The sequence below is a fragment of the Arthrobacter sulfonylureivorans genome, from assembly GCF_047607445.1.
Classification (GTDB): Bacteria; Actinomycetota; Actinomycetes; order Actinomycetales; family Micrococcaceae; genus Crystallibacter; species Crystallibacter sulfonylureivorans_A.
The window spans coordinates 1-57671 of the sequence record NZ_JBLKRT010000005.1; the positions used below are offsets into that span (position 1 = coordinate 1).

Sequence of the window (57671 nt, forward strand, 5' to 3'; positions counted from 1 at the left end):
CGCCATGAACCAGCCATTACTGAGCGTCATCATTCCGGCGAAAGACCAGGCACCTTTCATCCGCGACGCGATGACCAGCCTGACCCGTCAGTTCGATGATCCCTCGGTGATGGAAATCATCGTGATCGATGACGGTTCCACCGACGGGACCGGGGAGCTGGCCGCCGCCTTTACCGGCCGGCTCCCCGGCCTGCAGATCCACCGCAACAACACCGCCACCGGGCTGGCCGCGGCACGCAACCAAGGCCTGGACGCCGCCACCGGACGCTACATCACCTTTTTCGATCCGGACGACTGGTACGCCCCCGGGCATTTGGCCCGGATCACCGAAGAGATCAGCGAGCTGGGCGTGGACTTCCTCCGCGTGGACCACATCCGGCACACCAACGGAGTCCGGACCGTTCACCGCGCGCCGCAAGCCGTGCGCGGCGTCGCCCTCGATCCCCGCCGCGACATCGGGCCTTCGGACGAGTCGACGATGGTGGACTACCCGTTCGCACCCTTCGGCATCTTCGACGGCGCGCTCAAAGAAGCCGGCCTGCTGCACTTTCTCGACGGCCTGCATACCGCCGAGGACCGTCCCTGGATCTGGCGCCTGCATCTGCAGGCAGCCTCCTACGCCGTCTCGGATCAGCTGGGGGCCTTCTACCGGCGCGGCGTGGCGACCTCGCTGAGCCAGGTCTTCGACCGCAGGCAGTTGGACTTCCTGCGCAGCTACGCAGAAGTCTTCCGTCTGGTGGCGGAAGACCCCGAGGCGGACCGTTTTCGGCCCAAGGCCGTCCGGCAGTTCCTGGCTATCGCGTGCCACCACCTGGATCGTTCGGATTCCATGACCCGGGTTGTCCGCCAGGAGCTGACGTCGGGCCTGCGTACTGCCGTGGCCGGCCTTCCGGCCGCCGCCGTCGCCGCCGGGGTGCAAGCGCTGGGTGAGCGCCGGCGCAAGACGCTGGAAACAGCAATCGGAGCATTGAAGTGAAAGAGCTTTTTGTCGTCTCAACCCTGTATCAGTGCGTCTCGCTGGCAGCGGCCATCGACGACGCCGTGTTGCCGGAGACCGGGCAGGAACGCATTTTGGTACTGACCAACAACGCGATGATTCCGGAGGTCACCGTTCCGTTCCACGAGTCGCCGGGATTCGCCGAGGCGGCCAGCCGATTCGACCGGGTGGTGGACCTGAGCAGCCTGCTCTGGCCCCGCCGGCCCGGCCAGTTCAGTCCCCGCGAACAGGACCTTGACCTGTGGCAGAAGCTGCTGCGGTCGGAATGGGAGCTGGGAAGCGACCCGGTCCACGTGTTTGTCGAATCCATCCAGGTGGATCCCGCGATCGCTTTGGCCCGCATCTTCGCCAGTGCCCGGATTTCGGTGCATTCCGACGGTCTGATGAGCTACGGACCCACCCGGAACCCCGTCCCGTTGGCCGTGGCGCAGCGGCTCGATTCCCTGCTGTACGTTGATCTGGTTCCGGGCCTGCGGCCGCAGTTGCTGCGCGAACACCAGCCGCACCTGCTTCCGGTGGATCCGGCGTCCCTGCGCCGTGCCATGGAAGAACTGGACCGGTCTTTGCCGCCCCTTGCGCTTCCGTCTGCCGACCACCAGAAGGCGCGGGCCGGGACAGCCCTGCTGCTAGGCCAGTACCTGGCTGAGCTCGGGATCCTCTCTGCCGAGGAGGAAGTGGCACTGCACCGCCAGATGATCGAGAAGGCCAAAGACCTAGGGATCCTGCACTGCGTGTTCAAGCCCCATCCCAGCGCCGGGCCGGGGGCCGTCCGGTCGGTCGAGGCCGCGGCGCAGCAGCTCGGCGTGCAGCTGGACATCCTGGAGTCCTCCGCCCCGGCCGAAGTTGTCATGCAGCGGCTTCAGCCGAAACTAGTGGTGAGCTGCTTTTCCACCGCGCTGATGACTGCCAAATACCTGTTCAACATCGACGCCGCAGCGGTCGGGACAGCGTTGCTGCTGGAGCGGCTGAGTCCGTACGAAAACAGCAACCGCGTGCCGGTCACCATCGTCGATGCCGTGCTGGAACGAAACATCTTGGCGCCGGACCATGACCGCGCGGACACGCCGGACTCGCGGCGGCTTCAGCCGCTGGTCGAAGCCGTCTCCTATTGCATGCAGGCAGACACGCTGGCGGCAGTCCGCCCCAGCGCCGAAACCTATCTGCACAGCATCAAGGACGCACCCGAGATGCGCTACTTCAAGCGGCGCCGGCTGACCAAGCATGAGCTTCCGGGCGGATTGGCCCGGGTTGACGGACCGCGCCCGCTGGCCCAGGTCGGGCGGATGGGCCGGCGTGCCGTCCGCAAACTCAAATCGGCTGTGGCCTCATGAGGCGGCAATGATGACGGAGGCAGCAGTCACGGCAGCATTCCTCCCCCAGTTGGGTCCGGTGGTGGACCGCAGGCTGGCCTACCCGAAAGCCGGGGCCACCGTCAGGCGGGGGCACCGGAGCGAACTGGTTCGCCCGCGCTTCGGCCGTGCCGCCGTCTGGGCCGAGTCGCCGCTGCAGCTGCTCAGCGCGGTCGAGGCGCACGGCGCCGGCCTGCTGGGCCAAGAAACGCTGATCCATCCGCGTGGCGACGCCGTGGGCATGGACAGCACGCTGCGGTCGCTGATGGAACAGGTGCCAAGCGGCGTGCGGTTCACCCCGCCGTCGTCCGCGCTGCCCGCGGTCCGCAGCCGGAAGCTGGACCGCTGGGTGACCGGCGATGCCTACTCCGGCAAGGTGCAGGCCGAGCTCCTGCGCGGCGTCGCCGCCGACGAACTGGTCATTGTGGACGACGGTCTGGCGACGCTGAGCCTGCTGCGCATGCTGGTCAGCGATGGGCCCACCCCGCTAATCCGTCCGCGGGCCATGCCGACAGTGCGGCGCAAGGCGTTGGGTCTGGCCACCTGGTGGACGCTGCGCAGGATGGCCAGCCAGGGCCGGCTGCTGGTGTTCACGGCATTGTCCGTGCCCGACGCCGTGGAGAAGAAGTTCAGGGCCCTGGGGGGCCATCTGGAACGGCACCGGTTCGAGTGGCTGGGCACCCAGCCGGTCACCGAGAACATCCTTGAACCAACCATCGTGGTGGGGTCGGCCATGCCCGCCGACCAGCTGATTCGGCCCGAACCGTACCTGGATTGGGTGCGCTCCTTGACCGAGGACGGCCCGGTGGCCTATTTCCCGCACCGCCGGGAACAGCCGGAGCTCCTCAAGGCTTTGGACGAGCACCCGCTGATCCGCGTCAAGCAGCACACGATTCCGGTCGAGATGCGGCTGCGCGGTTTGCGGCCCGGGCAGGTGGTCCGTGCCCTGCCCTCCACGGTACTGGCTTCGCTGCGCCTGATCCTGGCCCCGTCCGGAGTGCCGCTGAAGGGGCAGCCGGTACCGGATGACTGGTGGCTGCCGCAGACTACGGAAGAACTGCGCCGACACCTGAGCAGTTCGCTGCGCGAAGGGGGCAAGTGATGGCTCCGGGACCCCACAGCACAGCCGAGTCCGCGTCCGGCGGGAACGGGATCCGCCCGTTCCGCGTGCTGGCGGTGGCAGACAGCGATTCGTACCTGAAGTTTGCCTGCGCCACGCTGGAATCGCTCGGGGAGGGCTGGGAGCGCGAAGTGCTGCTGGTCCGCTCCCCCATCTTGCCCACGCTGGAACAGATTCAGGCGGCGACCGCCGGGACGTTCCTGGCCGGCAAAGCGCCCCGGGTGATCGCCGCGTCGGGTCTGAAGAGCGCGTTGGCGGGCGCCGACGTCGTGCTGGCAGCGGCCACCGGACCGGTGGTGGAAGAGATCTTCACGCAGGCCTCGCGGATGCCGCACCGGCCGGCGCTGTTGTCCGCGCTGCCGGGTGTTGCCTTCCCGGCCACCCGCAAGGCGCTGAACTATCGCGCCCTCGGTGACGCTTTCATCACGCACAGCCATGCCGAGTGCCGCGCGTTCAGCGATCTGGCCGATGCCATGGGCCTGCCGCAGCGGATCCTGGTCTCGCGTCTGCCGTTCCTGGCCTCCCCGGGCCGGCCGGAACCGCAGCAGGTCCCGCTGCGTTCGGTGGTGTTTGCGCCGCAGGCCAAGGTTCCGGTGGAGCGCGACCAGCGCGTGGCGATCCTGCAGGCCCTGGCGGCGCTGGCAAGGCGCCGACCGGAACTGTCGGTGCGGGTGAAGTTGCGGGCGTGGGCCGGCGAACCGCAGACGCACCTGGAGCAGTACCCCTTCGACCAGCTCTGGTCTGACCTGGTGGCGGCGCGCGCGGTCGGCGGGCACGAGCTGCAGTTCTGCACCGGTCCCATGTCCGCGCAGCTCATGCCTGCAGCGGCGATGGTCACGGTGAGCTCCACGGCTGCCTTGGAAGCGCTCGACGCCGGTCTGCCGGTGCTGATCCTCGATGACTTCGGACTCTCCGAGGAGATGCTGAACAAGGTCTTCGACGGCTCCGGACTCGTGGGGAATCTGGAGGATCTGGTGGCCGGCCGGTTCAGGCACCCTGACCATCGGTGGCTGCGGGACAACTATTTCCACGTCCAATTCGCACCGTTGGACGGCCTGCTGCTGAACTTCGCCGAGCGCGCCCGCGCCGGAAAACTGGCGACGGACCCGGACCGCCTGGCAGCCGTGCAGCGCCGCAAGATGCGCTCGAAGCTGCGCACCGTGCTGCCCTCGCCGGCCTTGAACCTGGTGCGCCGGCTGCGCAATGCCCGGCGCCTGCCGGCCTGATCGAGACGCGCTCCGCGGGGCACCGTTTGGAACCTCTGCTGTCCGGGTACTGACCGGGCAGGAGGAAAAATGCGTACACGTCGTTTCAGCCCACGGCTCCGGCGCCTTCCGCCGCTGGCAGCGCTCCTGGCGCTGGCCGTCGGAGCCGCAGGATGCGCATCGTTGAACCCGGGCAGTGAGGACGCCGCTGCCGCAGCAAGCGGATTCCTGGCCGCGGTCCAGGCCGGCGACGGCACCGCCGCGTGCGCCTTCCTGGCCCCGGTGGCGGTTGAAGAGATAGAGGGCGACGAACCCGGCAGCTGCTCGCGGAAGATCCTGCAGCTGGACCTGCCCGCTGCCGGAAAGGTGACCGGGAGCCAGGCGTACGGACGGAACGCCCAGGTGGTCCTGGACACGGACACCATGTTCCTGACCCGATCGGGCGACCGCTGGAAGGTCCTCGGCGCGGGCTGCACCTTCCGGGGTGAACGCCCCTACGACTGCGCCGTGGACGGGAGCTGAGATGCGCTGGTCTTTTTGGATCCTGCTGGGAGTCATCACCGCCGGGCTGATCTACCTGGCAGCGATCGGAGTGATGGCACGATGAAGCACAACCCGCTGATCACCAATGGCTTGAGCACGTGTTTCGGCCTGCTGTTCGGCGCCTCGCTGGCCGGCCAAGCGTTCTCCGGGCTTGCCGCCTTCAATGAGGAGCAGCTCGCCTCGGGCCTGGAGACCATTTCCTTCTGGCAGTACGTGGCTTCGTCCAGCTTTGCGGTCGACGTGTCCGAGAACTGGCAGTCCGAATACCTGCAGTTCCTGCTGCTGATCCTGATCAGCATTTGGCTGGTGCAGAAAGGCTCGCCCGAATCGAAGGAACTGGACAAGCGCGGCAAGGAGTCGGACAAGGAACAGCTCTTCGCCCGGTTCGCGCGGCCCGATTCACCCAAGTGGGCCAAGGCAGGCGGCTGGCGCTCCAAAGTCTTCTCCAACTCGCTGGGCCTGGTCATGGGCGCCATCTTCGTGGCGTCCTGGGTAGTGCAGTCGATCAGCGGCTTCAGCGCTTTCGCCGAAAGCCAGATCGGCAACCTGCAGGACCCGGGCAGCTGGGGCGAGTACGTCGGCTCCCCGGAGTTCTGGAACCGGACGCTGCAGAACTGGCAATCCGAATTCCTGGCCGTGTGGTCCATGGTGATCTTGTCCGTGTACCTGCGCCAGCGTGGTTCGCCCGAATCCAAGCCGGTCGGACAGCCGCACGATTCCACCGGGGTGAGCGGATAGCCCCGGCCGTCGCGGAAACGGCGCCGCCGTCATGGGAATGGTCCGGCCCGGCGGGGCGTTGAAACACGGCGTAGACTGGATAGGCTGCCCGCCATCGGCGCGGCGGCCAGACAGAAGTGTTTCGAAGGAGAACCGTGGCAGAGAACCCCATCCGGGTAGCGATCGTCGGTGTTGGAAACTGTGCGGCCTCGCTGGTCCAGGGTGTCCACTACTACCGTGGCGCGGACCCGAGCGCAACGATCCCCGGACTGATGCACGTCGCGTTCGGCGCCTACCACGTCGACGACGTGCAGTTCGTCGCGGCGTTCGACGTGGACGGCAAAAAGGTCGGTCTTGACCTGGCCGACGCGATCGGCGCCAGCGAGAACAACACCATCAAGATCGCCGACGTTCCGCCCACCGGCGTCAAGGTCCAGCGCGGCCACACCCTGGACGGCCTGGGCAAGTACTACCGCGAGACCATCGTGGAATCCGACGACGAGCCCGTGGACATGGTCGCCGCACTGCGTGATGCCAAGGTCGACGTCATGGTCTGCTACCTGCCGGTCGGTTCCGAGCAGGCAGCCAAGTTCTACGCCCAGTGCGCGATCGACGCCGGCGTGGCCTTCGTCAACGCGCTTCCGGTCTTCATTGCCGGCACCAAGGAATGGGCGGACAAGTTCACCGAAGCCGGCGTTCCCATTGTGGGCGACGACATCAAGAGCCAGATCGGTGCCACCATCACGCACCGTGTGATGGCCAAGCTGTTCGAAGACCGCGGTGTGGTCCTGGACCGGACGTACCAGCTCAACGTCGGCGGCAACATGGACTTCAAGAACATGCTCGAGCGCGAGCGACTGGAGTCCAAGAAGATCTCCAAGACCCAGGCCGTCACCTCGAACACCTCCGCCGTGCTGGGCGACGACGACGTGCACATCGGCCCCTCCGACTACGTGTCCTGGCTGGATGACCGCAAGTGGGCTTTCGTCCGGCTGGAAGGCCGCAACTTCGGCGACGCCCCGGTCTCGCTGGAATACAAGCTTGAGGTCTGGGACTCGCCGAACTCCGCGGGCGTCATCATCGACGCGATCCGTGCGGCCAAGATCGCGCTGGACCGCGGCATCGGCGGACCGATCCTTTCGGCGTCGAGCTACTTCATGAAGTCCCCGCCGGAACAGTACGACGACGAGACCGCCCGCGAGAAGGTCGAAGCCTTCATCAGCGGCGAGTCTGACAGCTAAGACGCACTCCAGGTGAAGGGGGCCGGTCCACCAGGACCGGTCCCCTTCAGCTTTTGCCGGGGTGGCAACTGCGTCCGGGTAGTGTGGATTTATGGCCGTACCCTCCCCGACCCCTTCCGGGCAGCTTCACGGGGCGGCCCCTCGCCCCCGCCGCAACTATGCGCTGGACATCCTCCGGATCGTCAGCATCGTCGGTGTGGTGGCCATCCACTCCTTCGGCGAGCTGGCCGGCGACGACGACGCCCGCACGCAGCCGGATTGGCTTCCGGCGGCAATCATCGACATTGCCTTCATCTGGGTGGTGCCTGTTTTCGTCACGATCTCCGGCGCCCTGGTGCTCGCTCCGCGGGCACATGCCGAAGGCGCCAAGGCCTTTTACCGGAAGCGCGCGCTCCGGCTGCTGCCCGCCCTGGTGGTCTGGCATCTGGTGTACATCTTTGTGGGCAACTACCTGATCCTGGGCCGCGAACTGCATCCAGGCGAGGTGCTGGTGTCCGTCTTCGATACCCAGGTTTATCCGCACCTCTACTTCCTCTGGCTGATCCTGGGCCTGTATCTGGTCGCGCCGCCGTTAGCCGGATACCTAAACCGGGTTCCGTTGCAGCGCGCCGCTGCCGCAACCTGCACCGTGTTGGTGCTGACCTTGGCGCTGTTCAGCGTGCAGGCCGCCAGCATCCAGTTCGAGTGGGGCTGGCAGTATCCGTGGAACATCCTGACCCAGTGGATCCCCTATCTGGGTTACTTTATGGCCGGCTGGGTCATCACCCAGTTGCGCGTCCCCCGCGGTGCCGCCCTGGCGGCAGGAGGCACCGCCGTCGTGCTTTCCGTTTTCAACATCTGGCACTGGATCCATCAGGATTCCACTCCGCCGCTGAACATCATTACGCCGTCCAGCTATGTGGGGCTGGGCGTCACTGCGGCAGCCCTGTGCATCTTTACCGCCACCTACCACTTGCTGGCCGGATGGCAGCCGGCCAGCTGGCTGGGCCGCACCCTGGTCCAGCTATCCAACGCCTCTTTTGGCGTGTTCCTCTGCCACTACCTGTTCCTGACCTGGCTGACGTTCCACGTCTTCCCCGACCAAGAGCCCACGCTGGCGCTGATGACAGTGAAGTTCTCCATAGCGACCATCGGCTCGTTCGCCCTGACCCTGCTGGCGCTGCGGACTCCGGTGCTGAACCGCGTGTTTTGACCCCGTGGGCTGAACCCTGCGTTCAGTGCACCGTGTTCAGTGCACCATGTTCAGTGCACGGTGTCCCGAACGCAGGGCTCGTTCGGCCGAGCCGCCCGAGGTTTTCCCTCGAGGCAGCCGCCGAGGCGCCGCCCTCGGAACCGCCCCGGCGGGGTTAAAACAGTCCAGTGATGACGCCGTCGTCGTCCACGTCCATCCGGCCCGCCGCCGGTTCCTTCGGCAGCCCCGGCATGGTCATCACGTCGCCCGTCAGCGCCACGATGAAGCCCGCGCCGGTCTTCGGGATCAGGTCGCGCACGGTGATACTGAAGCCACTGGGGGCTCCGAGCACCGAGGGATCGTCGGTGAACGAATACTGCGTCTTGGCCATGCACACCGGCAGTTTGCCCCAGCCGTTCGCCTCGATCTCGGCCAACCGCTTGCGGGCCGGACTGGTGAACTCCACATGGTCCGCACCGTAGATTTGCTGCGCGATGGTCTCGATCTTTTTCTCCACGGTCAGGTCCAGGTCGTACAGCGGGGAGAACGACTGTTGCTGCTGCAGCACCTGTGCCACCTTCGCGGCCAGCGCGTCGCCGCCGGTGCCGCCGCCGCCTTGGCCCCAGACATCGGCCACCGCGGCTTCCACCCCCTTCTGCCGGCACCAGTCCAGCACCCAGTCCAGTTCTTCGGGGCTGTCAGAGGTGAACTTGTTGATCGCCACCACCGGGGTGAGGCCGAACTTGGCGGCGTTGTCCACGTGCCGTTCGAGGTTGGCGATGCCGGCCTGGACAGCTTCCAGGTTGGGTTCCTTCAGCTGGTCCTTGGGGACGCCTCCGTGCATCTTCAGGGAGCGGATGGTGGCCAGCACCACGATGGCCGACGGCGCGAATCCGCCGGCCCGGGCCTTGATGTCCATGAACTTCTCCGCGCCCAGATCCGAGCCGAAACCTGCCTCAGTAACCACGACGTCGACGAGCCGCCGGGCGGTCTGGGTGGCCAGCAGCGAATTGCAGCCGTGCGCGATGTTGGCGAATGGGCCGCCGTGCACAAAGGCGGGTGTGCCGGCGATGGTCTGCACCAGGTTCGGTTTGATGGCGTCCTTGAGCAGCATGGCCAGGGCACCCTGCACGCCCAGGTCCGCTACGGTTACCGGTTTGCGATCGTAGGTGTAGCCGACGGTGATGCGCGACAGCCGGGCCTTCAGGTCGGCCGGGCCGGACGAGAGACAGAAAACAGCCATCACCTCGGAGGCCACAGTGATGTCGAACCCTGCCTCACGCGGCACTCCCTGGGTGGGACCGCCGAGCCCGATGACCACCTGGCGCAACGCCCGGTCGTTCATGTCCAGGACCCGCCGGAACGTCAGCCGCCTGGGATCGATGCCCAAATCGTTGCCCTGGTAGATGTGGTTATCCACCAGCGCCATCAACGCGTTGTTGGCCGAGGTAATGGCGTGAAAGTCCCCGGTGAAGTGCAGGTTGATGTCATCCATCGGGAGCACCTGCGAATAGCCGCCGCCGGTTGCGCCGCCCTTCATGCCCAAGATCGGGCCCAGAGAGGGTTCCCTGATGGCCACCATGGTCTTGTGGCCGGCCTTTGCCAGCGCGTCCGCCAGTCCCACCGTTAGCGTCGACTTGCCTTCGCCTGCCGGCGTGGGCGACATCGCCGTCACCAAGACCACCTGGCCGCGGGGTTCCTCGAAGCCCGCACCGAGCTTGGCCGGATCGATTTTGGCCTTGTAGCTGCCGTAAAGTTCCAGGGCCTCCGCCGGTATTCCCACCGCCTCGGCAATCTCGGTAATCGGCCGCAAAGTGGCGCGGCGGGCAATCTCCAGATCAGTCAGCGGAGCCGGCTCAGACATCTTCGTCCTTCTTCCCTCGCATGGGCCAATATGGGCAGCGTTGCTGCCACAGCCAACGTATCAGCCGCGCACGCCGCCGTCACCGGTCCGTGCCGGAGCAAGATTCGAGCGGCTGCTGCAGCGTTCCCGCCCCTGCATCGCTGGTCACGGGCGCGTGTCCTGTCCATGTCGCCGGGACGTGGCTGCGGCCTACTTGGGGCAGCACCCGAAAGCCGGAATTCTTGCCGCCACACACAGCGATGGCCTGCCACGCAAGCGCGCGGCAGGCCATCTGCGTGTTCGGTGCTGCGGCCGTTAGCGGCGGACCGCCCGACGACCGGACAGGCTCTCCGCCACACCGATCAGGAGCACAGCAGCAACAACCGCGACGATGAAGCCAAGGACGTTGAGCTCGAAGATGTCACCGGTACCCAGCAGGTTCGCGATGACACCGCCAATGATCGCCCCGACGATGCCAAGCAGCAGCGTTGCCAAAATCCCCAGGTTCTGCTTTCCGGGCTTGATAAGGCGAGCAAGTGCTCCGATGACAAGCCCAGCGATAATGAAACCGATCATGTTGCCTCCTCAGGTTGCGATGCATCTACGATAAGCATACTTAGCGATCCATCGCAAAACGTTCTATCGCACGGATCGCGCAGTTCGGTTCGCGCAGCCCCCCAGCCGCGCGCATACAGGAGCTCTCGCAGTTCCTGCGGGCTTCGTTGACGTGGGTGCTGGCAATAGCCAGCGGCATTGCTGGTTCGGAAGCCGGGCGGCCCTCCGGCTAAAATCGACGCCATCCCCCGCGATGAGCCTTATCTCGGCGTGCACGCGCATGGCTAATCTAGGCGTGCACGCGCATGCTTAGCTGAACGGATTTGTCCGCTCGGAAACTTGTTGGTGGCACTGGTCCGAATGCTCCACGCGGCGCTTCGTCGAAGGGGCCGCCTGCACTGTTATAAGAGGACCTGCGTCGTTAAAAGCGGAAGCCCGCGCCGGGTTCCTGCCCGGCGCGGGCCTGTAGCTACATCGGGTCCAATGTGATTCATCGGATCCTCCTCGCGAATGTGTCCCCTACAGGACGGCGTATTTATTTGCACTTGCTAAGCCGGGAACTTCAGCGGATGAGCTGCTGGTGCGAGAGCAAATCGTCGCGCACTTGTTCCAGGAGCTGATCATCAACACGCACGTTCTGTATTCGTTTCCACAGCGAGACGCTCTGGCGGAGCTTGCGGATCATGGCATTCACCTCCTGCCTATCCAGGAAATTCGGCATCGCCGCAGTTGCGGCTTGTTCGGGTGCCGGGCGGGTGGAGTCAACGGTCCGATTGCGCCAAGCCCGGACGGAGTCGGCAGCTTCACCGGCTGACGGCCGGAGGACGGAGTCGGCAAACTCGCCGACCTCCGACCAGGCGGAATCGGAAAACTCGTCGTCCGACGCGTCGACCGCCGACCGAATGGAGCCGGCGGCTTCGTCGACCCCCGACCGGATGGAACCGGTAGCTTCGGATCCGGCGACTGCGGACACGCTGTCTCCTCGACCGGTGGCTGCGTCGAGGTCGCGCAGGCTTCCGGCGCTGATCAGCTGGCCGTGGCCGAACTGCCCCGCATCGGACAGTGGCGCTTCGGTGGGACCGATGGATCGTTCGGGTGCAGGCGCTAGAGCTGCGTCCAGCGGTTTCATGAGGATTTCCTCTCGGGAATAGTTCGGATTTTGGGCAGGAAGCATGGCGGGATCCAAGGGAGTTTCAACCGCCGGCACGGAGCCCATGGCGGTTGTTGCAGCACCGGCTGGGGAGGCCACGTGGGCAGAAGGAAATGCGGTAAGAGTGCTCATAGCGAAGTCCTCAAACAGAAGGTGAGGCCTCCGCGCGGGAGAGCTAGAGAAATGCGGTGATTGAGGAAAGGCAGCGGTTCACGGAATGAACCGGTTCAATCAGCGAAGTTCTAGTGCGCAGAAGTGGCGGAGGCGGGTCGTCGGAGCGCGGCGAAGGAGTTAAACACTCCGCCCGGCGTCTTGGTCATATTCACAGATCCCACCTCCCTTTCTTGATAGCGCCAATAGAAACAGTCCGGATCCAACTCTCCTGATTGAGAAAGTTCAATCGGACGTTCCTAACGTACCCGATGACTGCTGTTTCTGCCTAGCCAATTCGCGGAACTTGTTGGGCTTTTCTTCTTTCCACCGGCGTGTCCTCGTAAACTCGCCGCAGCACGGCAGTACGACGGCGCACGGTCGGCCACAACCACCAAAAGGGGCAACGGCGCGGAAGGCCAGTGCACGATCCGGTGCCCGCAGCTCATCGAGTGGAGAATAGTTGCGGCTATTCCCGGCGTGTCGCAGCTTTGAAGCAGCATCTATTCGCCAGTCGATTGTCGCCACGTTCCCTGGGCGGCTGCGCCGGCTGACCGCATACAGACAGGAGGCGGAATCGGTCGCCGGGTGCGTCGAGCCTGACAGCAAAACCGCGGACATGGCTACGCCAACCCGCGTTAGCGTCGGTGGCTAGAGGTTCCAGCCAGCTATGGCGGGCGTCTTCTTGTCCCAGCCCAGCCGGCAGACGGCAGCAGTCTCCAGGACAAAATGCCGGCCCTCGATCGGGTCCATGCCGAGCCACCGGGCCGCCAGCACACGGAGGAAGTGTCCGTGCGCCACCAGCAGAACCTGCCGCGGCCCGGACACTTCGGCGGCCGTGTCGGCGGACGCTTCGGCGGCTATATCGGCGGAGGTCCCAGGCCTCATTTCGGCAGTGCGGAACTCGGACGCCCCACCGACCGGAATACGGCCCGCGGAAGTGACGCGGGAAGTCCCACCGCCGGAAGCTGCATCGTCTCCGCCGTCGAGTACCTTCGCGATGACATGGTCGGCCCGGTCCGCCACCTGCTGCAGCGACTCGCCGCCGCGGACTCCGTGGGTCCAGATCAGGTACGAGGGGTCGACCGCCCGGATAGCGGCGCTCTGCAGTCCCTCATAGTCCCCGTAGTCCCACTCGTGCGCTTCCGGCACCACTTCCGCTTCCGGATAGCCGGCCAATGCGGCAGTCCGGCGCGCACGGACCAGCGGGGACGTCAGGACGGTACGGAAACGGACTCCCGCCAGCTTCGCGGCGGCGTCGCGGGCCTGCTGCACTCCGGCAGGCGTGAGCTCCAGATCCGTCAGTCCGGTGTACCGGTGATCCCGCGACCACTCGGTTTCGCCGTGGCGCATCAGCCATAGCACCGGGAAATCATGCGTGCCGGCTGCGGCCACAGCTAATCCCGGTCTCCGCGCGGCGCCGGCGCGCCTTGGTCGACCACCGGAGCATCCCGGTCTCCGCGCGGCGCCGGCGCGCCTTGGTCGACCACCGGTCCGCGCGGCGCCGGCGCGCCTTGGTCGACCACCGGAACAAATTCCGGCTGCTTCCGCCACCAGGCCAGGAGTTTCGCCTCTGCCTCCTCCGGCGCCGCCGGTCCGTTTTCCAGCCGTTCTTCCAACAGGAACTTGTAGGCACGGCCGACCAACGGTCCGGGCTTGATACCCAGCAGTTCCATGATCCGGGCGCCGTCCAGGTCCGGCCGCACGGCGTCCAGTTGCTCCTGCTCCTGCAGCGTGGCGATCCGCTGCTCCAGGTCGTCATAGGCAAAGGCGAGCTGCTCCGCCTTGCGCTTGTTGCGGGTGGTGACATCCGAACGGGTCAACCGGTGCAGCCGTTCCAGCAGCGGCCCGGCGTCGTTGACGTACCGGCGCACGGCCGAATCCGTCCAGCCTGCTTCGCCATAGCCGTAGAAACGCATGTGCAATTCCACCAGCCGGGACACGGCCTTGATGGTGTCGTTGTCGAAGCGCAGCTTCTTCATCCGCTTGGCGGTGAGTTTGGAGCCCACCATGTCGTGGTGGCGGAAGCTGACCGCACCGGATGGTTCGAAGCGGCGGGTAGCCGGCTTGCCGACGTCGTGCATCAGGGCGGCGAAGCGCAGGACGAAGTCCGGACCCGGCAGCGCGCCGTCGTCGTCCGTCTCCAGGCTGCACGCCTGCTCCAGCACGGTGAGCGAGTGCTGGTAAACGTCCTTGTGCCGGTGGTGCTCGTCGATTTCCAGCCGCAGCGCGGAAACTTCCGGCAGCACGTGGTCGGCCAACCCGGTGTCCACCAACAGGTCCACGCCCGTCCGCGGGTCCTTGCCGTTGACCAGCTTGACCAGTTCGTCGCGGACTCGTTCGGCGGAGATGATCTCGATCCGGCCGGCCATGTCCTTCATCGCGGCCGCCACCTCGGGAGCCACGGTGACCCCCAGTTGCGAGGCGAAGCGCGCGGCGCGCATCATCCGGAGCGGATCATCGGAGAAGGACGACGACGGCGCGCCCGGAGTGCGCAGCAGGCCAGCATGCAGATCCTTCACGCCGCCGTAGGGGTCTACCAGTTCCAGCGAGGGCAGCCGCAACGCCATGGCGTTCATGGTGAAATCGCGGCGGAACAGGTCGTCCTCCAGGGAGGTGCCGAACGCCACCACGGGCTTACGGGAATCCGGGTCGTAGGCCTCCGCCCGGTAAGTGGTCACCTCGATCATGTGATCGCCCTTGCGCATGCCGATGGTGCCGAACTCGCGGCCGATCTCCCAGAACGTGTCCGCCCATTTCTTGACGACGGCGATGGTCGCGTCCGGGTCGGCGTCGGTGGTGAAATCGAGGTCCGGGGAGATCCGGCCCAGGAACAGGTCGCGCACTGGTCCACCGACCAGCGAGAGCTCGTGTCCGGCGTCCGCAAAGAGCTTTCCCAGTTCGATCACAACGTCCGGCAACGGCAGGGACGGGGCGTTGGAGCCGGTTGCGGAAGGGAACTGCGAACCAAAAAGGTGAACCATAGTGACTTAAGCGTGCCAGATGCCGGACACGATGTTTAACAATGTCCGGGCGGCTCGGCGTCGGCATCCTCAGGTCGTGACAAAAATCGTTAGAGTGGACGCATGGCACACCCGGTCCCGAGCGCCCCGAAGCGCACCCCGCTGACAGCGTCAGTGGGCAGCGCCGCGCCCGGACACCATTCGCTGCCTACGGTGGAGGAAATTTCCGCCGGCGGCGTGGTGGTGGATACGTCCACCCCGGACCTGAATGTGGCGATCATCGCGCGATTCAATCGCGGCGGCCGGCTCGAGTGGTGCCTGCCCAAGGGCCATCCCGAAGGCCGGGAAACCAATGAAGAGGCCGCCGTCCGCGAAGTTGAAGAAGAAACGGGAATTAAAGGACGGGTGCTGGCCACGCTCGGCAGCATCGACTACTGGTTCACCGTCAGCGGCCACCGCGTCCATAAGACCGTGCACCATTTCCTGCTCGAGGCCACCGGCGGCCTGCTCACCATCGAGAATGACCCGGACCACGAGGCAGTCGACGTCGCGTGGGTGCCGTTGGCCGATCTGGGCCGGAAGCTCTCCTTCCCGAACGAGCGGCGGATCGTAGACCTGGCCCGGGAAGTCCTGCCCGGCCACGTCTGAGCCTGCCTGCCGGGTGCGGCCTTCGAGCCGTTTTTCAGGTGAGAACATAGAGGACAATGTCCGAGACCAAGATCCCCGCCCAAAACCCCGTGCAGCACAGCACGGCCAAGTCCAGCGCCATCATGGCGGCCGGAACCATGGTGTCCCGGGTCCTGGGCTTCATCCGGACCGCCTTGCTCGCGGTCGCCATCGGTGCCAACACGACGATGGGCGACATCTTCGAGAAGGCCAACACCATCCCGAACATCATCTACCTGCTGCTGGCAGGCGGGGTGTTCAATGTGGTGCTGGTGCCGCAGATCATCAAAGCAAGCCAGAAGAGCGACGGCGGCGCCGACTTTGTCAGCCGGCTGCTCAGCCTGACGCTGCTGGTGCTGGCCGGCATCGCGGCGGTGGCAACCCTTCTAGCTGGACCGATCATCTCCGCCCTGACCAGGGACTGGACCCCGGTCATGCTGGAACTGGGCACCGTTTTCGCCATCTGGTGCTTGCCGCAGATTTTCTTCTACGGCCTGTATGCGGTGGTGGGCCAGGTCCTCAACGCCCACGGCCGCTTTGGCTGGTACATGTGGGCTCCCGCCCTGAACAACGTGGTGGCCATCGGCACGTTGGGACTCTACATTGCGCTGTACGGTCGCTACCTGCCCGGCCGGGGGGACCCGGAACTCTGGACCGGCGCGCAGACCGCGGTATTGGCCGGCGGCACCACCCTGGGCATTGTGCTGCAGGCGCTCATCCTGCTCTGGCCCCTGGGCCGGTTGGGGCTGGGCCTGAAGCTCAAGTTGGGCTGGCGCGGGATGGGCTTCGCGGCCACCGGGAAGGTGGCGCTCTGGAGCCTTGCCACCATGGTCATCGCCAACACCGCCTACCTCTTCTACGGGACGATCGCGTCCAGCGCCACCGCTGCCCGTGCCGAGCTCGCCGGTTCCGGTGCCTCGGTCCCCGGCGAGTATGCGCTGAACACGGCCCAACTGATCGCCATGCTGCCGCATTCGGTTTTTGTTCTCTCGGTGGCCACCGTGCTGTTCAACCAGCTGTCCCGCCAGCAGTCAACCGGTGCCGTGGATGACGTCCGGCGCACCGTGAGTTCGGGCCTGCGCACCATCGGTGTGGCCACCGTTTTCGGTTCGGCGGCTGTGGTGGTGCTGGCCGGTCCGCTGGCCCGGCTGTTTGCCGGTTCCGGCCCCACCGCAGCGGCCTCCGCTGCGTCGATGGGACAGGTCCTTGCCATTGTGGCGGCCGGCATGCCGTTCATGAGCATCTACTTCTTCCTGGGACGCGTGTTTTACGCGGAGGAAGATGCCAGGACGCCGCTGATCATGCAGGCCATCTGTTCCGGCGCCTCGGTACTGCTGGCCATGCTGATCGCCTGGCTGGTGGATCCCACCATGGTGGTCTACGCGTTGGCCCTGCTGTTCGCGGTGTTCCATGTGGTCTCGGCCGTGCTGGCGCACCACTTTGCCCGACGCCGGCTGGGAGACTACGGCGCGGGGCACGTCGTGGACACCTACATTCGGCTCGGCTACGCGGCTCTGGGCTCCGGTTTGGTGGGCGCGGGGGTGCTGTGGCTGTTCGGTGGTTACGCTCCTGGCGGATTCGCCTGGCAGTCCATCATTTCCGCGATGGTAACCATCGCCGTCGTCGGACTGGTAATGGCGCCGGTTTACCTGCTGCTGCTGCGTGCCATGCGCGTCCAAGAGTTGAATGATTTCCTGGCGCCGATCCTGAAACGGCTGCCCGGACGCGCCTGACAGAAACGGGAATCGGCTCCGGCACCGGCTAGCATGGAAAACAAATTATCTAGTCCGGGGCGCCAGTCCAGGACAGCCGGGAGGAACTAGTGCCGCAGCCAGTTGATGTGGGCATGCTGCTTGGTGGCCGTTACAAGGTCACTGCCCAAGTGCTTGCCTCAGCCGAACACGATCTGGTCCTCGACGGTGTGGACCAGGTGCTCAACCGGCCCGTCAGCATCCTGGTGTCGGCACCGGAAAATGCCAGCCAGGTAGCCATGAGCGCCCGCGAAATCGCCACCGGCGAGCGGGCCAGCAACGTTCAGATACTGGACCTTGGCAATGCCGACGGGTTCACCTATCTGGTCACCAACGAGGCGCAGGCCGCCGACCTGCTGGACCTGGTGATTCAGCGGGATGGCCCCTATGTTGAGCCCTTCTTTACCGACACGCTCGGCTCCGAAATCTTCGGCCAGGTGCGCTCTACCGAACCTGAGCCGTACGAGGACGAGTACGAGGAATACGAAGAAGAGCCTCGGCAGAGCCTGCGCGATCGCCTGAACAAGCTTGATCTGCCCAAGCTGGGCAAAAACGCTCCGGACGGGACCGCCAAAGCCCGGTTCGGTCGGCAGCCCGAGGGCGTGCCCTCGGGCACCGGATCCGCCGCGGGAGCGGCCGCCGCTGCTGCCTCTGCCGGCGCGCATGTGCCGCCGCCGCCGTCAGCCCCTCCTGCCCCTCCTGCCCCTGCGGATGCAAGCCCTGCGACGGCGCCTGTCTCGCGGCAGGTCCCGGCTGCCCGACCAGCCGCGGCCCAGCCGCCGGTCGAGAAGCCGAAGGTCAGCCTGTGGCCGGAGGACGACGACGATCAGACTGAGGTACGCTCCGCCGCCACGTTCCCGGTGGCGGCCCGCACCGGCAACCAACCCGATACTGACGACTACGAGTACGACGAGTACGACGACGAGGAACGCAACAGCCCGCGGTCGTCCAAGTTGCTGGTGGGCGGATTGCTGGCCGTCTTGTTGGTGGTCGCCATTGTGGTGGCGGTCAGCCAGTTGAATCTCTTCCGCGGCGGCCCGGTCGCCGATGGGTCCAATGCCGGAAATGAAACCGGTGCAGCCTCCAGCCCGGCGGAAACCGGTGCGGAAGAAGAATCGGCCCCGGCTGCTGAAGTTGTCGAGCCCGTCATCGCTGACCTCACCCGCCAGGTTCCGGACATGCAGGAACTCGACGCGGAAAACGACGGCAAGCTATCCGAAGCCGTGGACGGTAATCCCGCCACCTACTGGGCCAGTTTCCAGTACGTATCGGACAAGTTCGGTGGCTATGCCGGAAACATGGCGCTGGTCGTCGAACTGGAGGAAGCGTCGAGCATCAGTTCGGTGGTGCTGACGCAGCTGAGCGGTACCGGTGGAAACTTCTCCGTGCTCTTGAATGACGAACCCACCCTGGACGGCGCCGACCAGGTTGCCCAGGGCAGCTTTACCGCGCAGAAGACAACCATTCCGGTACCTGAAGAGGACGGCGCTGCTCCGAAGGCCCAGTATGTCCTGATCAACTTCACGCAGTTGCCAAAGCTCTCCAACCCCATGGGCGGTCCGCCTTACGGCATCCGCATGGCGGAGATCGAGGTCTCCTAGCGGCGGAGGGCGGTCTGTGCCGTCACGGCACGGAATAAGCCGGTGCCGGGTGCCGTTGAGAGAAGTGTTGTCCCTGCTGCCCGCTCAAGGCGGCCGGATTAGTTTTACATCATGATCAGAGGAAGAGGTTCGCAGGCAGTGAGCACAGAAACCACACCGTCCGTCCGCGACGTCATCATCGTTGGGTCCGGTCCGGCCGGCTACACGGCAGCTGTCTACACTGCGCGAGCCAATCTCAATCCGTTGCTCATCGCCAGCTCGGTTGAGGCCGGCGGCGAGCTGATGAACACCACTGATGTGGAAAACTACCCTGGCTTCCCCGGCGGCATCATGGGTCCGGAGCTGATGGAGAACTTCCAGAAGCAGGCCGAACGGTTTGGCACCGAGATCCTCTTCGAAGACGTCACAAGCCTCGAGTTGGAAGGTGACATCAAGAAGGTCACCATCGGATCCGGCGAGACCTTCCTGGCACGCGCGGTGATCATCTCCACCGGCTCTGCATACCGTGAGCTTGGACTGCCGGATGAAAAGCGCCTCGCCGGACACGGCGTCAGCTGGTGTGCAACCTGTGACGGTTTCTTCTTCAAGGGCCAGGACATCGCAGTCATCGGCGGAGGCGACTCTGCGATGGAAGAGGCCTTGTTCCTCACGAAGTTCGCCGACTCGGTCACCGTTGTGCACCGCCGCGATACGCTGCGTGCCTCGAAGATTATGCAGGAGCGCGCCTTGGCGCACGAGAAGATCAAGTTCGTCTGGAACTCCGAGGTCGTGGGCCTGGAAGGCGATAACAAGGTCACGGCCCTGAAGCTCAAGGACACGGTCGACGGGTCGGAGACAGTACTGCCTGTAACCGGCGTCTTCGTCGCTATTGGCAATGATCCCCGGGTCTCTCTCGTCCAGGATCAGTTGGAACTGACCCCCGAGGGCACCATTGCGGTGCAAGGCCGTTCCTCCAAGACCTCCTTGCCTGGAGTCTTCGCCGCTGGGGACGTCATCGACCCAACCTACCGCCAAGCAATCACCGCCTCGGGAAGCGGCTGCGCCGCCGCCATCGACGTGGAACACTACCTGGCCGACGTTACGAGCAACAAGGCCTCCATCGCTGAGCCTGCAACCGTCTAAATTCGGTTCGAGAAAGAGAGAACAGCATGAGCAACGCAAAAGATGTCACCGACGCTAGCTTTGAAGCGGATGTCCTGAAGTCCACCAAGCCCGTCATTGTCGACTTCTGGGCAGAGTGGTGCGGCCCTTGCCGCATGCTCTCTCCGATCCTTGATGACATCGCTGCCGAACACTCCGGCAAGGTAGAAGTCGTCAAGCTCAACGTCGATGACAACCCTGCCACGGCAGCTCAGTACGGCATCACTTCCATCCCTGCCGTCTACGTCTTCAAGGACGGTGCCGTAGCAGCCACTTCCATTGGCGCGAAGCCGAAGCAGGTCATCGAGCAGGAATTCGCTGAGTTCCTCAACTAACAAGATGGACAACGACGCGACAGACCAGAGTCTGCGCCGTTCAGACATCAGTCGGCGCGTAGTAGCCCTCCGCGAAGGGCTACTACGCGCTGGCGTTTCTATGGCGTATTTGGCTCCAGACCAGGTAAACAACCCCATGGTGTTTGATGACCATGTGGACGCGGCCGTCCGGACCTTTCAACAGGGCCGAGGATTGATGGTTGACGGGATTGCGGGCCCCGAGACGGAACGGGCGCTGGCCGAGGCGCAGTTCAAGCTGGGTGCCCGCCCACTTGCCTACTCTGTGGAGGGTCCGGCGCTGCGCGGGGACGATGTCACCGAACTGCAGCGGCAGCTGTCTTTTCTCGGGTTCTACTACGGCCACATCGACGGCGAGTATGGGGAACGCACCTACCTGGCGGTCCGTGAACTGCAATTGAACCTGGGCCTCGAAGCCTCCGGCGTCGTGAATGAGCAACTGCTCGCCTCAATGGAGCGAATCAACCGGACGATCAGTCCGAGCCAAGCATTCTCACTGCGCGACTACGAACGCCTCAGCCAAGCATCTGCAACACTCCGCGGACGCACCATCACCATCGCGCCAGGATCCGGCATCGATGCACCAACAGATATCGTTGACTCTTCCACGAGCAAACCTCTGACTGAGCAGCTCGTCGCCGGCGATGTATCCCAACGTGTCGGAAAGATCCTGTCAGAACTTGGCGCGAGCGTAGAAATCATCGAGAAGCCGCCCGTGGACGGCAGCGACGTCCGCGCAGACTTGATTAAGGCCTCTTCCCCGAGCCTCAGCATTGCCATTCACTGTGATTGGTTGCCGCAACCAGCCGCCAACGGTGTCAGCGCCTTCTTTTGGGGCCGGCCTGAGTCCGGTGAGGTCCGTTCCCCTATCGGCCACCGTGCCGCAGAACTGATCCTGAAGGAGATTGTGGCTCGGACCGGTTCCACATCCCTGGGCCTCCATGGGCGCAGCTGGGACATTCTCCGTCTCCCCAGCACACCGTCTGTCCAACTAGATATCGGCTACCTGAGCAGCCCGGTCGATGCCGCCCGGCTTGCTGACCCGATCTACCGCCAGATCTTGGCTGATTCCATCGTCATCGCGATCCAACGCCTTTACCTTCTCGAAGAGGACGACGAGCCGACTGGCACACTTGCGCTAGACGACGTGCTTCGCTTCAATCCCCCGACTTAGAACGCCCGTTTTCTGGACCGTTCTGGTCTGTTTCACGTGAAACCGGTGAAGCTGTCCGCCCTCGGTGTCCGATCGGCGGGACAGCAATACATGGTGTGCCTCCGGACATTCGGTTGCTCCACCCGAACTGATGCCCATCAGATCCGGGCTTTGAGGTCATTCCCAACGGTGCCAAACGGTGCCAACCCGTTGAGCTCCTGCCTGCAGCCAAGCCGTCATCAGCTACCCATCATCGCTCTGATCGCCATGGGAGGAGCTGCCCTGACCACGCGTGAAAGCATCTCTCAAGCTGCTGGAAATCAGGCATCCGTGGAACAGCTGCCTCTGTTTCACGTGAAACGCATCGCTGCTCCAGTGCGGCGAGAACTGTATCGGTTCTCTTCCCGCATCAGGCCGTAGAGCGACGTAAGTTTGCGAAGCACGCGTATGCCAGCACCACACCACTAGCCACAACCGTTATAGAGAAATGCAGCCAGTGCGGGGACCGCCATCCTCGCTCCGGTCCGGACGGTGCTACCCGGCGCTGAACACACAAGGGTTGAGGCCTGCGTGGGCAACTACCCCATCTGTCTCTAGGTGAGTAGATGTCCACATCTTCGTCTCAACCGCTTCAAGCCACAGGGAACGTGGTGCTGAGGCTTGAGATCTATCTCGATCGGAGCTCCGGTTCGGTCGCCGTCAGAGGCTTGGTATCGCCGTTGGAATGACCGCAGGGTTCAGGCTCGATGTTTCACGTGGAACCACTCATCCGGACCTGGCCGGTAAGGGCGGAAGCCAATACGAGACTCAGGGCTCTGGGGAGACCATCACTGCCCATCATGTACGTAGATATGGGCAGGCGGCACGCGAGATCAGCCATATACTCGCCGGCGCTTCGGCGCAGCTCAGGGGACCAGTTTCCAGCTGGCTAGTTCAACGGATCCTAATGTCACGATAGGTCGAGATCCCAGTCCCATGAGATCCGGACCGAGCCTAACTGGCCGTCCACTAGTGCTCGAGGGAAGCCCAGCACCTCGTCCCCACTGGAGGACCAGCACCTAGCTACTGACAACGGTCTGAGATAAATGACACCAGGTATGACCTTCTTTAGACCATTCGTCTTCGACAAACACACGCGCAGGCCCACAAGGCAGTCGGTCCGCAACCATCGGCCTTACAGAGAAGTAGTGTCTCACGTGAAGCTCACCTGCCAGAGCGACCATAGAGCCTCGTCTCCCAAGCACCGCTGCTGATCGGTCATTTTACTACCGTGCTTCATCGAGATCGTGCTCTTCGCTTGACCCTCAGGCTTGTCCGTCGAAGGCCAGTCCGGGCCCACCTAGTATGTCGAGGCCACGCTTTAGCGTCGACCTGAGATTGGATACGGGTCGCAGGCCAGAGTCCAGCAAATGAGGAAGGACCACCGGAGCTGTTTCACGTGAAACTAGACCCGTGCACCCTTGCCGTAGCGTGCACCCTTGCCGTAGGAAGCCCTCTAAGAGAAGGCTCGAACCTTTCAGACTCCGAACCCAAGGAGGGCGCGCCCGGTCGGTGGGGGGTTACCGTCGACATCGGCTAAGGCGTGCCCGGCTTCTTGGCGCCAAATCTAAAGTCCGGTGGACGATTGGTGCTTTGGCTACGATTAGCCTCCTTGAAGGTCATACCTCCCTAGCCGAGGGACTGAGGCGCACATCACGTTTGTCGACCCAGGTGCAAGGGCCTAGTTTCACGTGAAACGTCGTCAAGGACTATGTTCTAGAACATGTTCGACCCCGGGCTCCCTTCGTTCGCGAGACCGTGTTCCGCGTGGGATTCAGGTGCCCTTCTTCCCTCTCGCCCAGCTCGGCACCGATCGGTTCGGACGACTCACTCGGGCTATCGGCCCGCGCTTCGCTGCTCAAGGAGGACCCGTATGCCGAGTGCCCTGCCTGAAAACAAGAGCCAGGGTTATTGTTCAAGCCGCGTCTGCTTACTAGCAGAAATCGTGTAGAGGCAGCGTTTCACGTGAAACACGCTCGCCTGACAACGCAAGACCGCAAAAGAGGAGCTTTGCGTCTGTGTTGGGCTGTATTCTGGCCTTCCGGACCCCGTGCTCGGAGTGTTCTATCTCCGCCGGCCATGTCCCTATTGCCGCCGCGCGGGAACAAGCCCAGTTACAGCCGCTCTGCTCTGGTTGATCCCGAACTGCTGTGCTCCTGGCACACCTGGGTGGCTTGCGTTGCTGTCCGGATCACAGTACGCAACGGCTAACGACAGGGAAGCGTTCTTGGCACAGTCCAATACGCGATCGACTAGCGCCGCTGACACCACTGTCGAGACCCCATGGATGGGCCGGTCGCGATGCCATGTAACAACCATGCGAGCTTGACGTCGTCGGCTGACTGACCAACATATGTACCGACCAACTTCGGCTCGCCGAAGAATAGACATATCCACTGCAGACACGAAACTTTCATGTGTTCCTACATTCCTGCGTTTCACGTGAAACTCGGCCTAGGTCCGGCATTTGACCACTGCCGGATTCCCATTAGCCAAGCTACGACGCAGCAGGACCTTCGTCAGGCGTACCTTCGAATAGACGGCTCAGCCCAAGTCGGGGCTGATCGTTTACTGCATACCGGCAATAGGAGTATGTACCTCCCACCTTTGACGTCCCCTACCCTGTCACCAAAGAACCAGGGCGGAGGCCGGTTCCATGAGACCACTCCCCGGGCTCGAGCCATGAACCACTTACATGCACTCCAGTTGGCAATTAAAACGGAGGGACCCGTCCGCAATGGACGGGTCCCTTAGTTTCACGTGAAACGACACTTAAGGCGCTGCAGGATTCAGTACATCCATAATGCGATTCAGGTCATCCACGCTTGCGAACTCAATGCTGACGCGACCCTTCTTGGCTCCCAGGGTGATCTTCACGTTTGTGTCCAAACGATCTGAAAGCGAGTTGGCTAGGTAGTCTAGCCGTTCGTGCCTGGCTCCCTCGCGGGGCTTCCCTTCCCGCTTCGGCCGGCGCAGACCATCGCTCAGCGAGACAATCTCTTCTGTCGCACGGACGGAGAGGCCTTCGGCAACGATTCGCTGAGCCAACTTCTCCATTTCGGCCGGATCAGTCAGCGCAAGAAGGGCACGGGCATGACCGGCGCTAAGAACACCTGCTGCAACGCGCCGCTGTACCAGCGGAGGGAGCTTCATCAACCGCAAAGTGTTGGAGACCTGCGGACGCGAGCGTCCGATGCGATCCGCCAGCTCGTCATGCGTGCAGCCGAAGTCGTCCAACAGCTGCTGGTACGCTGCCGCTTCTTCGAGCGGGTTCAGTTGGCTCCGATGCAGGTTCTCAAGCAGCGCGTCGCGTAGCAGATCGTCATCGGAGGTCGACCGAATGATCGCCGGAATGGTTTCCAAGCCCGCTGCTTTGGTTGCCCGCCAGCGCCGTTCACCCATGACCAACTCGTACTGGGCTTCAACGTCGTCACCGGGGCGGATGACGATTGGCTGTAGGACACCGATCTCCTTGATGGAGTGCACCAATTCAGCCATATCTTCTTCATCAAAAACACTGCGCGGCTGTTTCCGGTTCGGCTGAATTGCAGAAACCAAGACCTCTGCGAAGGTCGCGCCTGGGACTTCGACTAAGTCTTGGCCAGCAGTTTCACGTGAAACACCGGTGCCGAGGGAAGACTGCTCGGTGTCGGTGACCTCGACGGCTGGCTGCTCGATGGCAGGAAGGGTCGAGTCTGCAGAGTCCTCCTCCGGGCCCGCATTCTCTGGGCGCGAAGAAGCAGCGGGCACACGCTTAACCGGCTTCTTGGCCACCGGCTTCTTAACGGCCGGCTTCTTAGCTCCAGTCTGCGTGGTTCTCCTGGGAGCCCGCAGAACCTCTGCCATCTGGGCAGCGCTCGATCCAGAAACAGTCTCGGAGTCGGTGGTGGTGAGAATTGCCGCGTTCGCATCTTCTCGGCGGGAGGACGGAGGGAAGAAGACGTCGACTGGTCGCTCAGTCCGCTTCCTGGCTTGGGCACCTTCGCCTTGGGCCGGCTCGGGTGCTTCGCTTGCAGGAGAGCTGGGAATCAGTGCGCCCAAGCCTCGTCCTAAGCCACGGCGTTTTTCACTCATCTGGACCCTCTTCCGTCGTGCGCCGAGCTGTCGCGCACTGCCTCGTTTAAGGCGTAATTCTACCGTTACAGACCGAATTCTCAGTTACTTGCCGCGCTCGGCGATTTCAGCCGCTGCCTCTTGATAAGAGAGTGCCCCACTGGAGGACGGGTCATAAGTGATAACCGTCTGCTGATAGCTCGGAGCCTCGGAAATACGCACAGACCGCGGGACGACCGCGCTCAGAACCTCGTTCGGGAAGTGCTCCCGGACCTCGGCTGCCACCTGGGCCGCAAGGTTCGTGCGGCCGTCGTACATGGTGAGCAGGATGGTGGAGACAACCAAGCCGGCGTTGAGGTGCTTTTGGATCATTTCGATGTTCTTCAACAGCTGGCTTAACCCTTCCAGTGCGTAATACTCACACTGGATCGGGATCAGGACCTCCTGGGCTGCAACGAAAGCGTTGACGGTGAGGAGACCAAGGCTGGGTGGGCAGTCGATAAAGACGTAGTCCAGGCGAGGCAAGCCGGCCGATTCACGCTCCTGTGCGTAAACTTCGATGGCGCGGCGCAGGCGCTGTTCCCGCGCCACCAACGAGACCAGCTCAATCTCTGCACCGGCCAGGTGAATGGTTGCAGGTGCGACAATCAAGTGCTCGATATCCGGGCACTGGGCGATCACCTCGCCCAACGGCATGTCGTTGATGAGGACGTCGTAGATGCTGTCGACATCCGCGTGATGCTCGACTCCCAGAGCCGTCGATGCATTCCCTTGGGGATCTATGTCGATGACAAGAACGTTCAGGCCGGCGGTAGCCAGCGCCGCCGCAATGTTGACCGTGGTGGTGGTTTTGCCGACGCCACCCTTTTGGTTGCTGACCGTTAGTACCCTGGTTTGCGTCGGTCGAGGAAGTTGTTTGGCCTTCAATCGTTCACGCCTGCGGTTTTCGCTCGCCAATTCATGAGCGAGAGGTGTGCTTTCGTCGATCGAATCCATAACGTTTGGAACCGTAGCCTCTATCTTGACGTCGGAGTTGGCCAGTTCGGCCTGACCAGCGCGGGCGGTTTCACGTGAAACGAAACCAACTTCGGGGCCAGAAACAACCCCATCAGGTTGGCTGCGATGCTTAAATGCAGACGACTCATCGGCTTCAGCCTCGGCCAATCCCGAAACCATGTCGCTCATCGCCATTTCACTTTGCCCGCTTTCACTCTCCCGGCACCGACCCCTCCTAGCCTATCGTTGCGCGGCAGGATTCCCGGACGATCCGGGGGTGTGTGGACCAACAGGTTACGCGGCAACGACGATTCTGACGACCGTCGTGGGCTCCTCCAGGAGTCCATCTCCAACCGTCAAGATCTCGGTTTCTCGGCCGCCCAGCTTCCGAATGACCTTCGAGGCCTTCTCGACCTCGTCCGCGGCGCTGCGACCCTTGATGGCAAGCATCTCGCCGCTACCGTGCAGCAGTGGAATGGACAGCCGTGCGAGTTTGTCCAAAGCAGACACCGCCCGCGAGGTCACAAAATCCGCCGAGACTTCGTCCGCGGCAAGCTCTGCCCGTGTACGTACCACGGTAACGTTGTCGAGCCCAAGGTCGTCGACGACTTCATTGAGCCACACCACGCGCCGCTCAAGCGGCTCGATCAGCGTCAGGTGCAGGTCCGGTCGCGCCAGCGCCAAGGTCAGTCCTGGGAGGCCGGCGCCGCTCCCGACATCGGCAACCGAGGCATCCGGGCCAATCAGCGAAGCGACAACCGCGCAGTTCAGGACGTGTCGGTTCCACAACCGTGGGACTTCGCGGGGGCCCAACAGTCCCCGCTCGATTCCGGAGGTTGCCAAATGCGCCACGTAGCGTTCGGCGAGGTCCAGCCGTTCGCCGAATACCGCTTGGGCAGCCTTGGATTCGGCCACCGTCATCTCCACTGTGGACATACCTATGCCCTATCCAAGCGACCGTTGCCCAAGTTCAGGACTCCACCGACACCACAATGTGGCGGTTGGAACCTTCGCCCTCCGACTCGCTGACCAGCCCGAGGTCAGCGATGGCATCGTGGACGATTTTGCGTTCATACGCGCTCATCGGCTCCAGTGCCACATCCTGTCCGCTCGCCTTGGCCTCGGCCACCGCGTCCTGGGCGATCTTGAGCAGTTCCTTGCTGCGGCCTTCGCGGTAGCCGGTGATGTCCAGAACCAGCCGCGAACGGTTGCCAGTGGACGTCAGGACCGACAATCGGGCCAATTCCTGCAGGGCCTCCAGCACTTCTCCGTCCGCCCCTACGAGAGACTTGAGGGCGTCATTGTCCTCGTCTTCGGAAACAATCGAAATGTAGGTGCGACCATTGCGTACTTCGATGTCGATGTCCCCATCGATATCTGCGATGTCGAGCAGTTCCTCGAGGTAGTCCGCTGCTACGTCTCCCTCTTCGTCCAAACGCTTGGCAGAATTCGAAACGGCAGCTTCCTGCTGTTCGTCTGCCGCAGCTGCTTCGCCGGAAAGTTCTTCAGTCACTTCGGATACGCTTTCGCTGCTCATTTTCTCTTCCTGTTCTTACGCTGTGGCTGATTGCGCTGGCCCTTCGGCTCGGCGGGGGCTTCAACAGCAGGCTCCTCTGTCTTCCGTTCACCGAGCAGCGGAACCATCGGCAGGCCCTTCTTCGCGCGTCGTTCGGCCAGCTCACGGGCTGCCTGCGATCCGGGCGTGGGCATGCGCCGAATGACGAAGAACTGCTGGGCCATGGTCCACAAGTTGGTGGTGGTCCAGTAGATCAAGACACCGATCGGGAAGTTGATACCGCCGATGCCGAAGACAAGCGGAAGGATGTACAGCATCATCTGCTGCTGCTTCATGAACGGAGACTGCATGGCTTCGGCAGACATGTTCTTGGCCATGATCTGCTTCTGGGTGATGAACTGCGAGGCGGTCATGGCCAGGATCATGATGATCGACAGGACAATAACCGCGGCCTGGTTCGCGCCACCGCCGCCGTGCAGCAGGGAAGCCGAAAGCGGGGCGCCAAAGATGGTGGATTCGTCGAACTGCCGGATGAGTTCAGGCGACAGGGCGCCAATGCCTTCCCCGTTGTCATTGGCGCGCGAGGCGTTGTTCAGCACGCTGAACAACGCAAAGAAGAAGGGCATCTGGACCAGCATCGGCAGGCAGGCAGAGAACGGATTGGTGCCGTGCTTCTTGTAGAGCGCCATCTGCTCCTGCGTCATAGCCTGACGCGAGAGCTGGTCGGTCTTTCCCTTGTACTTCTGCTGCAGTTTCCGAAGGTCAGGCTGTAGCGCCTGCATACCGCGCTGCGCCTTGATCTGCTTGACGAAGACCGGGATCAGCGCGGCACGGATGACCAGCACCAGACCGATGATCGAAAACGTCCAAGTCCAACCATTGGCCGGGTCCATGCCGAGCCAAGAGAAGCCTGCGTGGAAAGCCCACAGGATCCAGGACACGACCCACGTGAAGGGGGTCAGGATCGTGTATAAGAAGTCCATTACTAGTTAGCTCCTCGGGCCGCGTCGCGGCCTTCATCGTCGGCCGGAATAACAGGGTGATTGAGTTCCATTATCCGGGGGATCCTGGCCGGGTTTTCCTGCAGCCAGCGGTCATAGGAAGGCGACGCCGGAACATGGTCGACGCCTCCGGGATTCCATGGATGGCATCGGCACAACCGTCGCGCAGCCAGCCAACTGCCCTTGGTGGCGCCATAAACGGTCACAGCTTCAAGGGCATAGGCAGAACAAGAGGGGAAAAAGCGGCAGACCTGGCCGTACAAGGGCGACACGGTCTTGCGGTAGACCGTCAGAGCTCCAACCAACACGGACTGCGGGATCGTATGGATCCTCTTGGCGGTGACGGTGGAAGAGGAAGCCTGCATGCAGTGGGCAGTGGAACTCACGCGGCTCATCCCTCCTCCTCAGGCGCAACGCGCGCAGGCGCGGTGGGCGTTGCAGTCAACTTGATCACGGCCGCTTTAAGTGCCTTCCGGTAATCATGTTCCAATGCGTTAAAGTCCGCATTGGCCGCTGCCGGAAGAGCACGCACAACAACTGCGAGTCCATGGGAATACTGATTGTCCCTCAGACTAGTCGCTGCGAGTTCCCGCAGTCTCCTCTTAACGCGGTTGCGGATGACGGCGTTCCCGACAGCCTTCGAGACAATGAAGCCGAAAGCTGTTGGCTGAGTACGGTTTGCCGCTGCCGCATATAACACCAAGTTCCGGCGCCCTGATCGGACGCCGGAACGTACAGTTGTTGAGAAGTCCGCCGATGCGCGCATCCGGTGCTGGCTGGAGAGCATCTCGCTACACGGCCTGCCGGATCGCGTTGCTGCGGGAACGGAACCTCACAGCCGGATCGACAAACTGGCTATTTAAGCCGACAGTTCGGTACGGCCCTTGCTGCGGCGTGCTGCCAGGATGGCGCGGCCGGCGCGAGTGCGCATGCGAAGGCGGAAGCCGTGCTTCTTGGCACGACGGCGGTTATTCGGCTGAAAAGTCCGCTTGCTCACGGTGGTTACTCCAAGACGATCGACAGATGCGGTTGGACCCGTTGCAACAGGGGGAAGAACAGGTCGACGCTCTAATATAGGCGCCTACTTCAGGGCCAGGACGCTGGGCGTGCACGGATACCAAAGTAGACATGAAGGACTAGTCAACGTTAGGCGATGGCTGCAAGAACCGTCAAACCGGCTGCCGCGTTCTCCGGGCGTTTCCGTGGATAACGCCTGTGGACAACTCTAGCTTGAGTGTGGGTGACCTGGCTCAAAGCAGTCCGCGAAGAACGTCCACAGGGCGCTGCATCCCAGCTGTTATCAAGGAGAATCATGCTCTACGCTTGCAGGAGCCCCTTATCCACCGTCTGTGAATAAGTCTGTGGATTTCGGGCGGGCTGTCGGCAGAGGCCGAAGCAAAGTTGAGCTTCTGAGGGGTATCTAGGTGGACACGGACCAAATTAACGACGTCGGAAGTTCCTGGCGCAAGGTGGTCCGCACGCTGGAACAAGATGATCGTGTCTCGCCCCGGCAGCGCGGTTTCATCGTTTTGGCCCAGGCGAAAGGGCTCATCGGTACAACCTTGCTGGTTGCCCTGCCCAACGAACTGACCCGAGAAGTCTTCCAGTCGCAGCAGCTCAAGGAACCGCTGCACGATGCGCTGTTCGAAGTTTTCAAGGACGATATCTTGTGCGCGTTCAGCGTGGACACAGATATGGCTCCGCAGGCCGAACCAGAACCCGAGCAAGAGTCTCGGCCGGCTCCCTCGGTGGTACGGAACGAGGCACCGCCCCAGCCGGCACAGGAGAGTGCGTCCCAAGAGTTGGGCCGCCTCAACCCGAAGTACATTTTCGATACGTTCGTGATTGGCTCCTCCAACCGCTTTGCCCACGCGGCGGCTGTGGCTGTGGCCGAAGCCCCAGCCAAGGCGTACAACCCTCTGTTCATCTACGGCGACTCCGGTCTCGGCAAGACGCACCTTCTGCACGCCATTGGCCACTATGCACGCCACCTCTACAACGGCATCCGCGTCCGCTACGTCAATTCCGAAGAATTCACCAACGACTTCATCAACTCCATCCGCGACGACGAAGGCGCCAGCTTCAAGCAGTTGTACCGCAACGTCGACATCCTGCTGATTGACGACATCCAGTTCCTGGCCAACAAGGACGCGACGCAGGAAGAGTTCTTCCATACCTTCAACGCGCTGCACAACCACAGCAAGCAAGTGGTGATCACTTCGGATCTGCCGCCGAAGCAGCTCTCCGGTTTCGAAGAACGAATGCGGTCCCGGTTCGAGTGGGGGCTGCTGACAGACATCCAGCCGCCCGAGTTGGAGACCCGGATCGCGATTCTGCGCAAAAAGGCCATCAGCGAGGGGCTTTCCGTGCCCGACGAGGTCCTCGAGTACATCGCTTCCAAGATCTCCACCAACATCCGCGAGCTTGAAGGCGCCCTGATCCGGGTGACCGCCTTCGCCAGCCTGAATCAACAAGCAGTGGACATGGGCCTTGCCGAGATAGTGCTCAAAGACCTCATCACCGACGAGGGCGCGCAGGAAATCACAGCGGCAACGATCCTTGGCCAGACGGCGGCCTACTTCAAGCTCAGCATGGAGGAACTGACCAGTAAGTCCCGGACCCGGACCTTGGTGACCGCCCGGCAGATCGCCATGTACTTGTGCAGGGAGCTGACCGACATGTCCTTGCCGAAGATCGGCCAGGAGCTTGGCGGACGCGACCACACCACGGTTATCCACGCCGATCGGAAGATCCGTGAACTGATGGCAGAACGCCGCGCGATCTACAACCAGGTGACCGAGCTGACCAACCGCATCAAGCAGCAGCAGCGCGAGAGCTAGCCGCCCTAGCGGCGTCGGGACCAAAACTACACCGGTGAAATTAACAGGTGTGGATAAGGCTGTGGATAGTTAAGTGGAGAACTCCGATGCTTAAGAGGACAACTGCCGGGGTGCCTGTGGACACGCGAAATCCCAAGGATTTTCGTCCACAACCGCTCCGCACGGACTTAGATCTCCCTGCACATCTTGTGAACAGGCAACTTCCCCGCCGCGGCAAGTGACTCCGAGGTTTTCCACAGTATCCACACCCGTTATTAACACTACGAATCCCAATATTTGAAGTTCTTTCAAATAACATTTGACCCTGTCCCGGCTTCTCGACGCCCTGCAGAACATCCCAAGCGAGCGTTGCCAAGCTCCCGGTGCGCATTGACGGTTGCTGCGGCTAAGCTTGCACAGAGAATTGTTGCCATCTGCTTCAGCCTGGTGCCCTAGTCCAAGCATTCGCACCAGGCCAGACGCAGGCGGCCTTCCCCAGCATGTTCGTTGTGAAAGGCGGCTTACTTCAGTGAAGTTCAGAGTTGATCGGGATGTTCTGGCGGAAGCCGTGACATGGACAGCCCGTTCCCTGTCACCTCGTCCGCCCGTGCCCGTGCTGTCAGGCCTGCTCATCCGTGCCGAAGGCGGCATGGTCAGCCTTGCCAGTTTCGATTACGAGATTTCGGCACGCCTTCAGATTCCTGCGGACGTTGCTGCTGAGGGAACCATCCTGGTATCCGGACGCTTGTTGGCCGATATCTGCCGCAGCCTGCCGTCAGCCCCAGTCGATATCGAAACCGACGGCTCCAAGGTGGCGCTGACCTGCCGCAACAGCCGGTTCAACCTGGCTACCATGCCGGAGGGCGATTATCCGGAGCTGCCGGCCTTGCCTGAGGTCAGCGGAGTTGTGGACGGAGAAGCTTTCGCCCAAGCCGTCAGCCAGGTGATTATCGCAGCGAGCCGTGACGACACCCTGCCCATCCTGACCGGTGTCCGGATGGAAATCGAAGGTGACTTGATCACCTTGCTGTCGACCGACCGCTACCGTCTGGCCCTGCGCGAACTGAACTGGCGTCCCACCACCCCCGGCATTTCCACCAGCGCGCTGGTGAAAGCCAAGACGCTAAATGAGGTGGCCAAGACTTTGGGTGGCTCCGGCGATCTCAATATTGCCCTGTCCGACAGCAGCGAACTGATCGGCTTCGAAAGCGGCGGCCGCCGCACCACATCGCTGCTGGTGGACGGTGACTATCCAAAGATCCGCTCGCTGTTCCCGGACAACACACCGATCCATGCGACCGTGGAAACGACGACGCTGATCGAAGCTGTGCGCCGCGTTTCGCTGGTGGCCGAGCGCAATACTCCGGTTCGGTTGGCCTTCACGGACGGCCTCTTGACCCTGGACGCAGGAACAGGCGAGGACGCCCAGGCTTCCGAGGCGATCGAAGCTGCACTGACCGGCGATGAGATCACCGTTGCCTTCAACCCGCACTACCTGTCCGAAGGCCTGAGCGCATTCGACAGCAAATATGTCCGCTTTTCCTTCACCACTCCGCCGAAGCCGGCGGTCATTTCCGCGCAGGACGATCTCGAGGGCGAGGACAAGGAAGACTACCGCTACCTGCTGATGCCGGTGAGGTTGCCCAACCAGTAACCGCCCCCAACCGCCCATTGACGAGAGGAAAGAGTGAGTACCATGCACATCGGACTGATCGGTTTGGGGCGGATGGGTTTCAACATGCGGCAGCGGCTTCTGGACGGCGGCATCGAGGTGACGGGGTACGACCGCAACCCCGAGGTCAGCGACACTGCCTCAGTCGACGAGATGATCCGGTCGCTGCCGGTCCCGCGGACCGTCTGGGTGATGGTTCCCTCTGGAACGGTGACTGACGAAGTCATCACCGAACTGGCGGACAAGCTCTCCGCCGGTGACCTGGTGATTGACGGCGGAAATTCAAAGTTCACGGCCGACCGGGACCATGAAGCGCTTCTGGCCGACCGGCAGATTGGCTTCCTCGATGTCGGCGTTTCGGGCGGCATATGGGGTTTGGCGAATGGCTACGGCTTGATGGCCGGCGGACGAGGGGAGCTGGTCGAGTCAGCCATGCCGCTCTTCGACGCGTTGCGGCCGGACGGTCCGCGGGCGGAAAGCTTCGTCCACGTGGGCGATGTCGGCGCCGGCCACTACGCCAAGATGGTGCACAACGGGATCGAATACGGGCTGATGCAGGCCTACGCCGAAGGGTACGAACTGCTCGAAGCCAAGGACATCATCAAGGACGTCCCGGGCACCTTCCGGGCCTGGCAGAAGGGAACCGTGGTCCGGTCCTGGCTGTTGGACCTGATGGTGAAAGCCCTCGAAGAGGACCCCGGTCTGAGCCAGATCAGCGGGTATGTCGAGGATTCCGGCGAAGGTCGATGGACGGTCGAAGAAGCCATCGCGCATGCTGTTCCTGCCCCGGCCATCACCGCCGCGTTGTTTGCCCGGTTCGCGTCCCGCGAAGATGATGCCCCCGCGATGAAAATGGTGGCCGCCCTGCGCAACCAATTCGGCGGCCATGCCGTCAGGAAGCCCGGCCAGTCCCAGCCCGCCGCCGGCACCGAGCCGAAGTAGCAGTACGCATTGTTTGTTGAATTCCTTTCGCTGACCGATTTCCGCACCTACCCGCAACTGGATATCGCCCTGAAGCCGGGCGTCACCGTGTTTGTCGGTTCCAACGGGGTCGGCAAGACCAACATCGTCGAGGCCATCGGCTATTTGGCCTCGCTCTCATCGCACCGGGTCAGCAATGACGCACCGCTGATCCGGTTCGACAGCCAGCGCTCCCTGGTCCGCGCCCGGGTAGACCGCGGCGGCCGCAGCACGTCGCTGGAGCTGGAAATCACCGCGGGCAAGGCCAACAGGGCGCGCATCAACCGGGGCGCTCCGGTGCGGGCCCGCGACATCCTGGGCCACCTGCGCACAGTGCTTTTTGCGCCCGAAGACCTGGCACTCGTCAAGGGCGACCCGTCCAACCGGCGCCGCTTTTTGGATGAGCTTCTGGCCAGCTTGGTGCCGCACCACGCGGCCACGCGCAGCGATTTTGACCGCGTGCTCAAACAACGCAACGCGCTGCTCAAGTCGGCCCGTGCCAGCGGACGGTTCACCGCAGCCCACGAATCCACGCTGGAGGTGTGGGACCAGCACATGGCAGAGGCCGGGGCCGCGCTGCTGAAGGCGAGGCTGGAGCTGGTGGACCTCCTGCAGCCGCACCTGAACGCGGCGTACGCGGCGCTGACCGACGGCTCCAAACAGGCCGCCGCCGTGTACCGTTCCACCATCCACAGCCAACTGTCGGATGACGGCGAGGTGGAGAACGACAGCGGCGCAGGCCTTCCGCCGTTGGCAAGCCTGAATACGGCGGAGCTGGCAGAGCTGTACCTTGCCGCCTTCAAACAGCAACGCAAGCGGGAAGTAGAGCGTGGAATCTCGTTGGTGGGGCCGCACCGCGATGAGCTTGAACTGTTGCTGGGGCAGGCGCCGGCGAAGGGGTACGCCTCGCACGGTGAAACCTGGTCGCTGGCGCTGGCGCTGCGGCTGGCATCCTATTACGTGTTCTGCGAAGACGATCCGTCCCCCGGCGCGGCTCCGGTCCTGATCCTGGACGATGTCTTTGCCGAACTGGACAGCCAGCGACGAGCAAAGCTCGCGGGCATTGTCGCCGGCGCGGAGCAGGTGATCGTTACCGCCGCGGTGGCCGAAGACATCCCCGAAGCGCTGAGCGGCGAACAGTTCAAAGTAGTGCCGGGAGGCGTGGCCAGTGGCCAGGAAACCGTCTGAGCGACGGCCGAACCCGCAGGATCAGGCAGGTCCTCTGGACCAACCCGGCCTGCCCGATGTTGCCGGGCGCCACAAGCAGGCCGAACCCCAGACGGCGGACCCTGCCCCGGGCACCGCGACGGAGGAAGACCTGGACGCGGCGAAGGCGGTTCTCAATCGAGTGCGGCTGGCAGCGGCCGCGCGCGGCGACGTGCGCACCCGGGCCAGCAGCCGCCGTCGTCCATCCCGGGGGAACGGGCCGGCTGCCGCGCCGCAGGACTTCGGCCGCGACCCGCAGGGCCTGGGCAGGGTGTTCGACCGGTTTGTCGCGGAACGTGGTTGGAACTCCCCCGTGGCGGTTGGATCAGTGATTTCGCGGTGGGATGAATTGGTCGGCCCGGACATCGCGGCCCACTGCCGTCCCGAAAGCTTCGAGGACACGACAGTTCAGGTGCGCTGCGATTCCACCGCCTGGGCTACTCAGCTGAGGCTGATGACCACCGACTTGCTGAAGCGGTTCGCCGACAAACTGGGCCCCGGCGTCGTGACCAAAATCCAGGTCCTGGCACCCGCCGCGCCCAACTGGCGCAAGGGAAAACGGACCGTCAGCGGCCGCGGACCGCGGGATACCTACGGCTGATTTGATGCCTCCGACGGCTGCAGATCGAAGGCATCCGGAGGCGCCTCCGTAAACGGCATGCAGAGCGCTGCGGGGGCCTTAGGACATACACCGTCCCATCGGGCACCCGGCGGCGGCGTTAAAAGCCGGTTTCCGTGCCGCTTAGAGGCATGTTCGTGCAGGTTTCACCGTCCCGGCACGGTAGAATTGACTGGGCGGCGCCCGTCCTCACGCTGGAGGGGCGCCGACACACGAGTCCATCCGGACGGAACACAAGGAGTCAACGGCAACTGTGGCAGAGGACAACGAGCTGGAAAACACCGGCGCAGAACCCGCAATGGCAGAGGGCAACGACGGCACGCATTACGACGCCAGCGACATCACTGTCCTCGAAGGTCTGGAAGCCGTCCGCAAGCGGCCCGGCATGTACATCGGTTCCACCGGTCCGCGCGGTCTGCACCACCTGGTCTACGAAGTCGTCGATAACTCCGTTGATGAAGCGTTGGCTGGCTACTGCGACACGATCGATGTGACGCTGCTGGCCGACGGCGGCGTCCGGGTGGTGGACAACGGCCGCGGCATCCCCGTAGACCTGCATCCCACCGAGGGCAAACCAACCGTCCAGGTGGTCATGACCATCCTGCACGCCGGCGGCAAATTCGGCGGCGGCGGGTACGCGGTTTCCGGCGGCCTGCACGGCGTCGGCATCTCCGTGGTCAACGCCTTGTCCGCACGGGTGGAAACCGAAATCCGCCGCCAGGGCTACGTTTGGCACCAGTCGTTCGCCAACGGCGGCATGCCGGTGGGCGAACTGCGCCGCGGCGAAGAGACCACCGAAACCGGCACCTCGCAGACCTTCTGGGCCGACCCGGAAATCTTCGAGTCCACCGAGTATGACTTCGAGACGCTGCGCGCCCGTTTCCAGCAGATGGCCTTCCTGAACAAGGGCCTGAAGATCATCCTGACCGATGAACGCCGTCCGGAAACCCACGCCCCGGACAGCGAAGACGTGGACCTGGACTCCGCCGGTTCCGAGGTCGAGACGACGGCCGAGCACCGCCAGGTCGTTTACAAGTACGACAACGGCTTGTTGGACTACGTGACCCACCTGAACTCCTCCAAGAAGGTGGAAGTCATCCACCCCGAGGTCATCGCCTTCGAGAACGAGGACACGGAGCGGAAGCTCTCGGTGGAAATCGCAATGCAGTGGACCACCTCCTACTCGGAGAGCGTCCACACCTATGCGAACACCATCAACACGCATGAAGGCGGCACGCACGAAGAAGGCTTCCGGGCCGCTATGACCTCCTTGATCAACCGCTACGCGCGGGAAAAGAACCTGATCAAGGAGAAGGAAGACAACCTCACCGGCGATGACATCCGCGAGGGGCTGACCGCCGTCGTCTCGATGAAACTGGGCGAACCCCAGTTCGAGGGCCAGACCAAGACCAAACTGGGCAACTCCGAGGCCAAGGGCTTCGTGCAGCGTGTTGTCACCGACGAGCTCGGCGACTGGCTGGAACGCAACCCGGGCCCGGCCCGCGACGTGATCCGGAAGTCGATCCAGGCGTCACAGGCCCGGCTGGCCGCGCGGAAGGCGCGCGAGTCCACCCGCCGCAAGGGGCTGCTGGAATCCGGCGGCATGCCGGGCAAGCTCAAGGACTGCTCGTCCCGGGATCCATCCAAGTCGGAAATCTACATTGTGGAGGGTGACTCGGCCGGTGGATCGGCTGTCCGCGGCCGGAACCCGGAAACCCAGGCCATCCTGCCGCTGCGCGGCAAGATCCTCAATGTGGAGCGGGCCAGGCTGGACCGGGCGTTGGGCAACGCCGAAGTCCAGTCCATGATCACCGCCTTCGGCGCCGGCATCGGCGAAGATTTCGACGTCGAGAAGGCCAGGTACCACAAGATCGTGCTGATGGCCGATGCCGACGTGGACGGCCAGCACATCACCACGCTGCTGCTGACCCTGTTGTTCCGCTACATGCGGCCGCTGATCGAAAACGGCTACGTGTACTTGGCCCAGCCGCCGCTGTACCGGATCAAGTGGTCGAACCACGCGCACGACTATGTGTTCAGCGACCGTGAGCGGGACGAAACCGTCCGCCGCGGCCTGGCGAACAACCAGCGACTGCCCAAGGAAAACGGCATCCAGCGGTACAAGGGCCTGGGCGAGATGGACTACACCGAACTGTGGGACACCACCATGGACCCTGACCGCCGCACGCTGCTGCAGGTGACCATGGAAGACGCTGCCGCAGCCGACCAGACCTTCTCGGTGCTGATGGGCGAGGACGTCGAATCCCGGCGCTCCTTCATCCAGCAGAACGCCAAGGACGTCCGCTTCCTCGATATCTAGCGCGTCCCCAGGGGCCTGCCACCGGCAGGCCCCTGGGCTCCGGACCGCGACCAGGCTTTCACGTAAAGGAACATAAACGATGAGCGACGAAGAGACGCCGGACCTGCCCGAAGGCATCGGCGAGGAGCCGATCGAGGGCGAAATCCTCACCGACCGGGTGGAGCAGGTGGACCTGCAGACCGAAATGCAGCGGTCCTACCTGGACTACGCCATGGCGGTCATCGTGGGCCGCGCGCTGCCCGACGTCCGTGACGGCCTCAAGCCGGTGCACCGGCGCGTTATCTACGCGATGTTCGACGGCGGCTACCGGCCGGAGCGCTCCTTCAACAAGTGCGCCCGCGTGGTGGGCGAGGTCATGGGCCAGTACCACCCGCACGGCGACATGGCCATCTACGATGCCCTGGTCCGCCTGATCCAGGACTGGACCATGCGCTATCCGCTGGCGCTGGGACAGGGCAACTTCGGCTCGCCCGGCAATGACGGCGCAGCCGCCCCGCGGTACACCGAAACCAAGATGGCTCCGCTGGCGCTGGAAATGGTCCGCGACATCGACGAAGACACCGTCGATTTCCAGGACAACTACGACGGCAAGAACCAGGAACCCACCGTTCTGCCGGCGCGTTTCCCGAACCTGCTGGTCAACGGTTCCTCCGGCATCGCGGTCGGCATGGCCACCAACATCCCGCCGCACAACCTCCGCGAAGTGGCCTCCGGCGTCCAGTGGTACCTGGAAAACCCGACCGCCAGCCGCGAAGAGCTCCTCGAGGCCCTGATCCAGCGCGTCAAGGGGCCGGACTTCCCCACCGGCGCGCAGATCCTGGGCCACAAGGGCATCGAAGACGCCTACCGCACCGGCCGCGGATCGATCACCATGCGCGCCGTGGTCAACGTAGAGGAAATCCAGGGCCGTACCTGCCTGGTGGTCACCGAGCTGCCCTACCAGGCGAACCCGGACAACTTGGCCATGAAGATTGCCGAACTGGCCAAGGACGGCAAGGTTGCCGGCATCGCCGACCTACGGGACGAGACGTCGGGCCGGACCGGCCAGCGCCTGGTCATCGTGCTCAAGCGCGACGCCGTGGCCAAGGTGGTGCTGAACAACCTCTACAAGCACACCTCGCTGCAGGAAAACTTCGCGGCCAATATGCTGGCCATCGTTGACGGCGTACCGCGCACCTTGACCCTCGACGCTTTCATCCGGCACTGGGTCACCCACCAGTTGGATGTCATTGTCCGGCGCACCCGCTTCCGGCTGAACAAGGCCGAGGAAGAGGCGCACATCCTGCGCGGCCTGCTCAAGGCCCTGGACGCCCTGGACGAGGTCATCGCGCTGATCCGCGCCTCATCCACGACGGAAGAGGCCCGCGACGGCCTGATGCGGTTGCTGGATATCGACGAGAACCAGGCCCGCGCCATTCTCGACATGCAGCTGCGCCGCCTGGCCGCGCTGGAACGGCAGAAGATCCAGGACCGCCACGCGGAACTGGAACGCATGATCGAAGAGTTCAACCGCATCCTGGCCTCCGAAGAACTGCAGCGCAACATCGTCAGCGAGGAACTGGCCGCGATCACGGAGAAGTTCGGCGACGACCGGCGGACCCAGATCATGATGGGCTACGACGGCGACATGAGCGTGGAAGACCTCATTCCCGAAGAGGAAATGGTGGTCACCATTACCCGCGGCGGCTACGTCAAGCGCACCCGCAGCGACAACTACCGGTCCCAGCAGCGCGGCGGCAAGGGGATCCGCGGCGCGCAGCTGCGCGGGGACGACGTCGTCGAGCACTTCTTTGTCACGACCACGCACCACTGGCTGCTGTTCTTCACCAACCTGGGCCGGGTCTACCGGGCCAAGACCTATGAACTGGCCGAAGCCGGCCGCGACGCCAAGGGCCAGCACGTAGCCAACCTGCTGGCGTTCCAGCCGGACGAGCACATTGCCCAGGTGATGGACCTGAAGGATTACCAGCAGGCCCCCTACCTGGTGCTGGCCACCAAACGCGGCCTGATCAAGAAGACCCGGCTGGAAGACTACGACACCAACCGTTCCGCCGGTGTCATCGCGATCAACCTGCGCGAAGGCGATGAGCTCGTCTCGGCACGGCTGGTCGCCGAAACCGACGACATGATGCTGGTCTCCCGCCGCGGCCAGTCCCTGCGCTTCACGGCCACGGACGAGGCGCTGCGGCCCATGGGCCGGGCCACCTCGGGGGTGACCGGCATGAAGTTCCGCGAAGACGACGAGCTGCTGGTGGCAGGCGTGGTGCGCGATGACTCCTACGTCTTCATTGTCACCGAGGGCGGCTATGCCAAGCGGACGCTGGCCGACGAATACCGGGTCCAGGGCCGCGGCGGCCTGGGCATCAAGGTGGGCAAATACCAAGAGGAACGCGGGCACCTGGTCGGCGCACTGATCGTCCAGGAAGAGGACGAGGTGCTGGTGGTGATGGAAAGCGGCAAGGTGGTCCGCTCGTCCGTCGCCGGTGTTCCCGCCCGCGGGCGCGACACCATGGGCGTCATTTTTGCCAAGCCGGACAAGAAGGACCGGATCATTGCCGTGGCCCGGAACTCCGAGCGGGGCCTGGGCAACGACGAGGAGGGGACGGAGAATCCGGACGCCCCGGAAGCTCCGGATGCCCCCGAAACCGGCACGGTAATTGACGCCGAAACCGGCACCGCCACCGATGCCGAAACTGCGCCGCGGGCCACCGATGAAGTACCGTTGGACGCAGACATGACGCAGTCCGCAGCCGAATCGCCGGCGCCGGAAAACGGAGGTAACGAGTGAGTACACCTAAAACGCCACGGCCGGGCACCCGCCCGCAGCCGGCTAACGCGCCTCGGGCTGGTACTACTCGCGGCGGCACCCCCGCCCGACCCACCCAGCGGCCGGCCAGCAGCGGTCAGCGCCCGGCCAACGGTGGGCAGCGCCCCGCCGGCCAGAACGGCGGCGCCGGCCTGGTGCGGCCCGCACCGAAGGCCAAGGTCCGCCGCGCCCGCCTGTTGGTCAGCAAGGTAGACCCGTGGTCGGTGTTGAAAATGGCGTTCCTGCTCTCCGTTGCACTTGGCATTGTCACCGTGGTGGCTTCGATCGTGCTCTGGACAACACTGGACATCACCGGCATCTTTGACCGCGTGAACGGGCTGCTGTCCGAAATCGCCGGCACTGAGAGCGGCGGCTTCGACCTGCGTTCCTATGCTTCACTGGGACAGGTTGCGTCCTTCGCCACCATCATCGCGGTCGTGAACGTGGTCCTGCTGACCGCGCTGGCCATGTTGTCTGCGGTGCTCTACAACATCTCGGCCACGTTGGTGGGCGGTATCGGGGTGACGCTGACGGACGACTGAGCCGATTTGAAGTTCCGGCCCGGCGTACTGTAAAGTCGTATCTCGGCCCGCAAGGGCAGGGGGCGTATAGCTCAGGCGGTTAGAGCGCTTCGCTGATAACGAAGAGGTCCCAGGTTCAAGTCCTGGTACGCCCACGGATTTACCAATCCCACCGATTTTGGGAGGACACCGTGAAGAAGTTGCTGCTGTTGGCAGCCGCGGCTGCGGGAGTGTTCGCTTACAAGAAGTGGCAGGAATCCGAAGCGGAGAGATCCGCATGGAGCAAGGCGACTGATAAAGTCGACTGACTCCGCCTCGGCCGGAAGTTTCGGCCGAACCCTTCCGGGGGCATGGCGCAATTGGTAGCGCACCTGCTTTGCAAGCAGGGGGTTAGGGGTTCGAGTCCCCTTGCCTCCACCGGATGAACGAGGCCCCGATCTACGGATCGGGGCCTCGTTGTCTTTGCCCGGAGCCATGATTGCCCCGCGTGGCCCCTACGCTGATAGGGTGACCATTTTCCTCGCCACGCTGGCAGTGCTCGGCATCTCCGCCTCCGGTCCCATCATGGCTGCCACTGCTGCGCCGGCCCTCGCCATCGCGTTCTGGCGGAACATGATCGGCTCCGTGGTGATGGGAGTACCGTCCGCCGTCAGCCGCCGCCGGGAGTTCCGGCAACTAACGACGTCGGACCTGGGCCTCAGCGCGTTGGCTGCGGTCGCGCTGGCGCTCCACTTCGCCTGCTTCATCACCGCGCTGCAGCTGACCTCCGTGGCGGCGGCCACCGCTCTGGTCTGCCTGCAGTCGGCATGGATCGTCCTGTTCAACAGATTGCGTGGGGTCAAGGCGTCGCGGCTGATCTTGTGCGGCGTCGGTCTTGCGTTCGTCGGGGTGCTGGTGATTTCCGGGTTCGACCTGCAGCTCTCCAGCGAGGCGCTCCTGGGCGACCTGCTGGGTCTGATCGGCGGGGCCATGGCCGGAATCTACACGATGGCCGGCGGACGGGTGAGGCGGCGGCTTTCCACCGGACCGTACACCACGATCTGCTACGGTCTGTGCGCGCTGATCCTGCTGGTCATGGCGCTGGCCTTCGGACAGCCGCTGGTGGGATTCCCTGCCGAGGCCTGGATCGGGATCCTCGGCGTGACCGTCGTCGCCCAGCTGATGGGCCACTCGGTCTTCAATCACTTGCTGGCCGTCCTGAGCCCGCTGGTGGTGTCGATGTTCATCTTGCTGGAGATCCCCGGAGCGGCGCTGCTGGCGGCCATATTCCTCGGGGAGAGCCTGCCCTGGGGGACCTACGTTGGGCTCGGCATGATCTTGGCAGGGCTGGCGGCCGTGGTGCTCTCGCAGAACCGGCCCAAGCTGGTTGCACCGGCGCCGGCCCCAGAGGCCGCAGGCCCAGCCCAGGACTGACCGGCAAAACTGGTCGGCTACAGCCCGCCGCGGGGAACGCGCAGTTGGGTCCGGGCCTGGTGGACCCGGCGCAGCAGCTTTGCCGGGTAGTACACGGTCATGAAAATCAGCATCGGCACCCGAAGCACGCGGCGGTGGATCTTGTGGGCCCGGTACGTCCGCTCAAAGCGGGTGACGTAGTAGCGGTAGTCCTTGGGCGAATCCTCCAACCGCCGGGCGGACATGCCGCTGATCATTTCCGGCACGTACTGGATCCTGAGGGCATGGTCGGCCAGATGGACGGAAATATCGATGTCCTCGTGGAACTGATCCTCTTCGTCGCGGCACACTTCCTGGCTGATGATGTCCCAGGCCCCGCGCCGGAGGGCCATGTTGGACCCGAAGAGGAAGTGGTACTGCTTCTTGGCCAGCTTCAGCACAAAGCGGCGCATGCGGTCGTCGGCCTGCAACCCGAAGCGGCGCATCGGCATGTCGTAGTACAGCACCGGTCCGGTGCACGCCATCACCTCCGGGTCGGCGAAGGCGCGCTGGACCTGCTCCACCCAGTCAGGTTCCAGCACCGAATCCGCGTCGATCCTGCCCAGGATTTCCCCGGTGGCGTGGTTGAAGCCGAAGTTGCGGGTGGGGATCAGGCCCTGCTCGGCATCCTGCTGGAGCAGGATGAGCGGCACGTCCGGGTACTCGTCCTGCATATTGCGGACCAGTTCAGCTGTCCCATCGGTGGATTTGTTGTCCACCACGATGATCTCCGACGGAGCCACCGACTGGCACAGCGCAGCATAGATGCACTGGCGGATGACGGCCTCTTCATTGAAGGCCGGAATGATGATCGATACCCCGGGTGCGGCGCTCTTCACGGCATGAATCTATCAGCCCTTTTCGCCGCGGGCGGGGAGGTCCGGACCGCGGCTCGCCGGGCCAGAAACGGCGAATGGGAGCCCCCGTCCGGGAGCTCCCATTCGCTTAGATCGGATCGGAAGGACTTACTCCTTGGAATCCTTGTCTTCGGCCTTGTCCGCCGCTTCGGCCGCCTTCTGGCCGGCCGAACGCGCCGAGCGGGAGGTGCCATTGCTGGTGCTCTTGCCGCCGGTTGTTGCAGCAGATTGGCCCGGGGCGGCCGAGCCGGCAGCTGCAGCTGTGCCGGTGCTGTCTACAGCATGCTTGGCAGAGGCCGTTGTCGGAGCAGTTCCCGACGTGGTCTCGGCGGTAGCCGCAGTCGGTGCTGGCTTGGTGGCGCTGGGTCCCGGGCCCGGGGCGGCGGCCGGAGTTGTGGGCTGGACCGGTGTCTTCCAGGGATCCTCGACCGGCCGGGCAGCGCGCCAGGCGGCCACCGCGGCTACGGCGGCTGCGGCGAGGATGCCGACGATTAGCCAGCCCTTGCCCCCGTGGGACTTATGCTGCTTCTTCAGTTCCTTGGCGGCGGCCAGCTTGGCGCTCCCGGCAGCCGACTTTTGTGCCTTGTTCAGCTTCTTGGCGGCCACTTTGGCACTTGCGGCTGCCGCCTTTTGGGCCTTCTTCAGAGCTCGTTTGGATCCCCCAGCCTTGGCCGCGGCGGCCTGGACGGAGACCGGCACCGCCGTCTTGTCCAGAGTCCTGGCGACCTGGTCCGCGGTGGCGCCGAGACGGGCGGAGACGGTCGGAATGTATTCGCCGACCACCTTGTCACGGGCATGCGTGATGGCAGGGGTCGCACGGTCAAGGGTGACTTGGATCCGCGGTGCCGCTTCATCCATCGCTTGGGCGATCTTCGGCGCCAAGCTGTCCAGTCCACCCTGGATCCGCGGTGTCACGGTGGCGACGCCGTGCGAGAGATCCTTGGCTGCCGTTCCAATACCTTTTTCGATCCGCGGGACTGCCCAGTTCAAAGCGGCTTCCACTTTGGGAGAGGCCCAGTCCTTCGCTGTTTCCACGGCGACCAAAACGTTGCCTTCTGCTTCGCGGGCTACTCGATCGGTTTTCTTCACAACTACCTCCCGGAAATGGTGACGGTCGCTCATCAGCCTACTTCCTGTGCTTGGGCACGGCTATGCCGGTAAAGGAATACGCTGGATTTTCACTCACCGCGGAACCGGCCGCTGGCGGGCTGTGGCCCAAAACGGCGTGGAAGAATGGTGCCATGACTGCTATTGCTACAGCTAAAGCCACTATCCACACCAACCACGGCGACATCGTGGTGAACCTGTTCGGCAACCATGCCCCGAAGACTGTGAAGAACTTCGTGGGACTGGCCACCGGCGAGATCACCTGGAAGCACCCGCAAACTGGTGAAGAGACCAACGCTCCCCTCTACGACGGCGTCATCTTCCACCGCATCATCAAGGACTTCATGCTCCAGGGCGGAGATCCGCTGGGTCAGGGAATCGGCGGCCCGGGCTACCAGTTCGACGACGAGATCAACCCGGACCTGGACTTCAACGAGCCCTACAAGCTGGCGATGGCCAACGCAGGCATCCAGGGCGGCCGCGGCACCAATGGATCGCAGTTCTTCATCACCACCGTCCCCACCACCTGGCTGCAGGGCAAGCACACGATCTTTGGCGACGTCACCGACGAAGCCTCGCGCGCCGTCGTCGATTCCCTCAATGCCGTGGCTACGGACATGCGTGACAAGCCGCTGGAAGATGTGGTCATCAACAACATCACCGTAGAGCAGCTCTAAGTTTGCCTACCGTCCCCGCCCGGACCGCCGGGCGGGGACCATGTCACTGCAGGAGCGCCTCCATGTCCTACGGAATGCCGGCCGAACCGCCGCAGACCGATGTCCCCGTCTGCCCGCGGCATCCAGACCGCGTCTCCTATGTGCGCTGCCAACGCTGTGGCCGTCCGGCCTGCCCGGAATGCCAGCGGACGGCCTCGGTGGGCATCCAGTGCGTCGACTGCGTCAGGGAAACCTCCCGGAGCACGCCGCAGGTCCGCACCGTCTACGGCGGAGCCGCGACGATGGGCCGGCCGGTGGTGACGCTGACCTTGATCGGCATCTGCGCCGTGGCGTACCTGCTGCAGTGGGTCATCCCGGGCTTCACGGCACAGTTCCTGTACGCGCCGCTGTACACCCTTCCACAGCTATCCGGGGTTCCCGCGGAGCCGTGGCGCATGATCACTTCCGCCTTCCTGCATTCGCCGAACTTCCTGCTGCACATCGCCTTCAATCTCTACGCTTTGTGGATCCTGGGCCGGCATCTGGAACCGCTGCTGGGGCGCCTGAGGTTCCTGGCGCTGTACCTCTTGTCCGGCTTTGGCGGGTCGGTGGGCGTGCTTCTGCTCTCGGCACCCAATATTCCCGTGGTCGGCGCCTCCGGTGCGATCTTTGGGCTCTTCGGGGCTTTGTTCATCGTGCAGCGGCAGCGTGGCGGCGAAGTGAGGTCGCTGCTGATCCTGATCGGCATCAATGCCGTGCTCGGGTTCGTCGTGGCCGGCATAGCCTGGCAGGCGCATTTGGGCGGGCTGCTGGTCGGCGCACTGTCTGCAGTAGTGCTGGCCTACGCACCCCGGGGCAAGAATCGCAACCTTGTGCAGTTCACCGGACTGATAGCCATCTTCCTGGTCCTGGTAGCAGTGACTGCACTGAAGGCCTTCGCCTAGCGGCTACGGCATCGGCCATCGCTGAGAGTATCCGGTCCGCCAGCGGCGGGCAGGCACCACGTCCTTTCGGATGCGTGCCTGCCCGCCGTCTCATTTTCCCCACCCTGTGGGCCTATCTGTGGAGAAAGGGCGTTCGAAAATCGTGGATAAACGTTTTTATCCACAGCCTTCATCCACAGTGGGGAAAACTTACACACATGTAATTCCACAGCCGTGGATAACGCCGATCCGCGCATCGACGGGCGAAAGCCGGAATAATCCCCAAAGTTATACACTCCTGTGGATAACTCCGGTCTACAACTGTGAAAACGTGGACAACTAAGACTGCAGCCCGTGCAGCTTGTTCAGGGCTACCGTGGAAGGCGACACAATCGGCGGGCAAAAGACACAAGCGGGCCCCGCAACCCGGCCGTCGGGTAATCTGAAGGTCCGGTCCCTGACTCGACCAGCCAGGGACTGCGCGGCCGTCCCGAACCCCGTTGACAGTCGATTGAAGGTGCCGCGCCCCACGCGTTTTGCACGGCCTACTGGGCCTTCTGGGGACCTGCTCCTCTCAGCCTGCGCCCGGCCGGGCCATCCATGCGCCCTTCCGTGATGGGAAGGATCAACAGAAGGAATCACACGTGACTACCGAAACCGGCAACTCCGCACGCATCGATCTCAGCAGCGAAGAAATCTTCAGCGCCCACGAGGGTGGCAAACTGCAGATCGGCCTCACGGCTCCGCTGGAGAGCAAGCGCGACCTTTCCATCGCCTACACCCCCGGAGTAGCCCAGGTCAGTCGAGCGATCAACACGGATCCTGAACTGGCGCAGAAGTACACGTGGGCCTCGCGCTTGGTGGCCGTGGTCTCCGACGGCACCGCGGTCCTGGGCCTGGGCAACATCGGTGCGGCCGCATCGCTGCCCGTGATGGAGGGCAAGTCGGCCCTCTTCAAGCAGTTCGCCGGTCTGGATTCGATTCCCTTGGTCCTGGAGACCACGGACGTCGACGAGATCATTGAGACCCTGGTCAGGCTGCGTTCGAGCTTCGGCGCCGTGAACCTGGAGGACATTTCCGCGCCGCGCTGCTTCGAACTGGAAGCGCGGCTGATCGAGGCCCTGGACATGCCGGTCATGCACGACGACCAGCACGGCACCGCCGTCGTGGCGCTTGCCGCCCTGACCAACGCAGCCAAGGTGGTCAACCGCGAGCTCTCCTCGCTCAAGGTGGTCATCTCCGGAGCGGGAGCGGCCGGCATCGCCGTAGCCGAGATCCTCTTGACTGCCGGCATCGCGGATGTGACGCTGCTGGACTCGCGCGGCATCATCCACAGCGGCCGCGGCGACCTGACCGAGATCAAGGCTGCCTACGCCGCGCGGACCAATCCGCGGGGCATCACCGGCGGCAGCGCGCAGGCACTCGACGGCGCGGACGTTTTCATCGGCGTTTCCAGCGGCACCATCCCGGAAGAGACCCTGGAGAAGATGTCCGACGACGCCATCATCTTCGCGCTGTCCAACCCAGACCCGGAAGTGCATCCGGAGACCGCAGCCAAGTTCGCGAAGGTCGTGGCCACCGGACGCAGCGACTTTCCCAACCAGATCAACAACGTGCTGGCCTTCCCAGGCATTTTCCGCGGCGCCCTGGATGCCGGCGCCCGCCGGATCACGGCAGCGATGAAGGTCGCAGCGGCCACCGCCATTGCCGAGATTGTCGGGGACGACCTTGCCGCCGACTACATTATTCCCAGCCCGCTGGATGCACGGGTCGCTCCGGCGGTCACGGCCGCGGTGATGTCCGCCGTCGACGAAGGCTGACCGTTCCGCGCTGCAGTGCGCCGCAGCGCTTGCTGGACAAGAGTCCGTTCCCCGAGCCGGGAGCGGACTCTTTGTTTCACCCGGTTTCCGCCCGGATCAGAGCCACTTGTTGCGTCTGAAGAACCAATAGAGCGCCAAAGCGGTCAGGACCATGAGGAGCAGCGCAAAGGGATAGCCCAAGGGCCAGCGCAGCTCGGGCATCGCGGTGAAGTTCATTCCATAGATCGCGGCCACGAGGGTCGGAGCGAAGAGGATCGCTGCCCATGACGAAATGCGCTTGACCTGCTCGTTTTGGGCGACGCTGGTTTCCGTGAGTTTCTGGGCCTGCAGCGTCGAACTGAGGCTCAAGGCATTCTGCAGGACAGCCCGGAAGGCATTAACCCGCTCGTTCAGCCGGATCACGTGGTCCTGGACGTCGCGCAGGCCCCGGGCCACCTCCAGGTCCAGGGCTTGGTCCTCCCGGCCTCGGTGCAGGATGGAAATGATGTCCTCCAGCGGCTGCAGGGCACGTTGGAACTCGATGACTTCGCGGAGCAGCTCGTAGATCCGTCGCGAAACGTTCGGGTCGCCGCCGAAGAGCTGGTCCTCGATTTCGTCGACGTCGTTTTCCAAGCCGAGCACTACCGGCTCGTACTCATCCACGACCTGGTCGAGGACCGCGTAGAGCGCAGCCGGCGGGCCTGCCGCGAGCAGATCCGGCGCAGCTTCCATCCGGCGCCGCACGCGCGACAGATCCGGCGACTCGGCATGCCTGACGGTGATCAGGAAATTCTCGCCCATGAAGGTGTGCAGCTCGCCGAACTCCACCTTCTCCGTCTCGTCGATGTAGCGGGCGGGCCGGAGCACGGTGAACAGGGTGCCGCCGTATCGTTCCAGCTTGGCGCGCTGATGGCCGCGCAGGGCGTCTTCCACAGCCAGATAGTGGAGATCGAACTCGGCCGCCACGGTGGCCAGTTCCGGCTCGCTGGGGCGGTAGAGGCCGATCCACGCCATGCCCCCGTAGCGGTGTAGTTCGCTAAACGTCTGCTCCAGGTTCTTCGGGGTGGAGGCACGTACGCCGTCGACGTAGATCCCGTTATCTACCAGCACCACTGGCTACGAACGCCACCTGGTGGTCATCAGGAACCCGGCGATGGCGATGCCGAAGCCAATCATGATGTTCCAAGAACCTGCTGCCGGCAGCGGCCAAGCTCCCTGGGTGATGTAGAAGACGATGATCCAGAGCAAGCCCAAGATCATCAGGCCGAACATAACCGGCTTGAACCAGGCGGCATTGGGCTCGTTGCCCTTGGCAGTCAATTCTTCGGGACGCCGTTCGGTCCTCTTGCGGCGCTTCGACTCGGGCACAGATCCTCCGGTGCAACAGGGGCAGTTGGCTTGATTGGACCGGGCGGCGTCTCCTCGCGGGTCCGCCGCCGTCGGGCCGTCTAACTGTTTAGTCTAGCCAATGTGTGTGACGTTCGCCGCCGCGCATTTGCCCGGACCCCGGCCGCGGGCAGATCATAGTGGAGTGCCGCCGTTTGACGCAGGGCTTCCCCCGTTTTCCGGATCGGGGCTTGCTGACGGCACACCAGCATTCCATCCCCCAACTCCACGATTGGCACGATCGTCACATGAGCACCTCCCCGCGCATCCTCGTCATCGACAACTACGACAGTTTTGTCTATACCTTGGTTGCCTACCTGCAGCAGCTGGGCGCGGAAACAACCGTGGTGCGGAACGACGACCTCACGTTGGACGAGGCGGTGGAACTGGCCGGGGCCCGCGACGGTGTCTTGGTCTCCCCCGGCCCCGGGACGCCGGCGGAGGCCGGCATCTGCATTGAGCTGATCCGCTGGTGCGGGCGGGAGGCAAAGCCGATGTTCGGAGTCTGCCTGGGCCACCAGGCGTTGGCCGAAGCCTACGGTGCCACCGTGACCCACGCCCCCGAACTGATGCACGGCAAGACCTCCGACGTCACCCACCGCAACCAGGACGCCTTCGAAGGTGTGCCGAACCCGTTCACCGCCACCCGCTACCATTCCCTGGCAGCCGTTCGAAGCACCATCCCGGACGAGCTCGAAATTACCGCGGAGACCGACAGCGGAGTGGTCATGGGTCTTGCCCACCGGAGCGCCCCCTTGTGGGGCGTGCAGTTCCATCCCGAATCGGTGTTGACCGAAGGCGGCTACCTGATGCTGGGGAACTGGCTGGAATCGCTGGGTGCAGAGGGAACCGCTGAACGTGCTGCCACGCTCAGCCCGCTGATTTCCCACTGACACAGCCTGCCCGACGCGTTGCGCAGTGCCAACGCGCCGGGCAGGGCGAAGGGCAACCTCGGCCCTGAGGGGTTAGCCGTCGCCGTCGCGGCCGTTCCCATTGCCTGAATTGTCGCCGTCCCCGCTGTTTCCGTCCCCGCTGTTGCCGCGGTCATTGCCCTCGCCCGATTCCTCATCGGGGTCCGGTTCGGGCGACGCAGGCTCAACTGCGACGGTCAGGACGATCTCGGTTCCCTGTTCGACGTTGGTTCCCGCTTTGACGCTCTGTCCGACGACGGTGCCCGCCTTGACGACTTCGTTCTCGACCTCTTCCACCCGGTAGGGCAGGGCAACCGCGGCATCATCGAGCATGGCTCCGGCGTCCTCGACGGTTTCGTCCACCATGTTGGGAACGCTGACCAATCCGTTCGAAACGATCAGGTCCACGGTGGAACCTTGCTTCACCTTCTTGCCCGGAGCGGGTTCCGTGGTGACCACGTTGCCGCGCGGAAGCGTGGCACTGTTTGCCGGCGAGCTGTCCCCGGGCGTCAAGCCCAGTTGCCGGAGCTTGTCGCGGACTTCGGCTTCCGTGCGGCCGGCCAGATTGTCCGGGATGGTGGCAAATTCACGGCCTTGGGAGATGTAGACCGTCACCTGGCTGCCCGGTTCCACCTGCTCGCCGACTCCGGGGTCGGTGCGGGTCACCATGTCTTCCTCGACCTCGTCGCTGAACTCCTGTTCCACGCGGGGCCTGAGCCCGGCCTCCCAGATGGCATTGGTGGCCTCATTCTGGTCCAGTTCTGCAACCGCAGGAACGGCAACGGTGTCCGGGGCGGCGTTCTGCACCAGCACGTTGTACAGGTAGTAGCCGCCGCCCAGCAGTACCAGCAGGAGAGCGATCACCAGCGTCACGGTCCAGGCCCGGCGCCTTGCCCGGCGTTCGGGTTCGATGTCGTGTTCGCTGCCTACAGCCAGTGCAGTGGGCATCTGCTCACGGTCGTAGGCGGCCGTGTGGTGCCCGGCGTCTTCCTCGGCTGCGTCATCATCCATGGCGGGCAGCGCAGAGGTCTGCTCAGACACTGCCTGCGCCTGCTGTGTGATCAGTTCCGTGGCGGCGGCCTGCACCGGAAACGCTTCCGTGGCAGGAGCGGCCGGCGCGTGCAGTTCGCCGTTTGACGCCGCACGCAGCGCTTCGGCAAATGCTGCGGCCGTTTGGAATCGGTCGGCTTTGTCCTTTTGGAGGGCATGTTCCAGCACGGAATCCAGCGCCGGGGTCACCGCCGGGTTGAAGCGGCTGGCTGGTTCGGGCAGTTCGCGGACGTGCTGGTAGGCCACCGAGACCGGGCTGTCGCCGATAAACGGCGGCCGGCCGGCCAGCATTTCGTAGAGCAGGCAGCCAGCCGAATACAGATCGCTCCGGGCGTCGACGGTTTCGCCACGGGCCTGCTCGGGGGACAGATACTGGGCGGTCCCCAGGACCGCTTGGGTCTGCGTCATTGTCGCCGCCGAATCGGCCAGCGCACGCGCGATGCCGAAGTCCATCACCTTGACGCTTCCGTCCGGCGTGACCATGACATTGGCCGGCTTGATATCGCGGTGCACAATGCCCGAGCGGTGGCTGTACTCGAGCGCAGCCAGAATGCCCAGGGTGTGGCCGATGGAGTCGTCGATGCCCAGCTCGTGGCCCTTGATGAACTCGCGCAGCGTCCTGCCTTGGACGTACTCCATCACGATGAAGGGGACCTTGACGTCGTGCGCCGCTCCCCCGGGCAAGTCCATGTCGCCGGTGTCGTAGACGGCAACAATCGCCGGGTGGTTCAGCCCGGCTACGGCCTGGGCTTCTCGCCGGAAGCGGGACTGCAACATCGGGTCGCGGGCAAGATCGGCGCGCAGTTGCTTGATCGCCACAGAGCGGCCCAAACGGATGTCGCGGCCTAACAGCACGTCGGCCATGCCGCCGCGTCCGATGAGTTCGCCAACCTCGTAGCGGCCAGCCAGAATGCGTGGCGAGTCCACTGGTTGTCTTCCTTCCATCAAACCGACCGGGATCCGATCACGGCTTGCCGTCCTGATCAGTGCCCTTCGTCGGCGGAGCCTTTGCCGCCGGGGTCTCGGTCTGGGTCGGTTCGGGGGTTTCTTGTTCCTCGGGCCCGCTGGAAACCACGTAGCTGACAGTGGATCCTGCCGGCACGTCGCCGCTGGAGGGAGACAGGCTGAGGACGGTCCCGGCGGGCTGATCGCTGGGTTCCTCCCCGGCTGACTGCGGGACCAGGCCAAGGCCGATCAAGGCCTCACGCACCTGCTGCTCGGACTGACCGGCCAGCCCATTGGGAATGGTCACGGTCCCGGGACCGGTGGAATAGGTGACCGTGATCGCTTTGCCGACTTCCACGGGGCCGGTCGGCGAGATATCGATGACGGTGTTTTCGGATTCGTTGCTCTCCACTGGGTCCGGGACTACCTGGTACCCCATGTTTTCGAGCTCGGAGCGGACCTGGCTGAACTGCCGGCCCAAGAACGCATTGGCTGAGATTTGGTTGGTCTCCACCGCCTGCGTGGTGCTTGGCTCCGCGCTCTGCGTCTCTCTGGGCGTAGCGGAAGTAGTCTTCGCCGTCGACCGCGTTGCCGAACTGGTGGCGGACGTGGACGACTCGGTTCCGCCGGTGGGCGTCAACATGGGAAGCAGGATCGCTCCGGCCACGGCGAAGAGGACCAGCAGGATCAAACCGATCAGCGGCCAGGTCCACGGGCTGCGCTTCTTCTGTTGCCGGCGCGGAGCCTCCTGGGGTTCGTCGCTGTCCAGATCCTCGTCGGTCCAGTTTCGTTCGGCGCCAAGACCTGCCGCGCCGGCTCCGGCCCCGGCCACGGCGGGCAGTTGGGAGGTTCCGGCGCTGACAGCGCGGGTAGGAGCCGTTCCGGTGGTGGGCACCGGGGCAGTCATCACTCCGGTGCTGTCGTCGCCCTCGAACAGCAGCATGCCGGGAACCGCGGCTTCAGCGGCGCGGATGTCACCGGCGCGGATGGCGTCGGCTGCCTCGGCGAGCTTCTCGGCGGTGGCGGGACGGTCGGCCGGGTCCTTGGCCAGCATTGACATCAGCAAGGCCCGGATGGGACGCGGAAGAGACTCCGGCAGCGGCGGAGGGGTGTCGTTGACCTGGGCCAGGGCGATGGCGATCTGCGACTCGCCGGAGAAGGGCCGGGAACCGGAGAGGCACTCGTAACCGATCACACCCAGCGAATAGATATCGCTCTGTCCGGTGGCGGTCTGTCCCGTTGCCTGTTCAGGGGCCAGGTACTGGGCGGTGCCCATGACCTGTCCGGTAGCCGTCAGCGGGACCTGGTCTGCCAGCCGGGCAATGCCGAAGTCGGTGATCTTCACCCGTCCCTCGGGGGTGATCAGCAGGTTGCCGGGCTTGACGTCGCGGTGTACCAGTCCCTGTGCGTGGGCGACGGCCAGCGCCTTGGCGGTCTGGGTGATGATCGAGAGTGTCCGGTCCGGGGACAGCACCCGCTCGCGCTCGATGATGGCCGAGAGCGGATGGCCGGGGACCAGTTCCATCACCAAGTAGGCGGAGCCAGCTTCTTCGCCGTAATCGAAAACGTTGGCAATGCCGATGTGGTTCAGCAGCGCCGTGTGCCGGGCCTCGGCGCGGAAGCGGTTGAGGAAGCCCGGATCGCCGGTGTACTCCTCCTTGAGGATTTTGATGGCGACGATGCGGCCCAGGACCTGGTCCTGCGCCTTCCAGACCTCACCCATGCCGCCGATGGCGATACGTTCAGTGAGCTGGTACCTGCCGCCTAATGTGATACCCGAGGTAGGTCTCACTTATTTAACACCGCCTCTAGGAGTTGCTTAGCACTTGAACTTGCGAGAGAAGAACCGGTCGCCACATCGACGTCTTCGAAGACCACTGATACGACAGCTTGGGGGTCGTCTGCCGGCGCGAACCCGGTGAACCAGGAGTTGTTGCCTTCTTCGCCGGCCATCAGTTCCGCCGTGCCGGTCTTGCCGGCCACTTCCACGCCCGGGATGGCCGCCCGCCCGCCGATGCCGCGGTCCACTACGTTGACCATCCAGTCCTGGATCAGCTTGGCATTGTCGGCGGAAAGGGAACGCTGAAGTTCCTCGGGCTTGGGGCTGTCCATGACCCGAAGGTCGGGCGCACGCACCGTGCGGACCAGATTCGGCTTCATCAGCACGCCGTCGTTGGCAATGGCGGCGGACGTCATCGCCACCTGCAGCGGCGTGACGCGGACGTCGTACTGGCCGATGGCCGACTGGGCGAGCAGGTCATCGCTCATACCGGTGGGGAACCGGCTGGCAGTGACGTGGGTGGGGATCTGGTAGGACTCGCCATAGCCGAACTTGGCCGTCTGTTCTGCGATCGCGTCTTCACCCAGGTCCATCGCGATTTGGGCGAAGGGCGTGTTGCAGGACTGCTCCAGGGCAAAGGAGAAGTCGGCGGTGGTCCGGGCGGCGCAGCCGCCGTTGACGTAGTTCGGCAACTCGACGTCGGTGCCCGGCAGTTTCAGGGTCGGAGGATTCTCCAGCTCGCTGTCGGCGTCGTACTTACCGGACTCCAGCGCGGCGGCTGCTACCACCAGCTTGAAGACGGATCCGGGGGCCAGCAGGCTTTCGTTGGCGGCGTTGATGAACGGCGACAGGCCGGGCACTTCCTCCAGCCCTGCCATGTTCTCCGTGACCTTTTCGGTATTGTGCCCGGCGACCTCGTTCGGATCGAAGCTGGGTTTGGACACCATGGCCAGGATGTTGCCGGTGTCCGGCTCCATCACGACGATCGAGCCTTTCACGCCCTCGGGCATCAGGTCCCAGGCCAGCTGCTGCAGCTCGGCGTCCAAGGTCAGCTCCACCGAGGCGCCTTCAACCTGGCCGCCGGAGAACATCTGCACGATCTGTTCGTAGAAGAACTCGTCGCCGGACCCGGAGAGCTGGGCGTTCATTGCCGACTCCATCTGGGTGGAGCCGTAAACCAGTGAGTAGAAACCGGTGATCGGCGCATACAGTTCGGGTTCGTTGTAGACCCGCTGGTAGGCGAACTCGTCGTCTGACGGCACGGACTCGGCGATGGGATCGCCGTCCACCAGGATGGCGCCGCGGTTCTTATCGAAGTCCTTGTAGATGGTCCGGCTGTTCCAGGGGTTGGCGTTGAGGTTCTCGGCCTCGAAAAACTGCACCACCGTGAGCGATCCGAAGAGCAGTGCGAACATCGCGAGGGCGACGATCCAAGTGTTGCGGATGGCCTGGTTCATGGCTGGATCACCTCCGTGGATCCGGTGTTCCGTTCATCGGTCTTGCTGCGGCGCCGCGGCCGGTCGCCCGGGGGACGGCTCTCGGTTGCCGGGCCCGTCACGGTGGGGCGGCGCGCCGCGTCGGAAATGAGCAGCAGCAGCGCAACAATCAGCCAATTGGCCAGCAGCGACGAGCCGCCCGCGGCCAGGAAGGGTGTGGTCAGACCGGTCAGCGGGATCAGCCGGGTGACGCCGCCGATCACCACGAAGCACTGCAGCGCCAGCGTGAAGGAGAGTCCCGTAGCCAGCAGCTTGCCGAAGGCATCCCGGCTGCCCAAGGCCGCCCGGATGCCGCGGCTGACCAAGAGCACGTAGAGCATCACAATGGCGGAGAGGCCGATCAGCCCGAGTTCTTCGCCGAGCGCGGCAATGATCATGTCGCTGTTGGCGAACGTCACCAGATCCGGCCGGCCCTGGCCAAGGCCTGTACCGGTCAGCGCGCCGCTGGCCAGTCCGAACAGGCCCTGGACAATCTGGTGGCTGCCGCCAATCGCGTTGTAGACCTCCGGATCGAAGGCCTTGATCCACCCATTGATGCGGTTCGTGACATGCGGGAAGAGCTGGAACGCCACAAAGCCGCCCACGGCGATCATGAGCAGGCCGATGATGACCCAACTGACCCGGCTGGTGGCCACGTAGATCATCGCCATGAACAGGCCGAAAAACAGGATCGAGGAGCCGAGGTCGCGCTGGAAGACCAGCACGCCGATGCTCACCAGCCAGGCCGCAAGCATGGGCCCCATGTCCTGCCAGCGGGGCAGCTGGAGCGGGCCGATCTTCCTGCCGGCGAGCAGGATGAGATCCCGGTTGGTAGATAGATAGCCGGCAAAGAATATAGCGAGGGTGATCTTGGCGATTTCGCCAGGCTGGAAGGTGGCGAACCCCAGGTTGACCCAGATCCGGGCGCCGTTGACCTCCATGCCGACGAACGGCAAGAGCGGAAAAATCAGCAGAGCGGCACTGGCAATCAGCGAAAGATAGGTGAAGCGGCGCAGCACGCGGTGGTCGCGCAAGAGCCAAATGACGGCGACGACGACGCCGATGGCGATGCCGGTCCAGAACAGCTGGCGGGTGGCCGCGGAGTCGCCGGTGGCGATGTCCAACCGGTGGATCATCGCCAATCCGATGCCGTTC

The 57671-nt window shown here is 63.9% G+C and carries 49 protein-coding genes and 2 tRNA genes (1 of these 51 running past the window's edge); 30 read left to right on the plus strand and 21 right to left on the minus strand.

Features of this window, described 5'->3' with window-relative positions:
* From ACMX2H_RS03495 to ACMX2H_RS03530, 8 genes are all read left to right on the plus strand, one after another.
* The coding region (locus ACMX2H_RS03495) for a glycosyltransferase family 2 protein (RefSeq protein WP_414958984.1) at positions 1-976 on the plus strand (976 nt) is incomplete at its 5' end.
* Positions 973-2328 carry a polysialyltransferase family glycosyltransferase gene (locus ACMX2H_RS03500; protein WP_414958985.1) on the plus strand — a complete coding sequence of 452 codons (1356 nt, stop codon included), beginning with the start codon at positions 973-975 and terminating at the stop codon, positions 2326-2328. The genes ACMX2H_RS03495 and ACMX2H_RS03500, both read left to right, overlap by 4 nt.
* Positions 2329-2338: 10 nt before the next feature.
* A complete protein-coding gene (locus ACMX2H_RS03505) occupies positions 2339-3448 on the plus strand; it encodes a hypothetical protein (RefSeq protein WP_414958986.1) in 1110 nt (369 codons plus the stop codon).
* Complete coding sequence (locus ACMX2H_RS03510; protein ID WP_414958987.1) at positions 3448-4692, plus strand: DUF6716 putative glycosyltransferase; 1245 nt, start codon at positions 3448-3450, stop codon at positions 4690-4692. The genes ACMX2H_RS03505 and ACMX2H_RS03510 overlap by 1 nt, the downstream gene beginning before the upstream one ends.
* A 69-nt stretch (positions 4693-4761) precedes the next feature.
* Entirely contained in the window at positions 4762-5193 is a 432-nt protein-coding gene (locus ACMX2H_RS03515; RefSeq protein WP_414958988.1) for a hypothetical protein, read from the plus strand.
* Positions 5194-5274: 81 nt separating this feature from the next.
* Complete coding sequence (locus ACMX2H_RS03520; protein WP_414958989.1) at positions 5275-5952, plus strand: DUF6766 family protein; 678 nt, start codon at positions 5275-5277, stop codon at positions 5950-5952.
* Between the two features lie 134 nt (positions 5953-6086).
* The gene (locus ACMX2H_RS03525; RefSeq protein ID WP_136785509.1) at positions 6087-7172 is read left to right on the plus strand and encodes an inositol-3-phosphate synthase; all 1086 of its coding nucleotides are present in this window, start codon (positions 6087-6089) and stop codon (positions 7170-7172) included.
* A 91-nt stretch (positions 7173-7263) separates the two neighbouring features.
* On the plus strand, positions 7264-8364 hold the full coding sequence (locus ACMX2H_RS03530) for an acyltransferase (RefSeq protein WP_414958990.1): 1101 nt from the start codon (positions 7264-7266) through the stop codon (positions 8362-8364).
* Positions 8365-8518: 154 nt separating this feature from the next.
* Here the strand turns inward: ACMX2H_RS03530 and ACMX2H_RS03535 are convergent, their stop codons facing one another.
* The 5 genes from ACMX2H_RS03535 to ACMX2H_RS03555 all read right to left on the minus strand — a co-directional run bounded on the left by ACMX2H_RS03535 (position 8519) and on the right by ACMX2H_RS03555 (position 15025).
* Positions 8519-10207 carry a formate--tetrahydrofolate ligase gene (locus tag ACMX2H_RS03535; RefSeq protein ID WP_414958991.1) on the minus strand — a complete coding sequence of 563 codons (1689 nt, stop codon included), beginning with the start codon at positions 10205-10207 and terminating at the stop codon, positions 8519-8521.
* Between the two features lie 294 nt (positions 10208-10501).
* Positions 10502-10762, minus strand: a complete 261-nt coding sequence (locus ACMX2H_RS03540; RefSeq protein ID WP_136785512.1) for a GlsB/YeaQ/YmgE family stress response membrane protein — start codon at positions 10760-10762, stop codon at positions 10502-10504.
* A 541-nt stretch (positions 10763-11303) separates the two neighbouring features.
* A complete protein-coding gene (locus tag ACMX2H_RS03545) occupies positions 11304-11870 on the minus strand; it encodes a hypothetical protein (protein ID WP_414958992.1) in 567 nt (188 codons plus the stop codon).
* Between the two features lie 822 nt (positions 11871-12692).
* Complete coding sequence (locus ACMX2H_RS03550; RefSeq protein WP_414958993.1) at positions 12693-13436, minus strand: histidine phosphatase family protein; 744 nt, start codon at positions 13434-13436, stop codon at positions 12693-12695.
* 2 nt (positions 13437-13438) lie between these two features.
* Complete coding sequence (locus ACMX2H_RS03555) at positions 13439-15025, minus strand: CCA tRNA nucleotidyltransferase (RefSeq protein ID WP_414958994.1); 1587 nt, start codon at positions 15023-15025, stop codon at positions 13439-13441.
* Between the two features lie 102 nt (positions 15026-15127).
* On the opposite strand from ACMX2H_RS03555, the gene ACMX2H_RS03560 reads away from it, so the two are divergent.
* The 6 genes from ACMX2H_RS03560 (at position 15128) to ACMX2H_RS03585 (ending at position 21689) form a co-directional block, all read left to right on the plus strand.
* The gene (locus ACMX2H_RS03560; protein WP_205754436.1) at positions 15128-15652 is read left to right on the plus strand and encodes an NUDIX hydrolase; all 525 of its coding nucleotides are present in this window, start codon (positions 15128-15130) and stop codon (positions 15650-15652) included.
* A gap of 56 nt (positions 15653-15708) precedes the next feature.
* A complete protein-coding gene (gene murJ / locus ACMX2H_RS03565) occupies positions 15709-17403 on the plus strand; it encodes a murein biosynthesis integral membrane protein MurJ (RefSeq protein ID WP_414958995.1) in 1695 nt (564 codons plus the stop codon).
* Positions 17404-17516: 113 nt separating this feature from the next.
* The gene (locus ACMX2H_RS03570; RefSeq protein WP_462677829.1) at positions 17517-19022 is read left to right on the plus strand and encodes an ABC transporter substrate-binding protein; all 1506 of its coding nucleotides are present in this window, start codon (positions 17517-17519) and stop codon (positions 19020-19022) included.
* Between the two features lie 111 nt (positions 19023-19133).
* Positions 19134-20144: a thioredoxin-disulfide reductase gene (gene trxB / locus ACMX2H_RS03575; RefSeq protein ID WP_414958997.1), complete on the plus strand. Its 1011-nt coding sequence runs from the start codon at positions 19134-19136 to the stop codon at positions 20142-20144.
* A gap of 26 nt (positions 20145-20170) precedes the next feature.
* Positions 20171-20497 (plus strand): thioredoxin, encoded by a 327-nt coding sequence (gene trxA, locus ACMX2H_RS03580; protein ID WP_136785518.1) that lies wholly within the window; start codon positions 20171-20173, stop codon positions 20495-20497.
* 4 nt (positions 20498-20501) lie between these two features.
* Positions 20502-21689, plus strand: coding sequence for an N-acetylmuramoyl-L-alanine amidase (locus ACMX2H_RS03585; protein WP_414958998.1), 1188 nt, complete (start codon positions 20502-20504; stop codon positions 21687-21689).
* A gap of 2790 nt (positions 21690-24479) precedes the next feature.
* Here the strand turns inward: ACMX2H_RS03585 and ACMX2H_RS03590 are convergent.
* From ACMX2H_RS03590 to rpmH, 8 genes are all read right to left on the minus strand, one after another.
* Positions 24480-25781 carry a ParB/RepB/Spo0J family partition protein gene (locus ACMX2H_RS03590; RefSeq protein ID WP_414958999.1) on the minus strand — a complete coding sequence of 434 codons (1302 nt, stop codon included), beginning with the start codon at positions 25779-25781 and terminating at the stop codon, positions 24480-24482.
* Between the two features lie 84 nt (positions 25782-25865).
* Positions 25866-26951 carry a ParA family protein gene (locus ACMX2H_RS03595; RefSeq protein ID WP_414959000.1) on the minus strand — a complete coding sequence of 362 codons (1086 nt, stop codon included), beginning with the start codon at positions 26949-26951 and terminating at the stop codon, positions 25866-25868.
* A gap of 99 nt (positions 26952-27050) precedes the next feature.
* Positions 27051-27692 carry a 16S rRNA (guanine(527)-N(7))-methyltransferase RsmG gene (gene rsmG, locus ACMX2H_RS03600; protein ID WP_414959001.1) on the minus strand — a complete coding sequence of 214 codons (642 nt, stop codon included), beginning with the start codon at positions 27690-27692 and terminating at the stop codon, positions 27051-27053.
* 34 nt (positions 27693-27726) lie between these two features.
* Positions 27727-28293, minus strand: a complete 567-nt coding sequence (locus ACMX2H_RS03605; RefSeq protein WP_414959002.1) for a Jag family protein — start codon at positions 28291-28293, stop codon at positions 27727-27729.
* Entirely contained in the window at positions 28290-29255 is a 966-nt protein-coding gene (yidC, locus tag ACMX2H_RS03610) for a membrane protein insertase YidC (protein WP_414959003.1), read from the minus strand. Before yidC ends, ACMX2H_RS03605 begins: the two co-directional genes overlap by 4 nt.
* Positions 29256-29257: 2 nt before the next feature.
* Complete coding sequence (yidD, locus tag ACMX2H_RS03615; RefSeq protein ID WP_414959109.1) at positions 29258-29638, minus strand: membrane protein insertion efficiency factor YidD; 381 nt, start codon at positions 29636-29638, stop codon at positions 29258-29260.
* Between the two features lie 26 nt (positions 29639-29664).
* Positions 29665-30060, minus strand: a complete 396-nt coding sequence (gene rnpA, locus ACMX2H_RS03620; protein ID WP_414959004.1) for a ribonuclease P protein component — start codon at positions 30058-30060, stop codon at positions 29665-29667.
* Between the two features lie 72 nt (positions 30061-30132).
* Positions 30133-30270, minus strand: coding sequence for a 50S ribosomal protein L34 (rpmH, locus tag ACMX2H_RS03625; protein WP_127513203.1), 138 nt, complete (start codon positions 30268-30270; stop codon positions 30133-30135).
* Positions 30271-30697: 427 nt separating this feature from the next.
* On the opposite strand from rpmH, the gene dnaA reads away from it, so the two are divergent.
* The 12 genes from dnaA to ACMX2H_RS03685 all read left to right on the plus strand — a co-directional run bounded on the left by dnaA (position 30698) and on the right by ACMX2H_RS03685 (position 43609).
* Complete coding sequence (gene dnaA / locus ACMX2H_RS03630) at positions 30698-32113, plus strand: chromosomal replication initiator protein DnaA (RefSeq protein ID WP_414959005.1); 1416 nt, start codon at positions 30698-30700, stop codon at positions 32111-32113.
* Between the two features lie 508 nt (positions 32114-32621).
* The gene (gene dnaN / locus ACMX2H_RS03635) at positions 32622-33746 is read left to right on the plus strand and encodes a DNA polymerase III subunit beta (protein WP_414959006.1); all 1125 of its coding nucleotides are present in this window, start codon (positions 32622-32624) and stop codon (positions 33744-33746) included.
* 42 nt (positions 33747-33788) lie between these two features.
* Positions 33789-34706, plus strand: a complete 918-nt coding sequence (gene gnd, locus ACMX2H_RS03640; protein ID WP_414959110.1) for a phosphogluconate dehydrogenase (NAD(+)-dependent, decarboxylating) — start codon at positions 33789-33791, stop codon at positions 34704-34706.
* Between the two features lie 9 nt (positions 34707-34715).
* Complete coding sequence (gene recF, locus ACMX2H_RS03645) at positions 34716-35912, plus strand: DNA replication/repair protein RecF (RefSeq protein ID WP_414959007.1); 1197 nt, start codon at positions 34716-34718, stop codon at positions 35910-35912.
* A complete protein-coding gene (locus ACMX2H_RS03650; RefSeq protein ID WP_414959008.1) occupies positions 35893-36531 on the plus strand; it encodes a DciA family protein in 639 nt (212 codons plus the stop codon). Before recF ends, ACMX2H_RS03650 begins: the two co-directional genes overlap by 20 nt.
* Before the next feature lie 316 nt (positions 36532-36847).
* The gene (gyrB, locus tag ACMX2H_RS03655; RefSeq protein WP_414959111.1) at positions 36848-38869 is read left to right on the plus strand and encodes a DNA topoisomerase (ATP-hydrolyzing) subunit B; all 2022 of its coding nucleotides are present in this window, start codon (positions 36848-36850) and stop codon (positions 38867-38869) included.
* 79 nt (positions 38870-38948) lie between these two features.
* Positions 38949-41657 carry a DNA gyrase subunit A gene (gene gyrA, locus ACMX2H_RS03660; protein WP_414959009.1) on the plus strand — a complete coding sequence of 903 codons (2709 nt, stop codon included), beginning with the start codon at positions 38949-38951 and terminating at the stop codon, positions 41655-41657.
* A complete protein-coding gene (locus ACMX2H_RS03665; protein ID WP_414959010.1) occupies positions 41654-42217 on the plus strand; it encodes a DUF3566 domain-containing protein in 564 nt (187 codons plus the stop codon). Before gyrA ends, ACMX2H_RS03665 begins: the two co-directional genes overlap by 4 nt.
* A gap of 60 nt (positions 42218-42277) precedes the next feature.
* A tRNA-Ile gene (locus ACMX2H_RS03670) sits at positions 42278-42351 on the plus strand.
* Positions 42352-42387: 36 nt separating this feature from the next.
* A complete protein-coding gene (locus ACMX2H_RS03675) occupies positions 42388-42504 on the plus strand; it encodes a DLW-39 family protein (protein WP_240691783.1) in 117 nt (38 codons plus the stop codon).
* 36 nt (positions 42505-42540) lie between these two features.
* Positions 42541-42613: transfer RNA gene (locus tag ACMX2H_RS03680), tRNA-Ala, on the plus strand.
* Positions 42614-42703: 90 nt separating this feature from the next.
* Complete coding sequence (locus tag ACMX2H_RS03685) at positions 42704-43609, plus strand: DMT family transporter (RefSeq protein ID WP_414959011.1); 906 nt, start codon at positions 42704-42706, stop codon at positions 43607-43609.
* Positions 43610-43626: 17 nt separating this feature from the next.
* Here the strand turns inward: ACMX2H_RS03685 and ACMX2H_RS03690 are convergent, their stop codons facing one another.
* Positions 43627-44466: a glycosyltransferase family 2 protein gene (locus tag ACMX2H_RS03690; protein WP_414959012.1), complete on the minus strand. Its 840-nt coding sequence runs from the start codon at positions 44464-44466 to the stop codon at positions 43627-43629.
* A 126-nt stretch (positions 44467-44592) separates the two neighbouring features.
* A complete protein-coding gene (locus tag ACMX2H_RS03695; RefSeq protein WP_414959013.1) occupies positions 44593-45606 on the minus strand; it encodes a hypothetical protein in 1014 nt (337 codons plus the stop codon).
* Positions 45607-45725: 119 nt separating this feature from the next.
* On the opposite strand from ACMX2H_RS03695, the gene ACMX2H_RS03700 reads away from it, so the two are divergent.
* The 3 genes from ACMX2H_RS03700 to ACMX2H_RS03710 all read left to right on the plus strand — a co-directional run bounded on the left by ACMX2H_RS03700 (position 45726) and on the right by ACMX2H_RS03710 (position 48990).
* On the plus strand, positions 45726-46268 hold the full coding sequence (locus ACMX2H_RS03700; protein ID WP_414959014.1) for a peptidylprolyl isomerase: 543 nt from the start codon (positions 45726-45728) through the stop codon (positions 46266-46268).
* Positions 46269-46330: 62 nt separating this feature from the next.
* Complete coding sequence (locus tag ACMX2H_RS03705) at positions 46331-47191, plus strand: rhomboid family intramembrane serine protease (protein ID WP_414959015.1); 861 nt, start codon at positions 46331-46333, stop codon at positions 47189-47191.
* 623 nt (positions 47192-47814) lie between these two features.
* Positions 47815-48990 carry an NAD(P)-dependent malic enzyme gene (locus tag ACMX2H_RS03710; RefSeq protein ID WP_414959016.1) on the plus strand — a complete coding sequence of 392 codons (1176 nt, stop codon included), beginning with the start codon at positions 47815-47817 and terminating at the stop codon, positions 48988-48990.
* A 96-nt stretch (positions 48991-49086) separates the two neighbouring features.
* On the opposite strand, the gene corA is transcribed toward ACMX2H_RS03710, so the two are convergent.
* Both corA and ACMX2H_RS03720 read right to left on the minus strand, forming a co-directional pair.
* Positions 49087-50082, minus strand: a complete 996-nt coding sequence (corA, locus tag ACMX2H_RS03715) for a magnesium/cobalt transporter CorA (RefSeq protein ID WP_414959017.1) — start codon at positions 50080-50082, stop codon at positions 49087-49089.
* Between the two features lie 3 nt (positions 50083-50085).
* Positions 50086-50337, minus strand: a complete 252-nt coding sequence (locus ACMX2H_RS03720; RefSeq protein WP_414959018.1) for a cell division protein CrgA — start codon at positions 50335-50337, stop codon at positions 50086-50088.
* 266 nt (positions 50338-50603) lie between these two features.
* Here ACMX2H_RS03720 and ACMX2H_RS03725 point away from each other — a divergent pair, with 266 nt between their 5' ends.
* On the plus strand, positions 50604-51248 hold the full coding sequence (locus ACMX2H_RS03725; protein WP_414959019.1) for an aminodeoxychorismate/anthranilate synthase component II: 645 nt from the start codon (positions 50604-50606) through the stop codon (positions 51246-51248).
* Positions 51249-51320: 72 nt separating this feature from the next.
* Here the strand turns inward: ACMX2H_RS03725 and pknB are convergent, their stop codons facing one another.
* The 4 genes in view from pknB to ACMX2H_RS03745 are tightly spaced (at most 37 nt apart) and all read right to left on the minus strand, a layout consistent with a single transcriptional unit that may run on beyond the window.
* Complete coding sequence (gene pknB, locus ACMX2H_RS03730) at positions 51321-53243, minus strand: Stk1 family PASTA domain-containing Ser/Thr kinase (protein ID WP_414959020.1); 1923 nt, start codon at positions 53241-53243, stop codon at positions 51321-51323.
* Positions 53244-53280: 37 nt separating this feature from the next.
* Positions 53281-55053, minus strand: coding sequence for a protein kinase domain-containing protein (locus tag ACMX2H_RS03735; protein WP_414959021.1), 1773 nt, complete (start codon positions 55051-55053; stop codon positions 53281-53283).
* Complete coding sequence (locus ACMX2H_RS03740; protein ID WP_414959022.1) at positions 55050-56498, minus strand: peptidoglycan D,D-transpeptidase FtsI family protein; 1449 nt, start codon at positions 56496-56498, stop codon at positions 55050-55052. The genes ACMX2H_RS03735 and ACMX2H_RS03740 overlap by 4 nt, the downstream gene beginning before the upstream one ends.
* A protein-coding gene (locus ACMX2H_RS03745) for an FtsW/RodA/SpoVE family cell cycle protein (protein WP_136785544.1) crosses the window boundary here: on the minus strand, positions 56495-57671 show its 3' portion. Its footprint extends 242 nt past the window's final position; the window shows 1177 of its 1419 coding nt (coding positions 243-1419); the start codon falls outside the window, past its right edge — the gene reads right to left on this strand; its stop codon occupies positions 56495-56497. The genes ACMX2H_RS03740 and ACMX2H_RS03745 overlap by 4 nt, the downstream gene beginning before the upstream one ends.

Coding starts and splice junctions, on each gene's coding strand:
- ACMX2H_RS03515 (WP_414958988.1), top strand. CDS start 4,762: ATGCGTACACGTCGTTTCAGCCCACGGCTCCGGCGCCTTCCGCCGCTG.
- ACMX2H_RS03605 (WP_414959002.1), bottom strand. CDS start 28,293: ATGAGCAGCGAAAGCGTATCCGAAGTGACTGAAGAACTTTCCGGCGAA.
- ACMX2H_RS03505 (WP_414958986.1), top strand. CDS start 2,339: ATGACGGAGGCAGCAGTCACGGCAGCATTCCTCCCCCAGTTGGGTCCG.
- murJ (WP_414958995.1), top strand. CDS start 15,709: ATGTCCGAGACCAAGATCCCCGCCCAAAACCCCGTGCAGCACAGCACG.
- ACMX2H_RS03700 (WP_414959014.1), top strand. CDS start 45,726: ATGACTGCTATTGCTACAGCTAAAGCCACTATCCACACCAACCACGGC.
- ACMX2H_RS03530 (WP_414958990.1), top strand. CDS start 7,264: ATGGCCGTACCCTCCCCGACCCCTTCCGGGCAGCTTCACGGGGCGGCC.
- ACMX2H_RS03510 (WP_414958987.1), top strand. CDS start 3,448: ATGGCTCCGGGACCCCACAGCACAGCCGAGTCCGCGTCCGGCGGGAAC.
- ACMX2H_RS03555 (WP_414958994.1), bottom strand. CDS start 15,025: ATGGTTCACCTTTTTGGTTCGCAGTTCCCTTCCGCAACCGGCTCCAAC.
- ACMX2H_RS03695 (WP_414959013.1), bottom strand. CDS start 45,606: ATGAGCGACCGTCACCATTTCCGGGAGGTAGTTGTGAAGAAAACCGAT.
- ACMX2H_RS03585 (WP_414958998.1), top strand. CDS start 20,502: ATGGACAACGACGCGACAGACCAGAGTCTGCGCCGTTCAGACATCAGT.
- ACMX2H_RS03705 (WP_414959015.1), top strand. CDS start 46,331: ATGTCCTACGGAATGCCGGCCGAACCGCCGCAGACCGATGTCCCCGTC.
- rsmG (WP_414959001.1), bottom strand. CDS start 27,692: ATGTCCACAGTGGAGATGACGGTGGCCGAATCCAAGGCTGCCCAAGCG.
- yidC (WP_414959003.1), bottom strand. CDS start 29,255: ATGGACTTCTTATACACGATCCTGACCCCCTTCACGTGGGTCGTGTCC.
- yidD (WP_414959109.1), bottom strand. CDS start 29,638: ATGCAGGCTTCCTCTTCCACCGTCACCGCCAAGAGGATCCATACGATC.
- trxB (WP_414958997.1), top strand. CDS start 19,134: ATGATCAGAGGAAGAGGTTCGCAGGCAGTGAGCACAGAAACCACACCG.
- gnd (WP_414959110.1), top strand. CDS start 33,789: ATGCACATCGGACTGATCGGTTTGGGGCGGATGGGTTTCAACATGCGG.
- ACMX2H_RS03545 (WP_414958992.1), bottom strand. CDS start 11,870: ATGAAACCGCTGGACGCAGCTCTAGCGCCTGCACCCGAACGATCCATC.
- ACMX2H_RS03560 (WP_205754436.1), top strand. CDS start 15,128: ATGGCACACCCGGTCCCGAGCGCCCCGAAGCGCACCCCGCTGACAGCG.
- ACMX2H_RS03725 (WP_414959019.1), top strand. CDS start 50,604: ATGAGCACCTCCCCGCGCATCCTCGTCATCGACAACTACGACAGTTTT.
- ACMX2H_RS03535 (WP_414958991.1), bottom strand. CDS start 10,207: ATGTCTGAGCCGGCTCCGCTGACTGATCTGGAGATTGCCCGCCGCGCC.
- gyrA (WP_414959009.1), top strand. CDS start 38,949: ATGAGCGACGAAGAGACGCCGGACCTGCCCGAAGGCATCGGCGAGGAG.
- gyrB (WP_414959111.1), top strand. CDS start 36,848: ATGGCAGAGGGCAACGACGGCACGCATTACGACGCCAGCGACATCACT.
- ACMX2H_RS03570 (WP_462677829.1), top strand. CDS start 17,517: ATGCTGCTTGGTGGCCGTTACAAGGTCACTGCCCAAGTGCTTGCCTCA.
- ACMX2H_RS03540 (WP_136785512.1), bottom strand. CDS start 10,762: ATGATCGGTTTCATTATCGCTGGGCTTGTCATCGGAGCACTTGCTCGC.
- trxA (WP_136785518.1), top strand. CDS start 20,171: ATGAGCAACGCAAAAGATGTCACCGACGCTAGCTTTGAAGCGGATGTC.
- rnpA (WP_414959004.1), bottom strand. CDS start 30,060: ATGCTCTCCAGCCAGCACCGGATGCGCGCATCGGCGGACTTCTCAACA.
- ACMX2H_RS03590 (WP_414958999.1), bottom strand. CDS start 25,781: ATGAGTGAAAAACGCCGTGGCTTAGGACGAGGCTTGGGCGCACTGATT.
- ACMX2H_RS03595 (WP_414959000.1), bottom strand. CDS start 26,951: ATGGCGATGAGCGACATGGTTTCGGGATTGGCCGAGGCTGAAGCCGAT.
- ACMX2H_RS03740 (WP_414959022.1), bottom strand. CDS start 56,498: ATGAACCAGGCCATCCGCAACACTTGGATCGTCGCCCTCGCGATGTTC.
- ACMX2H_RS03520 (WP_414958989.1), top strand. CDS start 5,275: ATGAAGCACAACCCGCTGATCACCAATGGCTTGAGCACGTGTTTCGGC.